This is a genomic window from Bordetella genomosp. 5 (genome assembly GCF_002261315.1).
Taxonomy (GTDB): domain Bacteria; phylum Pseudomonadota; class Gammaproteobacteria; order Burkholderiales; family Burkholderiaceae_B; genus Bordetella.
The window spans coordinates 563553-621223 of record NZ_NEVP01000011.1 but is presented as its reverse complement, the minus strand read 5'-3'; the positions used below and the strand labels follow the sequence as shown (position 1 = coordinate 621223).

Genomic DNA, 57671 nt, shown 5'->3' with positions numbered 1-57671 from the left:
GAGAACCTGCTCGCCGCCGCCGTCACCGAACAGTTCCGCAATTTCGTGCCGGCCGAGTCGGTCGAAGAACAGTGGGACCTGGCCGGTCTGCAACAGGCCCTCGCCGGCGATTGGCAGCTTCAACTGCCGCTGGTCGAGATGGCCGAGAACGAGCCCAATCTCACCGACGACGAGCTCCTCGAGCGCGTGCTCACCGCGGCGCGCGACGCCTACCACGCGAAGATCGCGCTGGTCGGCGCCGAGTCGTGGGCGCAGTTCGAGCGTTCGATCATGCTGCAGTCGATCGACACGCACTGGCGCGAACATCTGTCGGCGCTGGACTACCTGCGTCAGGGTATCCATCTGCGCGGCTACGCCCAGAAGAACCCCAAGCAGGAATACAAGCGCGAAGCCTTCGAGCTGTTCTCCGGCATGCTGGACCGCATCCGCGACGACGTCGTGCGCGTGCTGCTGACCGTGCGGGTGCAGTCGCCCGAGCAGGTCGAACAGGCCGAAGCCGAGGCCGCCCAGTCGCACGTCCAGAATGTGCAGTACCACCACTCGGACTACGACGAGGCATTGGCGCAGGACGAGTCCACGGCGGAAGGGCAACAGCCCGCGCGCAATGCGCTGCCCAAGGTCGGCCGCAACGATCCTTGCCCGTGCGGCAGCGGCAAGAAGTACAAGCAGTGCCACGGCAAGCTGAGCTGAACGGAGCATGACCATGCTGCACGCGGTGGGACGGACGGAATTCGATCATGCGGTCGTGATGGTGCGTGACCGGCTCGATGAGCTGGCGCCGCACTACGAGCGTCAGGGCTTCACCCTGACCGAGAAGGCGGTGCACAACCTCGGTTCGTGCAACCGGCTGATCGTGCTCGACAGCACCTATGTCGAATTGCTGGGCTGGCCCGCCGGTGCGCCGCCGGCGCGCAAGGAAATCGCCGACTCGCCCTTCGGACTCGAGGCGCTGGTGTTCCGCACCAACGACGCGCAGGCCACCTACGAACGCCTGCTCGCGGCCGGGTTCGCCGTCAATCCGGTCCAGGATCTGAGCCGTCCGGCACGGGTCCAGGGCCGCGAAATGGAAGCCCGTTTCCATACCGTGCGCTTCGCCGAGCAGCCCATTCCGGGCATCCGCATGTATTTCTGCCGTCACCTGACGCCGGAATGCGTGTGGGCGCCCGAAGTGATGGATCACGCCAACGGCGCCCGTCGCATCGTGCAGATCTCGGCACGCGCGGCCGACGCCCGCGCGGTGGCCGAGCGTCTGGCGCTGGTGACCGACGTGCCGGCCGAACAGGCTGCCGGAGGCTGGGATCTGGCGCTGGGCAACCTGCGTCTGCATGTGGCGCAGGACGATGCCGCCACCTCGCCGCGGCTCGACACGCTCACGCTCGAGAATCGCGACGGTGCGCGTTACGTGCTCGACACCGGTCTCTGATCCGTTTACTGCTCCAGCCAACAAAAACGCGGCCTCGGCCGCGTTTTTGTTGGGTGTCATCACCGCTCAGTTCTGGGCCTGATAGGGGCCCAGGTAATCCAGCTTGCCCAGCGGCACGCCCTGGTTGCGCAGGATGCCGTAGGCCGTGGTGACGTGGAAATAGAAATTCGGCAGCGCGAACGAAAGCACGTACGAGGCGGCGCTGAAGCTGGGTTTGAAGTCCTTGAAACCCAGCGTCACGGTGCGCGAATCGGCGTCGCGCAGCGCCTCGGTCGGCACGCTCTCCAGCCACGCGATGGTGTTGGCGATTCGCGCCTGCAGGGCGTCGAGCGTCGTCTCGTTGTCTTCGAATCGCGGCGCCTCGATGCCGCTCAGGCGTTGCGCGCCGAGCTTGGCGGTATCGCTGGCGCGCTGGATCTGGCCGGCGAGCGAGTACATGTCGGGCGCCAGGCGGGCCTGCACCAGGTCGTTGGGATCCTGGTGCCGGGCCCGGGCGTGGGCCGCCGCCTTGTCGAGCAGCGTGGAAAGCACGCTGAGGCCGCGCACGAATACGGGGATGGAAGCTTGTTCGATGGAAATCGGCATGGCGGGCTCCGAAGCGAGGCGGGCCGGCGCGCCCTATGCGGCGGGCCCGTACGCCATGGTAGGGGCGCTCGGCCCACGAATCGCTGACAACCCTCTCGCGGACGCGGTCGATCAGGCTACGTATCGAGCTAATCTGTTACGATTCGTATAAACCCGGGTTGTCCCGTAAATGCATGCACTTTAGTATGCATTCCCCCGCACCCCGCTCTGTCCCTCTCGACGTCCTCGCTCCCGCTCTCATGGCCCTGATCCGACCCGCCGCCCGCACCGCCGACGGGATGAACGACCTCTACGACACCGTCAAGGCGATGGCGGTGCGTTTCGATTTCAAGCCGGGCGAGCGCCTGAATGAGCTGGATCTCGCGCGGCAGTTGGGCGTGAGCCGCACGCCGTTGCGAGAGGTGCTCAATCAGTTGATGGTCGAGGGCTTCCTGACCCGGGCCGTCAACCGCGGCTTTATCGCGCGCCCGCTCGATGCCCAGCAGGTGCATGCGCTGTACGAGTACCGTTCGGTGCTCGAAGCCGGCATCGCCCGGATCGCGTGCGACCGCGCCACGGACGATGAATTGCAGACGCTGCGGGAGTTTGTGGAACGGTCGCGCGATCAGCCCGACGATGCCGACGCGGCGCGCCTGCTGGCGCTGGACGAGGCCTTTCATCTGCGGCTGGCGCGTCTGACCCGCAACGAGGAGTTCGTGCGCAGCCTCGAGGGCGTGAACGCGCGCATCCATTTCGTGCGCTGGATCGACATGCAGCAGGGTCGCCGCGTGCATACGCAGGGCGAGCATCTGCGTATTGTCGACGCCATGCAGCGTCGTGACCAGAATGCTCTGGCAGAATTAACGAGTCTGCATATCGGGCGCAGGCTGGATCAGATCGTGGAAGTCATACGAACCGGCTTTTCTACCATTTATATGCGCGAGCAGTTAGCCTGTACGCATGAACCCGACTCTTTGAAGGAAACCGCATGAAATCCCGGATGTTCAAACACGTTCTTGGCAGTGTGCTGACCGTGACCGCCCTTGCGGGCGGCATGATCGCGCCGGTCCAGGCCGCGCAGGATCGCCCGCTGGTCCTCGTTGTGCCTTACCCGCCCGGCGGCAGCACCGACATCCTGGCGCGCATCATGCAGCCGAAGCTGTCCGCCGAGCTCGGCGGCCGTCCGGTGGTCGTGGAAAACCGCGCTGGCGCCGCCAGCCAGATCGCGTCGGCCCACGTGGCCCGCGCTGAACCCGATGGCAACACCCTGCTGGTGAGCTTCGATAATCACGCCATCAACCCGGCCGTGAAGCCCAAGCTGCCCTACGACACCTTCAAGGATTTCGTGTCGATCAGCCAGACCGTGCGCTTCCCGCTCGTGATCGGCGCGAATCCGAAGGTGCCCGGCAAGAATCTCGCCGAGTTCCTGGCGGTTGCCGCGAAAGAGCCCGCCAACAAGTTCAACTACGCGTCCACCGGTGTCGGTTCGCTCAACCATCTTGCGCCTGAAGAGCTCAAGCAACGCTCCAAGGTGGAGCTGCTGCACGTGCCCTACGGCGGCGGTGGTCCGGCCATTCAGGCCGTGGTGGGCGGGCAGGCCGACATGACCTGGCTCAGCTACGCCGCGCTGCGTGGCCAGATCCAGGCCGGCAAGATCAAGCCGCTGGCGGTCGCCGGCGAAAAGCGTCTGGCCGAGATGCCCGACGTGCCCACGGTGGCCGAATCCGGCTTCCCCGGTCTCGAGGCGTATTCCTGGAGCGGCATGTTCGCCCCCGCCGGTACGCCGCCCGAGGTCGTCAAGAAACTGACCGCGGCCTTCCAGGCCACGCTCAAGGACCCGGAAGTGGCCCGCAAGATCACCGAAGCCGGCTTCGAGATCGTCGCGTCCGACGGCCCCGCGCTCGATGCCTACGTGCAGAAGGAATTCAAGCGCTGGGACAGCTTCGTGAAGACCAACAACATTCCGCTGGAATGATGTGAGCTTGCGACGCCTGAGATGACGATGGGCCGCGATGATGTCGCGGCCCATTTTTGTTGCGTGACCCGGCGCTCAGTGGGCGGTGTGGGCCTCGCGCACGAGCAGATTGACGCCGGTCGCGATGTCGGCGCGCGCCACGCCGTAGATGTGCAGCGATATCGCGGGAGCATCGCCGGCATTGCCGAGGCGGTGGATCTGGCCCAGCCCCGGCGTGGCGGTGATGATGTCGCCCGCGCGGCGCAGCACGCGGCCATGCTCGTGCGCGTGCTCGTGGCTGGAGTCGTAGCGGTAGTGCGTTTCGGTGAGCTCGCCTTGCAGCACCCGATACGCGCACCAGGTCTTGTGGCCATGGATCGGGCTGTACTGGCCGGGACGCCACACCAGGTAAGCCACCGTGTAGCGGCCGTGGGGGTCGGCATAGGCGATGTGACGCGTGTAGGTGTCCGCATTGCCGCTGCGCGCGGCCTCGGGCAGGTCGGCCAGCGGATCGCCCGCGCGGGCCACGCCCTGCGCCAGCTCGCGCAGCAGGCCGTGCAAGGCGTCGTGCTGTGCGCGATCGACGGCATGACAGATGTCTTGAAGACCGGGGCTTTGGAGTTCGAGGTGCATGGGCATGGACGGGAAAGCAGAGTCTCCCTATCCTATGGAACCCATGCCGGAATGACTTTGCCAAATCGGGCGACGCCGGCACGTGTTTTGAAAATTTATTCCCGCTCCGGCATGCCGGGGGGCGATTCGGAGAGGTTCCGCATGGATCTGGGTATCGAGGGCAAGTCGGCGCTGGTGTTCGGCGGCAGCCGCGGCATGGGGCGCGCCTGCGCCCGTCAACTGGCGCTGGAAGGCGTCAAGGTCACGCTGGCCGCCCGCACGCCGGCCACGCTCGAACAGGCGGCCGACGAGATCGCGCGCGAAGCGGGCATCGGCGTGGGCTGGGTCGCCGCCGACCTGACGCGCGAGGAGGGCCGCGTGGCGGCACTGGCCGCCTGCCCCGCGCCCGATATCCTCATCAACAACGCCGACGGTCCGCTGCCTGGCGACTTCCACGACTGGAGCCGCCAGGACTGGATCGACGCACTCGACTCGATGATGCTGGGGCCGATCGACATGATCCGCCGCACGATCGACGGCATGATCGAGCGCCGCTTCGGCCGCATCGTCAACATCGTGTCGCGCAGCGTCAAGGCGCCGCATGCCGAGCTCGGTCTGTCCAACGGCGCGCGCGCCGGTCTGGTGGGTTTCGTGGCCGGCCTCGCGCGCCAGTCCGTCAAACACAACGTCACGATCAACAACCTGCTGCCGGGCGCGTTCGCGACCGACGCACAGATCCGTCATATCCAGGGCATGGTCGAGCAGAGCGGTAAATCGTTCGACACGCTCTGGGACGAGCGCGGCCGTGCCAGTCCGGCGGGCCGCTACGGCCAGCCCGAGGAGCTGGGTGCGCTGTGCGCCTATGTGTGTTCGGCGCATGCGGGCTACATGACCGGCCAGAGTCTGCTGCTGGATGGCGGCGGCTATCCCGGCACCTTCTGAGGCGCGGAGGCGGCATGAAAGTCGTGGTGTTGGGGGCGGGCGTGGCCGGGGTGACGGCGGCGTATTACCTGCATCGGGATGGGCACGAGGTCACCGTGATCGAGCGCGAGGCCGGCGCGGCCGCGGCCACCAGCTTCGGCAACGCGGGTGGCCTGTGCCCCAGCTTTGCCGGGCCCTGGGCGGCGCCCGGCATGATCGCCAAGGTGCTGAAGATGTCGTTGCAGCGCCAGGCGGCGATCCGCTTCTCGCTGGCGCCGTCGCCGCGCCGCCTGGCGTGGCTGGCGCGCTGGATCGGGCAATGCAATGCCGAGCGGTTTCGCGTCAACAAGTTGCGGATGCAACGGGTGGCGCACTACAGCCATGCCTGCCTGAAAGACATCATCGCCAGCGGCATACCGGTGTCGTTCGACTACCACCAGGACGGCACGCTGCAGCTCTTCCAGCACGAGACGGACCTCAAGGCCGTGCCCAACATCACGCGGGCGCTGGACGCGTTCGAGGTGCCGTGGCGCTTCCTCGAGGGCGACGCGATCGTGCGTCAGGAGCCTTCGCTGGCCGGCTCTCTTGCGCCCATGGCCGGCGCGCTCTTTCTGCCAGCCGATGCGTCGGGGGATTGCCATGCCTTCACGACCGGCCTGGCCGCGCATCTGGCGGGGCAGGGCGTGGTGTTCAGGTATGGCGCGCGCGTGCAGGCCCTGCGGACCGAGGCGGGCGCCGTGTCGGGCGTGCAGCTCGACGACGGCCTGATGCAGGCGGATGCGTATGTCGTGGCGCTGGGCAACCAGGCGCCCGCGCTGTTGCGGCCGCTGGGCATTGCGCTGCCCGTCTATCCGGTCAAGGGCTATTCGATCACCGCCACGATCACGGAGCCCGAGCGGGCGCCGCGCGCGGCGCTGATGGACGAATACAACAAGGTCATGATTTCGCGGCTCGGCGACCGCATTCGCGCGGCCGGCATGGCCGAGCTCAAAGGCTATGCGCTCGATGTCGATCCGGGCCGTGTGGCGTTCATCAAGCAGGTGGTGTCGCAGTGGCTGCCGCAAGGCGTGGACGTGGCGGGGGCGCGGGCCTGGGCCGGGCTGCGGCCCATGACGCCGGACGGTCCCGCCGTGCTGGGGCCGACGCGCTACGGCAACCTGTACCTGAACTGCGGGCACGGCTCGAATGGATGGACGCAGGCCTGCGGAACGGGCAAGATTGTGGCCGATGTCGTGGCGGGCCGCCGCCCCGACATCGATCTCGAAGGGTTGACCGCCGAGCGCTTCCAGGGCGCACGCAAATAAGAACAGGGCCAGGGGCCCAGAGCGCACAAGGGGCGATGCGTGGACCACACCGATCTGAAGATTCTCAGCCTGCTGCAACAGGACGCCACGCGTTCGGTGGCGGACATCGCCGAACAGGTCAACCTGTCGGTCACGCCCTGTTGGCGCCGCATCCAGAAGCTCAAGGACGACGGCGTGATCGCCCGCACGGCGGTGCTGCTCGATCCCAAGGCGCTGGGCCTGAACCTCACCGTGTTCGTCACCATCAAGACCAGCCAGCACAATGCCAAGTGGACGCAGGCGCTGATCGGCGCCGTGACGGCCCTGCCCAACGTGGTGGAGTTTCATCGCATGGCAGGCGACATCGATTACCTGCTGAAAGTCGTGGTCGAAGACATGGCCGCCTACGACCGCTTCTACCGCCGGCTGATCGAGGCGGTCGATCTGCTCGACGTGAGCGCGAGCTTCTCGATGGAAGTGATCAAGAGCACCACCGAGCTGCCGCTCGGCGGGGCCTGAAACCCCGCGCCACCGCCCCCGGCATCGCGCCGGAGAAAAAAATTTCCGCGGCGGCGCGCGCGCGAGTCGCGATTTGCCAACACTGCCCGGCGTCAGCCCTCAACGCGCAATGCTTTTGCTCGGGGGCAGGCGTAGCATGAACGCCATTCTACATTCCGCATTTGCGCGCGTTCGGACACCCCATGACGTTCAGTGTAGGCGGCCCTGCCCAGGCGCAGCGGCCGAAGTTGCGCCAGCCCAAATCGATCGATTGCCTGCTGCAAGGCTGGAACGGCACCGATGATCTCTGGGTCTTCGCGTACGGATCGCTGATCTGGCGGCCCGGCTTCACCTGGCAGGAACGCCGTCTCGCCACGGTGCGGGGATATCACCGTTCGCTCTGCCTGTGGTCGCGCGATCATCGGGGCTCGCCCGAGGCGCCGGGCCTGGTGTTCGGCCTGGACCGCGGCGGTTGCTGCCGCGGCGTGGCCTATCGCGTGGCCGGGCGGGATGTGCGCGACACCTTCCAGATGCTCTGGCAGCGTGAGATGACCTACGCGGCCTATACCCCGCGCTGGCTCTCCTGCCACACCGAGTCCGGCGGACAGAACTCTTGCGCCGACTCGGCGGCGCATGCCGCCCCGGATGCGAGCCGCGCAGGCGGGTCCGCACCGGTGCGCAGCCTGGTGTTTCTGCTCAATCGTGGTTGCGGCGACTACGCCGGCGCCCTGGCCGAAGAACGGCTGCTGGCCACCGTGCGCGGCGCGCGCGGCCAATCGGGGCTTTGCCTGGATTACGTGGTCGAGACCGAGCGCGCCCTGCGTACGCACGGGATTCACGACTGCCGGCTGGCCGAGCTGGTGAAGCGCCTGTCGGGCCCGGCGGAGACCTGCGCGGGCTGATGGCGCGCCTGGCCGGCCGCGCCTAGCCGGCCGCGCCTAGCCGGCCGCGTCTCGCCGACCGCGCGCGCCTGGCGCTCAGAACTGCCAGCGGCCGAACATGAACAGCACGTTGCCGGCGCCGCGTCCGCCCGGGATGTAGGTGGCGTAAAGCATGGCGTCCTTGTAGCCGGCGCCCACGAGCGGAAGTACGCCGGGAAACGGCACATAGCTCATGATGTCGTGGCGCGCGGTCAGGAACACCGTGTAGCCCGCGCCCAGCCGGAAGTCCGGGCTCACCCGCGCGATCTTCAGGAACCCATAGCCTGCGATCGGCTCGACCTTGCGGTGCGAGTCGAGAAACGCCATGGCGTAGAGGCCCTGCCAGTCGCCGTCTTCGTCGTACAGGCTGCGACCCAGACCGCCACCCCAGGCCAGCTCGTTGAAGCTGCGGATCTTGCTGGCGCTGTACATGGCGCGGTTGTGCCAGGCATAGCCCGACACGTACACGTCGTTGTTGCCCTCGCTCCAGATCTGGTCGAGCCGCTGGCAGGCGGACTGCGCCCAGGACGGCACGTTGTCACAGGCCTGAGCGGCCAGCGGCGCGGCCGCGAGCAGACAGGCGGCCGCGAGGCGGCGCATCAGGGGAGCAGGACGAGCGGAGGGATGACAGGGCGCGGACGAGAGAAGAGGGCGGAACACGGGCAGAGATCAGGACCGCACAAGCGCGGGATCGGCGAAGCGAGCCCGAAACGGTCCTGCAAAAAAGTGGATTGCTCTCCAGCATAACGGCGCAAGCTGTCAAAGACTTGTCAGTCGTCTGAAACGTGGCCGCAGGTGGGCCGTAGCGCGGCTGGTGCGCGATTGGGGCTGACGGCCCCGACCGCGCCACGGCCATCGTCAGAACTGCCAGCGGCCGAAGACGAATGCAACGTTGCCTTCGTCGCGCACGCGCGGCACGTAGGTCGCGTAGAGCATGGCGTTCTTGTAGCCCGCGCCGACCAGCGGCAGCACGCCCGGGAACGGCATGTAGTTGCGGAACTCGCTGCGGGCGGTGATGAAGGCGGTGTAACCCGCGCCCACGCGCACGTTGTCGCTGAGCTTGGCGATCTTGAGGAAGGCGTAGCCCGCGACGGGCTGGAACTTGCGGTAGGAGTCCTTCCAGCCCATGGCGTACAGCCCCTGCCAGTCGCCGTCCTCGTCGTAGATGCTCTTGCCGAGGCCGCCGCCCCAGGTGATCTCGTTGAACTTGTCGATGCGCTCGGCGCTGTACTTCGAGCGGTTGTGCCAGGCGTAGCCTGTGACATAGAGGTCGGTGCCGCCTTCGGTCCAGATCTGGCCGAGACGATTGCACGCGGATTGGGCAAGCGAGAACAGGCTATCGCAGGCCTGGGCGGAGAAGGTGGCGGACGTCAGCAGGGCGGCGATCAGGGTGCGACGGGCGTGGCAACGCCAGGCATGGCCGCGACGGCGGGCATGCGGAACAGCGGAAAGAATGGGCACGGGACAGAGAGGCGCGCCGCAGGCTCTAGAAGATGCGTGTTGGCTTGCGACGTGGGATGAACAGCCGGATGGTTGATTGAAGGAGGCCGCAGCTTACCGTGCGAGCGTGGCGGTTCCGTTGCAAACATCTGCAAAATTGTGGCTAACTTCTTTTAAAACCGCGAATATGGCCAAGTATTTTTAGTAACATTGCTGCGATTGCGGTTTGTTTCCGGATATTCGGCGCGGCGCGAATGTTGTGCGGGGGTAGTGTTGCCTGTCAGCCACGGTGCGCCCGGGCGGTCGCCCCGAGCCGGCGACCTGTAGCCGGGCGCCGGTCAGACCAGGAACAGCGTGGCCAGGCCGAGGAAGATGAAGAAGCCGAGCGAGTCGGTGGCGAAGGTGAGCAGCACCGACGATCCCATGGCGGGATCCTTGCCGAAGCGGGCGCGCAGCATGGGCACCATCACACCGAAGGACGCGCCCACGAGCATGTTGCACACCATGGCGGCCATCATGACCAGCGCGATCGAGATCGAGTCGGAGATGCCCCAGGCGAACAAGGCCGCCACCACGCTGCCGCACAGGCCGACCATCAGCGTCACCAGCATCTCGCGTTTGACCAGCTGCCAGATGTTGCGGCCCGTGATGCGGCCGACGGCGAGCGCGCGGATGATCATGGTCATGGTCTGGTTGCCGGAGTTGCCGCCGATACCGGCCACGATCGACATCAGGAACGCCAGGATCACGATGTGGCTCACCGTGTCTTCGAAGCGCGAGGCGACGAACGACGCGGTGGCCGCCGTACAGAGATTGAACAGCAGCCAGGGCGCGCGATTGCGCAAGGCGGAGGCCACCGGCGCGAAGATGTCTTCTTCCTGGAGACCGGCGCGCGACAGCGCCTGCTCTTGTGAGTCTTCGCGGATCACGTCCACCACATCGGCGATGGTGACGCGGCCGATCAGCCGGCCCTGATCGTCGGTGACCGGCGCCGACACCAGGTCGTAGCGTTCGAAGGCGCTCGCCGCGTCGGCATCGGAGTCGAGCGGATTGAGCGCGAGGTAATCGGTGTTCATCACCGGCCGCACTTCGGATTCAGGCTCGCTCACCAGCAAGGTCGAGATGGGCAGCACGCCCTGGAGCTTGTCCTGCCGATCGACGACGAAGATCTGATCGGTGTGGTCGGGCAGCTCGTGCAGGCGGCGCAGGTAGCGCAGCACGACTTCGAGCGTGACGTCTTCGCGCACCCGGACCATTTCGAAGTCCATGATGGCGCCGACGCTGTCTTCGGGGTAGCCCATCGCCTCGAGCAACTGCGCGCGCTCTTCGTCGGTCAGGCCCTTCTGCACTTCGGCCACCACGTCGGGCGGCAGGTCGGGCGCGAGATCCGCGATCTCGTCGGCATCCATGTTGCCGGTGGCCGCGACCAGATCCTGGCGGTCCATCGCCTCGATCAGCGATTCGCGCACCCAGTCTTCGACCTCGAGCAGCACATCGGCGTCGTGGGTCGGGTCGACCAGGCGCCACACGGTCTGGCGCTGGGCCTTCGGCAGCGACTCGAGAATGAACGCGATGTCGGCCGGATGCAGGTTGTTGACCAGCGTGGTGAGCTCGGCCTCGTGCTGACGATGCACGAGGTCTTCGACCAGCCGGCCTTTGGTGTCGCTCTGCTCCTGGCGATGCACCAGGTCTTCGACCAGCTGCTGGCGGCGCAGACACTCCTGCACCTCTTCGAGGGCGCGCTGGGCGTCTTCGGGATCGAGGCGGCGGGGCGTGGGCAGGACTTTTTCGGGTGCGTCGGACTGCGTCATGCCAGCACTCAGAGCGTGGGAAGCGGGCGGCTGCGACGGGCCTCGTCGGTGGCGACGTAGGTGAGCGTGGCCTCGGTCACCTTGACCACCTCGGCATCGAGGCGCTGGCGCTCGGCATAGACCTCGACATCGACCGTGACCGACGTGGAGCCGGTTTTGGTGATGCGGGCGTACAGGCTCAGCAGGTCGCCGACGAAGACCGGCTGTTTGAACTGGAAGGCATTGACGGCCACGGTGGCCACGCGGCCGGCGGCCCGGCGCGCCGCGGGGATCGATCCGGCGATATCCACCTGCGACATGATCCAGCCGCCAAACACATCGCCATGGATGTTGGCGTCGGCCGGCATGGGCATCACACGCAGTACGGGTTCGCGGCCAGCGGGCAGTTGAGTGAAGGTATTCTTGGGCGCTGTCATGGCCGGCTCCTGGTATCGAACCGACCGATTATGCAGGAAAAATGCGACACCGGCGCGCGACCGCGCCGGCACTCACGCAAGGGTTCAGGCCACCGCCATGACCAGGCCGTAGCCGCCCAGCAGCAGCCACACATACAGCACCAGACCCAGCGCCAGCACGCGCGGTCCGGCCTTGCGGATCTGGGCGAAGCGGGTTTCGATGCCGAGGGCCGTCATGGCCATCGTGAGCGCGAACACATCGAGGCGGCGGATGGCGTTCACGAGATCGGCCGGCAGCACCTGCAGAGAGTTGATGATGGCGAAGACCAGGAAGCCCACGGCGAACCACGGCACGGGCAGACGGTTCGCGCCCTGATCGGTTTCGCCCGAGCGGCGCGCCGCGCTGCGCAGCCACAGGCCCAACACCAGCAGGACCGGCACCAGCAGGGCCACGCGCGTCATCTTCACGATGGTGGCGACCTCGGTGGTGGCGGGGTCGATGTTGCTGGCCGCGCCCACGACCTGCGCCACCTCGTGGATGGTGCCGCCGATGTAGATGCCGAGCGCCTGCGTGTCGAAGGGCAGCCAGCCCGCGTGATACAGAACCGGGTAGAGGAACATCGACACGGTGCCGAACAGCACGACCGTGGCCACCGCGACCGCGCTCTTGTGAGGCGCCGCGCGCAGGGTGGGCTCGAACGCGAGCACCGCGGCCGCGCCGCAGATCGCGCTGCCGGCCGAGGTGAGCAAGGCGGTGTCGCGATCCAGCCCGAGCAGACGCTGGCCGACGACCGCGCCGATCACCAGGGTGCCGACCACCACGGCGACGGACACGGCCAGGCCGGGCAGCCCGACGGCCACGATCTGCTGGATGCTGATATTCAAGCCATAAAAAGCGACGGCGATGCGCAGCAAGCGGCGCGCGGTGAAGTTCACGCCGGCACCCCAGTCGGCCGGCATGGTGCCGCGCAGGAAGTTGCCGTAGAGCATGCCGCACACGATGCCGACCACCAGCGGGGAGAGGCCCATGGCACGGATGGCGGGCAGATCGGCGAGCTGCACGACCGCGCCCGCCATGAGCGCCACGAAGAGTACGCCGTTGAGTTTGTCGCGCCAGGGAGTGGGGGCGGGAAGGGCGGCGGCGGGTACGGAGCTCATGCTTAAAAGGGATATTTAAATAACTGGGAGAAATATTAAAACCAGCTCCGTTATATGAAAAATCTTTATTTACAATAATGACCATCAGGATTTCCGATATCGACGGCCCATGACGCCCGATCAACTGCTCAGCTTCGCCACCGTGGCCGACACGGGCAACATCAGCCGCGCCGCTGCGCTGCTGCACCTGTCGCAGCCGGCGCTGTCCGGCCAACTGCGTGCCCTGCAGACCTGGTTCGGCGAGCCGCTCTACCGGCGCAGCGGTCATGGCATCGTGCTCACCGACGCCGGGGAGCGCCTGGCGATGCAGGCGCGCGCGCTGCGGCAGGTGTATGCGCAGGCCCGCGCGGTGCGCGACGCCGCCCGCGGCCTGGAAACGGGCTCGTTGCGGCTGGGGGCGAGCACCACGCCCGCCAGCTACTTGCTGCCCGCGCTCGTGGCCGACTTTCGCAAGCGTCATCCGGCGATCGCGCTGCATCTTTCCGACGGCAATACCCGCGAGATCGTCGACCGCCTGTCGGGCCTGGATCTGGCGTTCATCGAGGGCGAAGTGCCCGGTGGCCTGCCCACGGACACGGCGGTGCACGATTGGCGCCACGATGAAGTGGTGGCCATCGTGCGCGCCGACCATGCGCTCGCGGGCCGGCGTTCGGCCGCGCTGCCCGAGTTGTCGCAGTGGCCGCTGGTCATGCGCGAGCCCGGCTCTGGCGTGCGCCGTCTGGTCGAACGGGCCTACGACCAGGCGGGCCTGACGCCCGCGATCGGGCTGGAGCTGGCCGGCGTGGAGGGCGTGAAGCAGGCGGTGCGCGCGGGATTGGGCGTGGGATTCGTCTCGATCATGTCGATGCAGCACGAAGACGGCACGCTGGCGGTCTTGCGCCTGCTGCCCGAACCGCTCACCCGCACGCTCAGCATTCTGGTCCCGCATGCGCAGGCCAGCACGCGCGCGGCGCAGCGCTTTCTCGAGGCCTGCCTGGCCTTGCCCGAGCCGGACTGAGGCGCGACGCTCAACGCCATTGGCGGGGCGCGCTGCCCAGCTGCCGATGAAACATCGCCGAGAACGCGCTGGGGCTCTGATAGCCCAGGTCGAGCGCCACGGTGGTGACCGGCACGCCTTCGGCGAGCCGCCGCACCGCTTCGAGCAGGCGCGCCTGCTGCGCCCAGCGGGTGTAGCTAAGACCGGTCTCGTCCAGAAAGCGGCGGTAGAGTGTGCGCGCGCTCACGCCCAGCCGGCCCGCGGCCTGCCGGGGCGCATCGGCCAGGCTCAGATCCTGCAGCAGCGATTCGCAGAGCGCGCGCAGATCGGCGCTCCGCGGCAGCGGCAGGTCGAAGGCGCGCGCCTCCAGACGGCCGAGCTCGGCCACTAGCAGCGCGCTCAGCAGCTCGTGGTCGGCGTTGGCCAGGTGCGGCGGGTCTCCGTGCGCCAGCGTGGTCGTGATGCGCACGACGAGTTCGCGCATCAACGGGGTGACCTCGAGCACCGCGCAGTCGGCCGGCATGGCCTGTACCAGCGCCGCATCGATGTAGAGCGAGCGCATATCGACCGCGCTGGTCATGCGGATCTCGTGCACCACCTGCGCCGGGATCCAGAGCGCTCGCGTGGGCGGCACGATCCACAGCCGCCGCGGCGTCGTCACGCGCATGACGCCGTGCGAGCAACACAGCAGCTGCGCGCGTTCATGCCAATGCGGTTCGACGTGAAAGTCGGCTGCCAGCTGGCGCCGGCGCGTGACCACGCCCGGGGCGTCCGGGTAGGTGACGCTCACGATCGGGGCGGTGGGCTGCGTGTCCATATCTCGATAGTTTTGTACAAAAGCTCGAAGGACAGAATAACCGGTCGACGGCAAACTGCGCCTTCCCGCATCGCATCCGGCCACGGCGTGGCAAACGGATCGGTGAGTTTTTCCTTTACGTGCGCACCATGACTTCTTCTTCCGACCCTGCTTCCGTTCAGCCGTTTGCCCGCCCGGTCACGCTGCTGCTCAACATCGCCCATGCCATCGACCACATGTTCCTGCTGATCTTCGCAGCGGCAGTGGGCACGATCGCGGCCGATTTCGGTTTCGCGCACTGGGAAGATCTGATGCCGTATGGCGTGGCGGCGTTCTTTCTATTCGGCATCGGCTCGTGGCCGGCGGGACGCCTGGGCGATCTGTGGGGGCGGCGCCGCATGATGCTGCTGTTCTTCTTCGGCATCGGTGCGGCGGCCATGCTGTGCGCGCTGGCTCAAAACGCCTGGCAACTGGCCGGCGCGCTGGCACTGGTGGGGCTGTTCGCCGCGATCTATCACCCCGTGGGGATTCCGATGATCGTGCAGCACGCGCCCAATCCGGGCGCGGTGATCGGCATCAACGGCCTGGCCGGCAACCTCGGCGTGGCGGTGGCCGCGCTCGTGACGGGCCTGCTGGTGCAGGCGCTGGGCTGGCGCGCCGCCTTCGCGGTGCCCGGGGCCTTCGCGCTGCTGTGCGGTGTCGTGTTCATGCGCATCTGCCCGCACGAAGCCGAGCCGCCGTCGCGGCGCAAGAGCCGCGCCGCGGTGACGCTGGCACCGCGCGCGCTGGCGCGGGCCTTCGCCGTGATGACGGCGGCCGCCGTGACCGGCAGCCTGCTTTTCAACTTCACCACCAATGGCAACGCCCAGCTGCTCGACGAACGGCTGAGCGGTGTCGTGCAGGATCCGGTGCTGCTGGGCGCGCTGCTGGCAGGTATCTATGTGGTGTCGTCGCTCACGCAGGTGATCGTGGGCCGGCTGCTCGACCGCGTCGCGCTCAAGCCCTTGTACCTGAGCATCGCGGTGGCGCAGATTCCCCTGTTGCTTTGGGCGGCCTGGGCTCAGGGCTGGGCCCTCTATGTCGCGCTGCTGGGGGCGATGATCTTCATCTTCGGCGCCATTCCGTTCACCGACGCCATGATCGTGCGGTATGTGGACGACCGCAGCCGCTCGCGCGTGGCCGGCATGCGCCTGACCGTGTCGTTCGGGGTGAGCTCGCTGGCGGTGTGGCTGCTGGGGCCGATGGTCAAGCAGGCCGGGTTCACGACGCTGCTGCTGGTGATGACCGTGATCGCCGCGTGCACCGCGGCCATGGTGACCCTGCTGCCCAGCGAACACGCCGCCGACGCCGCGCCGGCGCTGGAGCCGGACGCGTCCTGACGCGTTCGATGAGTCAAACGCTCGATGTGTGAATCGTGCGCGGAATGAAAGCGGGCCCGTTTTTACGGGCCCGTGTGCTTGATGGGATTACGGCCGCGCCAGCCACTTGAGCGCGAGCTGGACCCAGTAGGTGGCGCCCAGCGGCAGCAGATCGTCGTTGAAGTCGTAGCTGCCGTTGTGCAGCGTGCAGGGACCCGCGCCGTGACCGATGTCGCGGTGGTCGCCGGTGCCATTGCCGATCCAGACGTAGGCGCCGGGCTTCTCTTGAAGCATGAACGCGAAGTCTTCGGCGCCCATCGTGGGCTGCACGTGGTCGTTGACGTTGTCGGGTCCGACGATGTCACGCATCACGTCGGCGCAGAAGGCGGCTTCGGCGGCGTGGTTGATCGTGGGCGGATAGTTGCGCTGGAACGCGACCTCGACCTTGCAGTCGAGCGCTTCGCACGTGTGCCGCGCGATGTCGTTCATGCGGCGCTCGATCAAATCGAGGGTCTCGAGCGTGAAGGTGCGCACGGTGCCACGCATGATGGCTTCGTTGGGTACGACGTTGTCGGCGCTGCCGGTGTGGATCTGCGTGATGCTCAGCACGGCGGCGTCGAGCGGGTTGCGGTTGCGCGTGATGATGGTCTGCAGGCTCTGCGCGAGCTGCACGGCGGTCATGACGGGGTCGACGCCCAGATGCGGCATGCCGGCGTGCGTGCCCTTGCCGCGGATCGTGATCGCGAATTCGTTGGACGAGGCCATGATCGGCCCGGCCGTCAGGCCGAACTGGCCGACTTTCATGCCAGGCCAGTTGTGCATGCCGAACACCGCATCCATCGGGAAGCGCGTGAACAGACCATCGTCGATCATGCGCTTGGCGCCGCCACCGCCTTCTTCGGCGGGCTGGAAGATCACGTAGACAGTGCCGGCGAAGTCCCGATGCTGCGAGAGATAGCGCGCCGCGCCGAGCAGCATGGCGGTGTGGCCATCGTGGCCGCACGCGTGCATCTTGCCCTCGTGCTTGCTGGCATGCGGGAAGGTGTTGACCTCCTGCATCGGCAGCGCGTCGAGGTCGGCGCGCAGGCCCAGCGTGCGGGCGCTCTCGCGCGAACCGCGGATGATGCCCACGACGCCGGTGCCGCCCAGGCCGCGGTCGATCTCGATGCCCCAATCCTGCAGCTGCTTCGCGACGAGGTCCGCAGTGCGGAACTCTTCGAAGGCGAGTTCGGGATGGGCATGGATGTCGCGGCGCAATGCGGCGATTTCTTCGCGCCAGGTCACGATAGGTTCGAGCAGATTCATACGAGGTTTGAAGTGCTTTGGAAACAATAGATCAAGGGTATCATCAAACAAAATACGAAATAAGGGAGACAAACACCATGCTTCGTCCCTGGCTCGCGAGCTATCCCCAAGGTGTACCGGCCGAGATCTCCACCGCCGATTACACCTCGCTCATCGATCTGCTCGACCGTGCGGTCAAGCGCCATGCCGATCGTATCGCCTGCACCTCGCTGGGCTCCGACATCACCTACGCCACGCTCGATGCGCACGCCCGCGCCTTTGCCGCCTATCTGCAAAGCACCGGCCTGCCCAAGGGCGCGCGCGTGGCGCTGATGATGCCCAACGTGCCGGCCTATCTGGTGGCGCTGCTGGGCACCTTCCGCGCGGGCATGGTGGTGGTCAACGTCAATCCCCTTTACAAGAGCGAAGAGCTCGAGCGCCAGCTGCTCGACAGCGGCGCCCAGGTGATCGTGATCCTGGAAAATTTCGCCAAGACCCTGCAAGACGTGCGCGACAAGGGCGATCTGCGTCATGTGGTCGTGGTAGCGCCCGGCGATCTGCTCGGCGGGCTCAAAGCGCCGATCGTCAATTTCGTGGCGCGTCACATCAAGAAGCTCGTGCCCGACTGGCAGATCGACGAGGCCCGCCTGCTTCCCGAGGTGCTCAAGGCGGGCGCGAGCGCGCCGTTCACGCCCCCCGCGCTCGCGATGAACGACCTCGCGGTGTTGCAGTACACAGGCGGCACGACCGGCACGCCCAAGGGCGCCATGCTGTCGCACGGCAATCTCGTGGCCAACGTGCTCCAGACCGAAGCCGTGGCGCAGCCCGCGGTCGAGGGGCATCAGGGTCAGCTCACCATCATCAGCGCGCTCCCGCTCTATCACGTGTTCGCGCTCACGACCTGCGGCCTGTTCGGCATGCATGCCGGCATGCGCAACCTGATGATCATCAATCCGCGCGATCAGCCCGCGCTGATCGCCGCCTGGAAAAAAACACCGGTCAATCTGTTCCCCGGCGTCAACACCCTGTTCAACGCGCTGGCCAACAACGCCGAATTCGCGAAGCTCGATTTCTCGGCGCTGCGTCTCACGCTCGGCGGTGGCATGGCCGTGCAGCAGGTGGTGGCCGAGCGCTGGCTCAAGCTCACGGGCAAGCCGCTGATCGAAGGCTACGGGCTGTCCGAGACCTCGCCGGTCGCCACGGTCAACCCCACCAACGCCACCGAATACTCGGGCGCGATCGGCCTGCCGCTGCCGTCCACCGACGTGGCCATCCTCGATGATGCCGGCCACGAAGTCCCGTACGGCGAGCGCGGCGAAGTCTCGATCCGCGGTCCGCAGGTGATGCTGGGCTACTGGAACAAGCCCGACGAAACGCGCCAGGTAATGACCGCCGACGGCTTCTTCCGGTCGGGTGACATCGGCATCATGGACGAGCGCGGTTATGTGCGCATCGTCGATCGCAAGAAAGACATGATCGCGGTGTCGGGGTTCAAGGTCTATCCGAACGAGGTCGAGGGCATCATCGCCGCGCATCCCAAGATTCTGGAGTGTGCCGTGGTGGGCGTGACCGACCCGCACTCGGGCGAGGCGGTGCGCGCCTACGTCGTGCCCAAGGACCCCAGCCTCACGGTGGCCGAGGTCGAGGCCTGGTGCCGCGAGAAGCTCACCGGCTACAAGCGGCCGCGCCAGATCGAGCTGCGCCAGGAATTGCCCAAGAGCAACGTCGGCAAGATCCTGCGCCGCGAACTGCGCGACGAGGCGCAGGCCGAGGCTGACAGCGAAGGAGCCGGGGCGGCGCAACGCCCCACCGGCACCTGACAATCATCGGCGCGCCCCCCGACGGCGCACCGGGGCATGCTCAAAAAAAGCGGGCGCGGCCATGAGGCCGCGCCCGCTTTCTTGTTGGCGTGTTCAGCCGCGTGCCTTCAGATGCGGCGCGATCATGCGGGCCAGCGCTTCGGCCACTTGCGGGTTGCCGGACACCACGCGGCCGCCCACCGGCCAGGGCTCGTCGCCGTGCATGTCGTGACACACGCCGCCGGCTTCGCGCAGGATCAGGGTGCCCGCGGCCACGTCCCAGGGTGCCAGGCCCATTTCCCAATAGCCGTCGTAGCGGCCGGCGGCCGTCCACGCCAGATCGAGCGCGGCCGCGCCCATGCGGCGCACACCGCGCGCGGTGCAGATCGCGTCGCGCAGCATCGGCATGTATTGGTCGGCGAACGAGAAGTCGCGGAACGGGAAGCCGGTGGCCAGCACCGACTCTTCGAGGGTGGCGGTGCGCGAGCAGGTGATGCGGCGGCCGTTGAGCCAGGCGCCCACGCCGTGCACGCCGGTGAAGAGTTCTTCGCGGTTGGGGTCGTACACGACACCGATCACCGGCGTGTCGATGTCGAGCGGCGCGCCCGGGCCCACTTGCGTGCCGGCCTTGGCGACCAGCGCGATCGACACGCAGTAGTGCGGGATGCCGTGCAGGAAGTTGGTCGTGCCATCCAGCGGATCGATGTACCAGGTGGCGGCGCCTTGCGCCTCGCCACCGGTTTCTTCGGCCACGATGCCGTACTGCGGCGTGCGTTCGCGCAGCACCTCGAGCACGGCGGCCTCGGCTTCGCGGTCGGCCTGCGAGACCAGGTCGTTGTGCGCCTTGTGGTCGATCACGAGATCGTCGCGACGGTGCGCATAGGATTGCAGGATCGCGGCGCCCGCGTGAGCGGCCGACACGGCGGTGTCGATGGCGGCGCCGAGATCCAGCGCGGCCTTGGGGGAGGAGGAGGGCGTTTGCATGACTCCAGTGTAAGCCTGTGTGTGCGACGTTTTGACGAAACCCCGGCCACGCGTGCCTGCCGGGCCGATTTGGCGTGGCGCAAGGCCAACGAAGACGGGGCGTCGCTCGCGGGCGGTGCGCACCAGCGCGCGCTGGTCTTGTCATCGCGCAGGGGCGCCGCGCGGTCTTGGCGTTAGACTCGCGGCGCAATGTCTTTAGGCACAATAACCCCATGTCCTCGTCCTATCTCCCTCTCACGCCGGCCGCGGTAGCGCTCGATGCCCAGGGCCGGCTCGTGAGCCCGCTGTATGGCGACGTCTATAACTCGCCGGCGGATGCCTACGGACAGACGCAAACGGTCTTCCTGCAGGGCAATGGCCTGCCGGGGCGCTGGCAGGGCAGGGCCCGCTTCACGGTGTGCGAAACGGGCTTCGGCCTCGGCACCAACTTTCTGGCGTTGTGGCAGGCGTGGCGCGCCGATCCGGCGCGTTGCGCGCGCTTGCACATGGTGTCGATCGAGGGTCATCCGTTCGATCGCGAGACCCTGCAGGCGCTGCGCGATACGCACGTGCCCGAGCCTTTGCGCGAACTGGCCGATGCGCTCATCGCGCAATGGCCGCCGCTGTTGCCGGGATTGCATCGGCTCGAGTTCGACGACGGGGCCGTGACGCTCACGCTCGCACTCGGACCCGCCGATCGCATGGCGGCGCAGCTGCGTGCACGCGTCGACGCCTATTTTCTGGATGGCTTCTCGCCCCGGCTCAATCCGCAGATGTGGGATGAAGGGGTGCTGCGGCGCCTGGGCCGGCTCGCGGCGCCGGATGCCACGCTGGCCACCTGGAGTGCCGCGGCCTCTGTGCGTGACGCGCTGCGGCGGGCGGGCTTCGACGTCGCCCGTCAGCCCGGCGAGGCCGGTAAATGGCATATCACCGTGGGTCGACGCACGGCGTGGGCCGCGGCGCAGACGCCAGTGGTGCCCGAGGCCGTGGCGTTGCGGCAGGCCGTGCTGGTCGTGGGGGCCGGGCTGGCCGGTGCCGGCGTGGCGCACGCGCTTGCGCGCCGCGGGTGCGATGTCGTGGTGCTCGCCCCGGAGTCTGCTGCGCATGGCGATCACCTCGCCGCCGCGCTGACGCCGGTGATCGCCCGCGACGACAACGCGCGGGCTCGCCTGTCGCGCGCTGGAAGCCGCATGGCGCAACTGCGCTGGGCGCACCTCTCCGCCGATATCGTGCGGCGTACCGGCACCTTGCAACTCGAGCGCGACGACGCGCGGCCCCTCCTGCAAGACGCCCTCGCCGCGCTCGCTTTCCCCGACTCGTGGGCGCGCCCCGTCACGCGCGAGGAGGCCAGTGCGCTGGCCGGCATGGCGCTCGCGCGCGGTGGCGTGTTCCTGGCCGATGGCATGCAGGTGCGGCCGCAAGCCCTCATCGACGCCTTGCTCGATCACCCGCGGATCACGCGCCGGGTGGGGCGGGTGGAGCGGCTGACATCCGAGGGCGAGGCCTGGGCCGCCGTCGCCGCCAACGGGGGCGTGCTCGCCCGCGCGGACGTCGTGGTGCTCGCCAATGCCGTGGGCGCGCGCGCGGTGCTGGCGCAAAGCGGCTTGCTCGAGGCGTTGCCGCGCCTGGCGCAGATGCACGCGCTGGCAGGCGAGGTCACGCAGATTCCGGCGTTCGCCCTGGGCGGCGGGCCGCGCTGCGTGGTCGCCGGCGAGGGCTATCTCCTGCCTGAAGTCGACGGCTGGTGCGTGGCGGGCGGCACCTATGTGCACGGCGCCGAGCATTCGGCGGTGTCCGAGGCCGGGCAGCTGACGAACCTCGGCAAGGCCGCGGGCCTGCTGGCGGCCGCGGAATCCTCACTGCCGGCCGCCGGCGCCCTGCCGGGCTGGGCCGGCTGGCGGGCGGTGCAGCCGGGGCGGCTGCCGGCCGTGGGCGCGCTGGCGCATGCGCCCGGCGTATGGCTGGCCACGGCCTACGCGTCGCGGGGCCTGTCCTGGTCGGCACTGATGGGCGAGGTGATCGCGGCCGCGCTGCATGCCGAGCCGGCGCCCCTGGAAGCGGACCTGCTCTCGGCCGTCGCGCCGCGCTGAGGCTGGGGCGCGCCTGGCCGGCCGCGCCTGGCCGGCCGCGCCTGGCCGGCCGCGCTGGGCGAGGCCGGGCCGCTCCACGTCGGGCGGCTGCTCGCCGCCGATGGGGCCGCGCGCCGGGGCCGCCTTGAACGGCAGGCTTACCCTAGGGCTGCGTTCTATACGTGCGATGTTGCCGATTTACTGCCAGAATGGGCGAAATTCGGACCTTTATTGCGGGGCTGGCGCCACTTTCTGCCGGGCCGGCCGGCGCATGCGCGGAGCCCCCGCCATGCCCCCTGGCGGCGGCGGTTGGCCCCTAAAACAGGGACCGAGTTTATTTCAAGGGCCAAATCCGTCAAAATAACGACTTTTATTGGTTTTTTTGGCTAAAGCCGGGGGATGCTCTGTGCCGCCGAAGTACGACTTTGATCATACTAATCAGCTCGATACCGTCGAGCTGCTGACCTCGCGTCCCAGTCGCAATGATTTCGACGCGGGTGATGGCCTGCGGCTGGTCATCGAGGCGCACGCGCCCGGCGTTTTTCGCCTGCGTTGTGCGCTGACACCGCATTTCAACGAAGACAAGCCCAGTGCCCGCGCGCGTGCACTGAGCGAGATGCTGCTCGCCCGCGAAGAAGCCGTGGGAGAGGCAACGCTTGCCCCGCGCGACGACGCGAGCGGCTGGCGCATCACCCAGGGCGATGTGTCGCTCGAGATCCTCACCAACCCGGTTCGTGTCGTGCTCTGGCGCGGCGAGACCCAGGTCCTGACCTCGGAAGTGTCGGCGCATACGCCGGCCTTCGGCCATAACGCGCTCGACGAAGACGCGCACGCTGCCTGGCATGTGGGCTTCGCCCTCACCACGGGCGAGCGCATCTACGGCCTGGGCGAAACCCCGGGCGATCTCAATCGCCGCGACGAGTCCGTCGTGTCCGACGATCCCGAGCACCGGGCCCTGCCGCTGGCCTGGAGCCCCAAGGGCTGGGGGGTCTATGCCAACACCTTGCGCCGCGTCGAGCACGCGGTGGGTGTGGCGCCGGCCGACACCGCCTATATCCTGGCCGTCGACGACCCCGTACTGGATCTGTTCCTGTTCGCGGGTGAGCCTGCCGAGATCCTCAATCAATACAGCGCCCTCACCGGCCGGGCCGGTCAGCCCGTGCTGTGGGCACTGGGCGCCTGGCTGACCCAGGCCGAAGGCGAGATGCCGACCCAGACCGTGGCCCTGGTGGAGCAGTTCCGCGCCAACCAGATCCCGCTCGACGTCGTCTCGCTGGCCACGCCGGCCGCCTGGCATTTCGCCGCGGACAAGTCGGTCTTCGAGTGGGACGCCCAGCGTTTCCCGGATGCGAAGCAGGTGCTGGCGCTGTTCCACAAGTTCAACGTTCATGTCTCGGGTACCGGCTTTCCTGGCGTGCTCAAGCAAAGCCCGCTCTTCGAAGAGCTCGAAGATCGCGGCTGGCTGCTCACGAAGGACGACGGCAGCGCGCAGGTGTTCGATGGCGTGCCCGCCACGCAGGGCCAGCCTTACGGTCTGCTCGACCTGACGTACCGCGACGCCTACGCCTTGTGGGTGGAGCGGCATCGCCAGCTCGTGGACGACGGTCTGGATGCGCCGGCCTGCGACGCGCAGATCGCGATTCCCGATGGCGTGTCCGCCCGCAATGGCGAATCGGGTCCGTCGCTGCGCACGCTCTATCCGCTGCTGGCGCGCCGCGCCCTGTTCGACGCCGTGGCCGGCCACAAAGTGCCGCCCGAAGGCGTGGTCCCGAGCACCGATCTGTTTCCGGCCGCGCAACGCCTACCCTGGCAGGCCGGCCCGAAGGTCAGCAACGACTGGGACGGCCTGCAGCACACGCTGCGCACCGCGCTGTCGATCGGCGCGAGCGGTCTGCCCGTCCAGGTGCATGCGCTCGGATCGGCGCAGTCCAGCCTTGCGGGCATGAGCCCCGAGCTGTACCTGCGCTGGCTGCAGGCGGCCGTGTTCTCGGCCAACTTCAGCTTCCAGGGCGTGGGCGGCCTGCTGCCGTGGGCGTTCGGCGACGACACGCTCAATCAGGCTCGCACCTGGCTGCAGTGGCGCTATCGCCTGATTCCGTACGTGCTGGGCGCCATCGAAGATGCCGCGCGCACCGGTTTGCCGGTGCAGCGTTCGATGGCCATGTCGTTCCCGAACGACCCCGATGCGCACGACCACGATCTGCAATACCTGCTGGGCCCGGCCCTGCTGGTGGCGCCCGTCGTGGCCCCGGGCAATTCGGTGCGTGTCTATCTGCCCAAGGGCGAAGCCTGGTGGGATCTGAACACCGGTCACCGTTACGAGGGCGGCACCACCTGGACGCTCGAGTGCGGCACGGATCAGTTCCCTGTGTTCGGCCGTGAAGGGCACATGCTCTGTCTCGGGCCGGTGGCACAGCACACGGGCGAGTTCAACTCGGCGCGCATCCTCGACGAAGTCTGGATGTTCGGCATGCCCGTGCATAACCCGGTGGTGATGCGCAATAAAATCCGGGTGATGCAGATGCAGGGCTCGAGCTACATCAAGGGGCTCGAAGGCTTGCGCATCCTGCCCTCCGAAGGCCTGGAAGTGAAGCGCCGCGGCGCCGAAGTCCGCATTTCGCGGGCGCGCTGACGCGGTACGGTCCGGTGCCTTGGCGCCGGACCGCTCCCGGACCGGCCCGTAGGTCTCCATCTCGCCCATTCCATTGACCCGTTCGTGCATGCCGTGCGCATGCGTGGCCGGGTCATAGCCGTTTTATATTACTCCTAGTTATTAAAAGAGGATAAATCAGTCGTTCTCTTTAGAAAGCTGGCAATAGAAAATTACATGCCATGATTCATATTCAAAACCTATCCAAGACGTACGCCACGCCGCGCGGCCGTTTCGAGGCCTTGCGGGGGATCAATCTGCGCATCGAGCAGGGCGAGATCTTCGGCATCATCGGTCCCAGCGGGGCCGGTAAAAGTACGCTGGTTCAGTGCATCAACCTGCTCGAACGGCCCGATCAGGGCACGATCACCATCGGCGATCAGGTGCTCACCGGGTTGTCCGAGGCGCAATTGCGCGCCCAGCGCCGCCGCATCGGCATGGTGTTCCAGGGTTTCAATCTGCTCGCCCGCCGCACGGTGTACGGCAACGTCGCGCTCCCGCTCGAGATCGCGGGCGTGCCCAAGGCCGAGATCCCGGCTCGCGTCGAACGTCTGCTCGCCCTCGTGGGGCTGGAGCACCTGCGCGACCGTTATCCCAGCCAGATCAGCGGCGGCCAGAAGCAACGCGTGGGGATCGCGCGCGCCCTGGCCAACGACCCCGACGTGCTGCTGAGCGACGAGGCGACCTCGGCGCTCGATCCCGAAACCACCCACAACATCCTGGCCCTGCTGCGCGACATCAATCGCAAGACCGGCGTCACCGTGGTCATGATCACGCACCAGATGGAAGTGGTGCGCGAAGTGTGCGATCGCGTGGCGGTGCTGTCGCAGGGCGAAGTCATCGAAGTGGGCCGCACGCAGGACGTCTTTGCCCAGCCGCGCCACGACGTGACGCGCGGCATGGTGTCGGCCGCCACCGCGTCCGACCTGACCGACGGCACGCTGACGGCGGTGCAGGCACGCATCGCCGATCTCGCCGCCGCGCGTCCGGACCAGGCCGTGCGTTTGTGGCGCCTGAAACTGTCGGGCAGCGATGCCACCGGCGCGGTGCTTTCCGACCTGTCGCGTCAGTACGCGCTCGACGTCAGCCTAGTGCAGGCCCGCATCGAAGACATCAAAGGCGTTGCCGTAGGCACGCTGTTCGTATTGGCGCAAGGCGCGCCGCAGGCGGTCAAGGACGCGCATGCCGCGCTGACCGCCCGAGATATCACCGTGGAAGAAATTGCTCATGAGCCCGCAACTGATCGACCTGCTTATCACGTCGCTGCTTGAAACCCTGCTGATGGTCGGCGTGGCCGGCGGGGTCGCGGTGCTGGTGGGTATTCCGCTGGGCGTGATCCTGATCGTGACCGCGCGCGGCGCGATGCTCGAGAACCTGGCCGTCAATAGCGTGCTCGGCGTGATCGTCAACGCCACCCGCTCGGTGCCGTTCGTGATCCTGATGGTCGCCATCATTCCGTTCACGCGCTGGATCGCGCAGACCTCGATCGGCACTACGGCAGCGATCGTGCCGCTGGCGGTGGCCGCGATTCCGTTCATGGCGCGCATCGCCGAGAACGCGATGCGCGAGATCGACCCCGGCCTCATCACCGCCGCCCGCGCCATGGGCGCCTCGCCGATGCAGATCATCGCCAAGGTGCTGTTGCCCGAAGCGCTGCCCGGTCTGGTGGCCGCCACCATCGTCACCATCGTGAGCCTGATCGGCTATTCGGCCATGGCTGGCGCGATCGGCGGCGGCGGTCTGGGCGACCTGGGCATCCGCTACGGCTATCAGCGCTTCCTGCCCGAAGTGATGCTGGCCGTGGTGGTCGTGCTGATCGCGCTGGTCCAGGCCGTGCAGAGTTTTGGCGACTGGCTCGTGCGCCGCATGTCGCATCGTTGATACCCGAATTTTTTACCGCAACACCCCTTCCTCCTTTGTCGGAACACACCGCATCATGAGCACCAAGTTTCTGAAGTCGCTGGCCGCGTTCGCCCTGGGCGCCGCCGTTTTCGCCCAGCCGGCCCTGGCGCAGGACAAGCCGCTGAAGATCGGCGTGACGGCCGGCCCGCACGCCCAAATCTTCGAAGTGGTCAAGCAGGAAGCAGCCAAGCAGGGCCTTAACCTGCAGGTCATCGAGTTCTCCGACTACGTTCAGCCCAACGTGGCGCTGGCCGCCGGCGACCTCGACCTGAACAGCTACCAGCACCAGCCCTACCTCGACAATGCCAACGCCGACCGCGGCTACAAGCTGGTCAGCGTGGGCAAGACCGTGATCTTCCCGATCGGCATCTACAGCAAGAAGGTCAAGAGCCTGGACGACCTGAAGAGCGGTGCGCGCATCGGTATCCCCAATGACCCGACCAACGGCGGCCGCGCGCTGCTGCTGCTGCAAAGCAAGGGCCTGATCAAGCTGCGTCCGGAAGCCGGCCTGAAGGCGACGCCGATCGACGTGGTCGAGAACCCCAAGAAGCTGCGCTTCATCGAGCTGGACGCAGCCCAACTGCCGCGTTCGCTGGACGACACCGACGCATCGGCCGTGAACACCAACTTCGCGCTCGAAGCGGGCCTGGATCCCAAGAAAGACGCCATCACCCAGGAAGCGCCGGATTCGCCGTACGCGAACGTGCTGGTCGTGCGCGCCAAGGACAAGGATCGCGCCGACATCCAGAAGCTCGTGTCGGTCTATCACAGCGCGCCGGTGAAGGAATTCATCGCCACGAAGTACAAGGGCGCCGTGCTCGCCGCCTGGTAATCCAGCGCGACTGCGTTCTGCCTGACGCTGAGGCCGTCCTTCGGGACGGCCTTTTTCTTGGCCGGGACGACGTCGCGAACCGGATGCATGCCCGCCGCCTTGACCCGACCGGCATATTGAGCCATAATGTTTGGCTTAGGTTGGGTTGTTAGCTCAGTCGGTAGAGCAGCGGACTTTTAATCCGTTGGTCGCGAGTTCGAGTCTCGCACAACCCACCAGAATTCCCTCGCAGCATCAAAGACTTAGCGCCACCCTTTCGGGTGGCGTTTGTCATTGCGGATCGGGTTTTGACCAAAACCTGACCGTTCCCGCATGGGCTGCGATGTGGCTGGGCGAGAGGTGAGCATAGCGCTGGACCTATCAATGGTCTCCCACCCGCCGAGTTCCTTCAAGACCAGGAGCGGAGTTCCCCGCTGGACATGCCAACTGGCCCAAGTGTGGCGAAGATCGTGCCAGTGGAAATCTTCAATCCCGACTTTTCGGCACGCGCGCTCCAGGTCTCGTCGGTCATTCTGTTGGATGCGCGTATTGAGATGTTCCCCGCGCGTGAAGATGAACGAACTCGTGGCACGGTACCCAGGCCGCTTTTGAACGGCAAGGATCCTTCGCGCAATGACCTCGAAAGCATCGTCATTCAGAGGAACAGCCCTGGCGTAGCCGGACTTAGCTCCCTCGTGGGTCACCCATGCGTTCCGCTGGGGCAAATCAACCTGCGAAGGCAGTAGAGAGAACAATTCGCTCTCACGCATTCCTGTTGCCGCCGCGACGATAGCTGCGTCGCGCATCCACTCCAAGCGCATCGCCTTTATCAACCCCATAATTACTTCCGGGGGCTCCCATCGCACGCGGACATCCGGCTCGTCGAAGCTATGCAGTTTTGGGACTTTGTCGATCCAATCCCACTCAACGCACAGATTCAAGATCCGCTTGATGGTGGCGATGTACCGATTTTTGGTGCTGCCGGTCAGCGGAGTGGGCTGCTTGAGCTTGTGCACACTGTGCGTGGGCAAGCCGCCAATGATTTCGTCAGCTGTTAAAGAGCGCATAGACCGGCCCTCAACCAGGGTGCGCCAGTACTGCACATGACGCAGTTTCGTGGCGTAGTCGCTCTGACCTTCGGACAGCCTCAAAAATCGTACGGCAGCTTCTTCGAATGTTCGGTCCGCTTGCTCACCGAGTTTCGCTTGCCGCCACAACTGTGCTTTCAGCGTGTCGTAGAGCTCTTGTGCAGACTTCCTGTCCGTGGTGCCAGAAGAGCGTCTAATTCGCGGGACGCCTGGGACGCGGATATCAATTTGATAGATCCCGGAGGTCTCATCTTTGCGGATGGGCATTGTGCATCTCCCACAACCCGCAGTGATAGCTGGTTGGCATTGTTGTTCTTTTCGGAAAGAGCGGCAAGTCGGGATGGCCACACTCGCCATGCGCCCCGCGCCCTGAGTTGAAAGCCGATCTCTTTTCGGTACTGGAAGATCGTGCTGTACGACACATTCAATCGCGCCGCGGCTTCTTGGAGTGTCAGAGCACGCTCAGACTCTGGGTGCGGTCGCGATAGTAGGGTAGTCATGCAACCTCGGCTGGTTATGGTTAGGTTTGGCCAGCTGCTGGGCAGTTGGGTGGAGAGACCTGTGCATTAGCTACCGAATCCATGGAGGGCCCTCCTCAGGGAAATGGCGGAATAGAATCACCCGCGTCTGCATCCCATTGCCACCATCCTCCTTCACCGTAGGTCTCGTCGTAATGAGCGATCTTCGTGGCCTTACGTGCCAGGTATTCGGGGTCCGAAAGGCCCCAGACCTCCATCGGGACGAGGTCGCTGCGATCGTGCAGCCAAAAATCAGGAAACACCTGCTCCGATCCAGCGTCAAAGCGAAGCGGCTTTTCAAATCGACGCCCACTCGCGACAAACTTGGCCACAACTGCAGACTCGTAGCCGGAGTCCACGGGAATCCATTCCGGCGTCACCAGCACCAGGCCGAGGTCGACAACATCTGCCTTCATGGCGCCCGCTGCCGGCACCGGAACGTCCGTCTGCGCGATCACCACGACCTGGCTGCCTGACATCCACCCGTTCACTTCTCGTGCAAACTTGTGATGTAGAACCTCCCACTGGCCGGGAGACATCATGAGATGCGGGATGCCGTGATAGCCCGAAATAGGAAGGCCCGGGACGCCCTCCATGCCTACTTGATACCCAAATAGGGGCGCGACGACCACGAGTCGTCGGCGTCGATTCATCGCCTCGACCGCTTTGGCTTTGTTTAGCTCCGCCTGGCCGCCTGACGCTGTGGCTGTCGACACAAGCAGGCTACTGGCCAAGCGCAGGCGTCCGGCGTAAGTCGCCTTGGCTATGCGCAGCAGGTGGTAATGGAGGACGCCCAGGGTACGTTTGCCCTCCATCGAAGGGGGCCAACTATTAAAGCCGGCTTCAGTCCAGAGATAGTGCAGGAGGCCCAGCAAGCTCATGCTTGACTGCCCAGAGCGCGAGCTAGGCGCTTGCTTCTTCTGTTCCACGAGCGAATCTCCGGCATCTTGCGGTGCCTTAGTGGCTTTCTGCTGTAGACCAACTTTCAGTTTGACCTTGACGCTGCCATCGTCCAGCTCTTGTACAACCCCTTTTCGGTAGTTGCCCAGACCGGACATCGCTGGGTCCGTCGAGTAATAGCTGCAGTCTTCGCTGTGCTCTGGGCCGGAGGCAGGAAAGCGGGCGAGGTGAAACCGATCTGAACTCGCCCTGCTATGGATAGATAAGCGTTTCGTACCTGGCCCGAGGCAACAACAGCGCACATCGGCCTTTCCGTGGCACATCAGCAGTACCCGTTTCCAAGCGTCGCTGTGTGGGGCTTGAGTTTGAAACTCCGCGGTGTAGACGCGGCTCTGAGCTCCGATGATGACCTCCACCGGATAAAGTGTTTTTTCATATCGCCAACCTACGAAACTAAGTGCGTTGTCGCGGCGAACCGTTAAAGACTGTCAAACCCGGGTCCAGATGGCATGCGCGCAGCAACTTTCTTATCAACGCCATGGCGAAGTCTCTTCACGTGTTGGGGACCGCGCTCGGCCGTATGTCTTGCCCGCGCTTAACTTTCAACTGAGGAATCGAGGCGGCTACTGGGCAGCCGGGCGGGCTGAGAGATGAAAAACGTGGAAGTGTTTGACATCCGAATCGGAGCGCTCGAATTTTTTAGCAGCTAAAAAATCATCAAACGCCGATTCGGATGCCGCCCGCGAGATACCTCGACGCGGGCGGCGTCGTTGCCGACTTGCACGGCACGTACCGGTTGGCCCGGCGCGGCATTCGTCCACCCGTTACTCGCCACGGGGGCTTATGTGTCTGGGGCGCTCGTGAACGGTACTGCAGCAAACCGGCGAAGGAGCGCGGCACCGTTCAACTGGCGCGGTGTCTCTTCGAGACACTCGCTGCCATATTCGAGATTGTGAGGGCGGGCCAGACTCAGCATCCGGCGGGCTTTTTTCACTCCGACTTTCGTCCGAGCGGGCTTCACGGGCCACCCGTTCCCCCTTCAATTCTTGCCGCTGCTTTTCATGTGTCCGGGGCATGCGGCTGTCTCCCCTGCCGCGACGCTTCACAGCGGGCGCGGGACAAACTGTGTTTCGCAGGTTAAAGAGCGCAACCCAGATTTGGGTGTTAGCGATCGTGATAACCCGTAAAAAAACATTTTCAACCCAAATACGGGTTGTTGACGAAATTGCGAACTGGCGTTGCCTAGTGGCAACAAATAGACATTATTGTTATGATTTGAAATACACCGGGCAAAATTTTTTTCCGGTCGGATCTTGCAGTCGGAAAGTGGAGCACCGTAGCAGCAGTGGCAGCTTTAACGGGTAGGGCGGCTCTACGCCCTCCGCTTTGCGGGTGCCCCCTTTTTATGCCGAGTTTGTTGCTCCGCCTCGAGATACCGCTCTACATCATTCAGAACGAGCTGCTGGAAAGCGGGACTTAAATCGCGGAAGCGACTCAGCAGCGCACTTTCGTTTTCAGAGCTAGCGGACTCTCCACCAGAGCGTTGACCCACCAACTTCGGTGGACTCTGCGGATCCAGGTTTTCAACACACAGCTGCCATAACTCAAGCCCGAAAGTGCGGGCAATTTCCGAGACGCTTTCGATACCTGGGCTGCCTTCAGCTCGGCGCACGCGGTCTACGGTAGAACGGGTAAGGCGGCCACCAGCTTTTTTCTCCAGCGCAGCATTCGACAAGCCGGCTTGTGAAACAAGCCGGTTGACGTTTTCCGCGACCAGATCGATAGCTTTTTTTGCCATACCGAACTATGCCGCGCCGGCGCGCACATTAGTGGGTTGTGACAACCCATATTTGGGTTATCATCGGCCCATGAATGAAATTTCCTTCTTCGAACGCGTCTTGGTCCGCCTCAAGGCGGTGCCTTATGCCGAACTGCAAGCTGTCGCGGACGCGACAAACGTGTCGATCAGCCATCTCCGAAAGATCCGCTATGGAGAGACACGCAACCCGGGTGTCCAGACCGTGCAAGCGTTGCACGATTACTTCGAGATCTTGGACAACTTGCCCGGCCCCGCCAAGAACCAGTCTGTTTAGCTGCTAAACACTACTCAAAAGGATGTCGTATGAAGACCGTCGTCATCGCCCAGAACAAAGGAGGGGTCGGCAAAACCGCTGCCGCCACTCACATTGCATTCCACGCCGCCGAGAATGGAGTGAAAACTGCTGTGCTGGATCTCGACACCGGCAACCTGTCGAAGACCATGCAGCGGCACCGCCTCGATGTCGCCGCCAGTTCGCTATTCCTTGATCAGAGCCTCGAAGTGCATGCGACCAACCAGTCCCTCGGCCTGGTCCATGCAGACCGACTGTTGGCAAACGTGATCTACATGGACGTGAATCGCGCAGTCGAAAATTTCCGGGTAAATCTGTCCTCCCTTGCCGCGCAGGGATTCGAGTTGTGCGTGATCGACACGCCTGCAAGCATTGGAATCGCGACGATAGCTGCGCTGCGTGCGGCCGATGCCGTAATCAGCCCTGTAGAAATGGAGGCCTACAGTATCGAGGGCATCAGACATGATGCGGGTCATCTTGGGAGCACGCGAAGCAAATCCGAAACTCAAGTTCCTCGGTATCGTGCCTAGCCGCGTTGACAAGCGAAACCCGCGTCAAGTTCGTCACTTGGCGCAAGTGCAGGGTGCTCACGGCAGTCTTTTGGCACCAGTCACTATCGGTCTCCGGACCAGCGTGGCTGAGGCGCTCGGCAACGGTGAGCCCGTCTGGCTCAGTCGAAAGACTACAGCGCGCGCTGCAGGTGTGGAAATGCGTGCGCTGGGCCAGCACGTTCTCTCCAGCATGGGGGTGCGCTAATGCGTTCAGCAGCTAAACACTCCGGCACCGATGGTTTTGACCTGGCAGGGCTCGGCGATCTCGCTTCGATGTTGGATGGCCCCGTGCAGTCGAACGGAGCGGTGGCGTTCTATGACGTCGCGCGGATTCACGAGGACGAGAACAACGCGCGGCGGGCTGATAACCCCGGCTTCTCCGCCGAGAGCATCCAAGAGTTTGCCAAGCTCATCGAGTTCAAAGGAATCAAGGTCCCGCTCTCACTGCGCCCACATCCCACCATCCCTGGCGATTTCATCATCAACCATGGACACCGGCGTTTCCGGGCGGCAATGATCGCAGGACTGCAGAAGGTGCCGGCGTTCGTGGATCCCGACTTCGACGATGACGATGGCGTCGCAGAGAACCTGCAGAGAGAGAACCTGACTTTCAGAGAAATCGCTGACTACATTGGTGCCAAGATATCCAAAGGATGCACACAGGCTGAAATCGCACGCGCTCTTGGGAAATCGAAAGCGTGGGTCAGTCAGCACGCGGCGGTGCTCAGTCTTCCTGAGCCAATCGCCGCGGCGATGGCGAGCGGGACGGTCACCGACGTGACGCTCGCGAGCGAGCTCGCATCGGCGCATCGAGAGGCCCCTGCAGCAGTCGAGCACCTACTCAGCACCGGCGAGCGCAGGCCTACCCGTGCAGCTGTGAAAGAAATTCGTCAGAAGGCTAAGACCAAAGATGCGTCCAGCACCCCGGACAACGCGCAGCGCAAGGCACGACGGCCCGAGCTGCCGCATACCCAAGCCAATGATCCTGTGGCACAGCACTCGAGCGCGCCGCTCTCGCCAGTGCAGCTCCGGGTCGACGTCGCGGCGCTCTTGCGATTGGTGGCCATCGCGAAATCGGACACGGGGCAGAGCAAGCGAGTCGCCGACTTTCTCCTCGGCTGGTGGAACGCAGCAAGCTGCGGCGGATTCGACCTCACCGATCTCTGGGCTATGGACGCCGAGATTGCGGACGACTTGGTCACTGTGATCCACCTGATCCGTCGTGTGCGTGCCTACCCTGACACCCTGTCCTCAGAAATACACGCTGAATTTAAGGCGCTCGTGAAGCTCTGGCGCCCTCACCTTCAGGAGGAGTGAACTCATTGGCAGGCCAGGTCGCCCCTTTGCGGGCCCTAGCGCCTGGCAAGGCGACCTAAGAAAGCCATCGTCTACTGGTGTGGTCTCTATCGGCCGAGGATTCCACTAGAATTCCGCGTAATGAATACCTTTGTACGACGGAGATTCGTATGGCCGAGGACATCAAGGACAGTAGTGCGAAAGACTGCGGAGGGCTTTCAACTATCGGGCCCGGAATTGGCGACTTAATCTCGGGTGTGCCAGCACCAATTCGAAAAAATGCAGCCAAAGCGTTTGGCCGGTTGTGTAGCGCCGCGGTGGAGTACCCCTTGGCGTTGATCGAGAACGCGATCGCTGAGAGACGCGCTGAGTCACGTGCTCGGGTGGCGCTAATCGATGCTTCTGCTAACCAGATCGCGGAGCAAATGAGAATCGACCCAGAGTACGCTCGTGTCGCTGCCGCCAAATATGCAGAAAAAATTGTGCGTGAGCGAATAAATGTCGATCAAGTGGCTGAAATGGCCGCTGCGGATTTGAGATCTGATCCGCAGGTCAGCGCAAGCGACCTTGCTGCAGAAGAACCTTCAATCAGCGACGACTGGTTGAATGCTTTCGAGAGCGAGGCGGCCCATATGAGTTCTGAACAGATGCAGCGCCTATTTGGAAAGATTTTGGCCGGAGAGATCCGACGGCCAGCATCCTTCTCGATAAAAACAGTCAAATTGATGGCGCAACTCGATAACCAAGCCGCTAACTTATTCAGACTGCTCTGCTCTCTATCAATATCCGCCCGCGTTCCAAACACGAACGAAATACTAGATGCGCGCGTCGTTTCTATGGGCAGTGCGGCAGCAAACTCCTTGGCGGCGTATGGTCTGAGTTTTGACGCGCTCAACATTCTGCACGAGTACGGGCTGATCATCTCCGACTACAACTCATATTCTGACTACCGTGGTTCAGTAGCACACAACAATAGGGTCACGTTGCCGTGGACCTATCAAAACGTGAAATGGGCATTTGTCCAAAAAGTTGGCGCACCAGAGCCGACAGCGCTTAAGGTGCATGGTGTGGCCTTCTCTCGGTCTGGCAGGGAACTGCTACCAATCGTAGATGTTGTGCCAGATGAGGCCTATACCGCTGCGTTGAGGGACTTCTTCGACAAGCAAGGCATGACTCCAACGAAAGTTGCGATTTAGCTATCTTAAGCAATGCCGCAAGTCTCTCGCGGCGTGCTCGTGTCGTGGGCAGTACCTCTGAGAGGCCAGTAGAGTCGTTGCAAGTCGCATCCCATCATGGACGTTCCTTTCCCCTACATTCTTCCCGTAGATCATTGTGCGAGCTAGGCAAATTCAATTTCTCTTGTTGGAACCCTCAGGCCTACCCGTTCGTTGTTGCGGCTGCCTGGCGGCGCGGCTGGGCTAAGTCGCTGGGTCTCATGCCACACATTGCAGACTTCGTAAGTAATCCTGTCGCGATCAGTATCTGTTCCGGACTGTTCGCACTAGTATCGCTTGGCTTTTCCTACTTTTCCTGGCGCCAAGCTCACCGGCCACTAGTCTCAGCTCGCGTCACCACTTTTGCTGCCGGCAACTCAGGCATTGCGCTCAACCTCTTGGTTGAGAACACGGGCACTCAACCCGCGCGGGACATACAGCTCATCGCCAGAGTAAAGGACGTGCGAACTGCTTCAAGCGGGTCTAAAATTCCTAAAGACGCGCAGCGCTGCTTCTTCAGTGGCATCTGCATTCCTATACTTGCCAACGGCCGAGACATCAAAACTGCTTTCGGGCACTTGGGAACGGGAGATTCCTGGCGAGCTGGTGCGGACATTCCCGTAACGCTCCGATACCGTGATCTGTCTGGGCGCCGCTTCTCCAGCAAGGTCCGCTTGCTTCTCGGTGATGATGTAGGGTTTGCGCAAACTCTGTGGGGAAGTGGCGGTCGCAATGGGAGCTAACCCTCGTGGCGCATGCAGTACTTGAGTGCCTGACATAGGCTCTCGGGCTGGGCCCATGAGGTAAAATGTGGTCATCAATCGGGAGATCTCCATGTCGACAAGTTGGACCCAGCTCGAAGCTGCGCGCGCGATACGCAATGCTGTCGCTCAACAGCGTTTCGAGGGTGTCGACCCTGATCAGCGGACCATCGCCGAGTTGCACCGCGTGGCGAAGGGCGAGATCCAGTTTGCGGATCTGATTCACGATCTGCGACAGAGAATCGTCTCTGGCGACTTCGAAAAGCCGGCTCATTAAGCCGGCTTTTTTCTTTCATCACGTAGCCTCAGCCGTCGATGGTCAAATACCCCGTCCACGCCACCGATGCGTATCTGGATCCCGCCACAGGCGTCCTGAGGAACAAGCTTGGCATAGTCGATGCGGAGGTGCTTGATCGGGCCGAGGCGACGTTTGCCGCGTTGAGGTCGTACGAGATGGCGTCTGAGCCAGTGCAGGGCTGTTTCGACCTGGCGCACCTTCAGACCATCCACAAGCGGCTGTTCGGCGACGTCTACGATTGGGCAGGCGAAATCCGCGCTGTCGATATCTCCAAAGGTGATACGCGCTTCGCCAGCTTTTTCGCAGATCGAGGCGTATGCCCCCACGATCACACGTCCCTTGCCGCGAGAGAGCCTCCTCAAAGGACTGGACAGTACTGCCTTTAGCACCCGCGCCGGTGAAATACTTGGTGAGCTGAACGTCCTGCATACCTTCCGAGAAGGGAACGGGCGATCGGTTCGCGAATACATCGGTCAGCTCGCGCGTGGCGCCGGTTACGGAATCGACTGGCAGGCGGTCACTCGCGAGGAAATGATCGAGGCATCGATCCGCGCGTACCACGGCGACTCGGGTGACCTGGCTCGTCTCATCCGCACCAATATTCAGGACCTGGACCAAGAGCATGCCGTCGGCCTAGCCAGAGCCGCCGCCGGCGAAAAGGCGCAGATCTCCCCCGCGATACCGGGACAGACCTACCTCGGCCAAATTATTGGGACCACTCAATGATATGTAGTTCAGGCTTGTGGCCCGAACGTCGTTGTGCATTCTCGACGATCGATGGTGAATTCCCAGGACTTGGTCGCGCGGGATTCAGTGGCAATCAGGTACTCATACGGAAGCGCCGGCATCGTTGAACCGTCGACGGCTCGCGAGCTCGGCGACGGAGCAAGTTTCGGACTAACGCAAAGGCCCGGCCCCGAGCTGGACCGATAGTTGATTCTTGAGAGATTAGGCCACCCACACGGTCGGACCGAGTTGAGTGATGTCGGCAAGGCAGCCGCACCATCGCCGTTGTCACGTGCGTCAACGCGCATTACGATTGCCTCCTACTCCAACTGCTCTCAAGGGGAAAGGCGTGAGCGACGATAGTAAGCAGGGCCAATCCAGCAAACCCAAAGCGTCGGAACCTCTGCCAGATTACTGGCGTTTGGAAGATCGTTATCCCGATGTGAGCGGTTTGCTCGGGCCAGCTAAAGTGCCCCTAGGCAGTAAGGATGCAATCTTTGTCTTAGACACAAACGTCCTTCTTGTGCCGTTTGGTGTGGGGGGAGCGGAATTCTCGGCAATTGTTGAGGTATATAAGGCTCTTATCGACGAGGGACGCCTATTTGTCCCGGCACGCGTGATGCGAGAATATATATCAAATCGGGACAACAAGCTTGGGGAGCTTATACAGAAGATTAATGACCAGAGTAGTGGGCTTAAGGCCGAGGGAGCAGCCATACCTGCCTTCTTGAGCGGCCTACCTGCGGCTGGGGAACTCGAAACCATCAAGAAAGATTTGAGGGCAGCGGCGAAGAGCTACAGAGAACAAGTTCGCACGCTCGTCGAGCAAATTAGCGCTTGGCGCGGTGACGACCCCGTAACCCAACAGTACTTCGAGCTATTCCGCGGTGATGTCATCGTTGATCTTGAGAGCGAGCGCCCCATACTTGAAGCGGAATGGCGCTTGAGGCACGAAAAGCAGATCCCTCCTGGCTATAAAGATGGGAAAAAGCCGGACGCTGGGATCGGAGATTTTTTAATCTGGCGTGCCATTCTTCAATTGGGCCAGAAGCGGAGAGATCTAGTCTTCGTCAGCGCAGACGAGAAGGGCGACTGGCACGTTCGGTGTGAGGGGAGCGGCGTGTATCCGCGGCCGGAGCTGGTCGACGAATATAGGCGCTCATCCGGTGGCAGGAAGTTCGAAATTGCGAGGCTGACAGATGTTCTGCGCGAGAGAAACGTCCCAGCGAACGTCGTTCAGGACGTGAAAGCGGCCGAGGAAGAGCAGATTCTCACGCCGCTAACCTCCGTCAAATGGCTAAAGAAGCCTCACTCAACCGATAAAATTAATGCCATCCTCTCGTACGCTCTTAATCAATACATTGACAAGAGTTCGAAGTTTGAGCATGACGTCTATCACGCGCCGATTCTTTCCTCTGGCAGCGGATTTATCGGTGGAATTGAGCTGTCCGATGGCAACGTATTGAATCTTGGTTTCAGCGAGCACGTGGACGGAAGCGGCGTTGTCGCAGTTATCGGCGCAGGGGTCAAAAGATTCATTAAAAATGGTCCAATCCCTAACGGAGAGCCATGGTCGTTCCCCCCGAACGAGCACGATCCGCTATCCGAAGGCGACGTTTTCGTTATTTATCAGGATGACTTGGGGGCCTACATGGGAAGAGTTCTAGGAATAGCCTACTCCTCTGCGAGGGACGTGGTGTCTAGTATCCGATTGAGGCTTAAGCCCGTCGCTGCCGAGAGCGAGCCCATAGTCATCGTGTGAGCTGGATTTAGTCAAAAAGCCGTCCTATGGGTATGTGGATGATCGCTGCGCGACCGCTGGACTCGCTGCTCTCGACCCGTGGACAACCGCTGATGGACAAACAGTGGACAGGCTTCGCCTGACCACGCGCTTGCCCACAGGGTATGCCCACAGGCAACCCAGCTTCACCCACATACCCACAGGCCCCAAGCCAGCGATCAATTAGATACCTGACTTCCAAACACTCGCGCCTTTGGCGATGCAAGGTTCGCGGTTGCCATGGTCAGCCGGCGGTCAATCTGACGGCCGGGCGGGGGCCGTCTTTCTGGGCTTGGCCGGACACGGAAGCAGTTCCTGGATCCACGCCTTTTGCTCGAGGACACAAGGCTCATACGGCAGCTCTGCGATCAGCAGGTCGAAACATGCCGACAGCACGCTGTTGGGGCGTTTGAGGTCGGGCGACGCTCCGCATCGTGTGGCCATGGAACTGGTGCCACCGGACCACGTCGGCTGATGCCGCCGGTATCGTCGCTACGCTGTACGCTCTGCGAGCTCTGCAGTCAACAACGTAGCGACGACCGGGCCGAGAAGTGTCACGCACTGCGCGACTTCGCCGGCGAGCAAGCCGAGGCGAGCGCCATCTTCGCCGCGATCGATTGACGCCATCCCGGCCCGCTTCGGCGGGCCTTTCTTCTACTGCTCGCCATCAAGCCAGCGTGGCTCAGCCCCCGCTAACTAGCGCCGCTGGGCGGGGCGTTTCGCTCCGAGGGTAGGCCATTGAAAGCCATACGGGGTGGCTCAATTGAAACTCCTACTTCGTGAAAAGACGTGAGCGAAGACGACATACGAGGCCGACCAGGCAAATCTTAAGCTCCAGAGGCTCCCCGCTAGTGCTGGCGTCTCGAAGATTGTTAGCCCAATGTGAGCGGTGGGCTTAAGGGCGGTAAAGTGCCATTCCGAAGCGCTGCTAGTGGGCGCCCACCCTCACCAACTTGCCGTCTTCAAAATTGAAAGAAATTTGATCAAACCAGATTACATCCTCCTCTTTCTTTAGGAGGATTTTTTCAGCTGGCAGTTTCTCAGAAGCTACCTGCAGTTTCTGCAAAACTTCCTTTTCCGGCAGCCCCTGCCACGCTACCCCTAAAAGGATCTTGAGCTGTCGTCTTACGGCGGCATCCTGATCGTAGCTCGCCGAGACATATGTCAATGTTATTGATCGGTCGATCCAAAGGTATGCGAACAAGGCACACGCGCACAGACATAACGCCAACGCGATAGCGAGAACTTTAGTTTTCATGTAGGTCATCGTCCCGCGTTAAATGCGTCTCTCGCAAACGTCCGGCAGTGATTGGCGCTCCACGGCTTCCAGCTGTAACCGGGCCGGTTTTGGTCGTTCGCAAATCTTTCGGCATGCTCATACACTGCATTTTCATCGGCATCTGGATCGCATGTGAGTTGAGCTTCCGTGCCTTTTCCGGCTCTTGCGGATAATTCCTCTCGAAGCGCTTCCATGGAGCGTGCGGTGGGTTGGCCATCCCTGCCAATAACCAAGTTTGGTATCAGCACTCGTCGCACGTTCCCCACACCTTCAGCCAACCGGGCGCCAATAATGCGTTCGTCGGCGGGCTTGTACCGCCCATACTCGTAATATCTGGTCACGCCTGACGAGTCGTAACCTAACACTCCTCCGTGCCCGCCAAGATTAGTCGAGCTAAACCCGAACCCCGTATCGATCGGATAGTCCGGAAAAAGTACGGTGCATGCCGCCAGTCCTTCAGGATCGATGAAGCTTAGCGGATTGCTCAGGGCGTATGCATAGGTGTTAACGCCACCCACCAGTCCAATTGGGTCTGATTGGATGTAACGGCCCAGCGTCGGGTCGTAGTCGCGCGCCCAATTCTGAGCAAGCTCAGCTTCGCTATCGTAGTATTGGCCTGGGAAGCGAAGCTGGCTTAGTGCGACATTTGCTCCGGATTGAAGCGCGACGCCAAACGGATCCGACGCATAATCCCAAACGACGGCTCCGAGGGCATCCGTCATCGTGCGCGGGGTATTGATCTGGTCTGCATGGATGTAATAGACGGCTTCATTGCTTCCTGCCACATCCACCAAGGCGACCGGGAGGTCATCGAGCCACATGTACTCGCGTCGTGCACCTCCAGATGCGCTGGCTTCGACAAGGAGCCGGCCGCGCTGATCGTAGATAAAGTGGGTGGTGTTGCTTCCGCTAATTGCCTGGACTCGCTGGCCGATAGCGTTGTACAGATAACTTCCAACTGGCGTTCCGTTTAGTGAGACACCTGCGCGGCGGCCGTCTGCATTCAGGCTAATTGCGTAGGTGTTGCCGTCACTGCGATTGTCTTGTACGAGCTGGCCGCTACTCTGGTAAGAAAAGCTACGCGCGTTTTCGGCTGCGATCGTCACTGATTCAAGCCGATTCGATGTCTGCGAGTACCCATACGTCTCAGTGCTGCCAGCAACAGTGCGAGTTCGACGGTTCCCTGAGGCATCATAGGTGTACGTATGGGCTCCGTAGGCGCCCGTGGCCGACGCGACGCGATTGAGATTGTCGTACGTTATCGTCTGGCTCCGTGACGGCACCACGTTGTCAGTAATGGCCGTAATGTTGCCGGTGGGGTCGAACAGATTCACCTGGTTTTGGATCGATGCAGCGCCATTCTCAACTCTCAGGTGCGTGGGTTGATAGTCCAAGTCATGGGCAAGCGTCGTAACCAACCCATTGCCGCTTGTGTAGCCGGTTGGGGGACCCCAGGGCTGGTATGCGACCCCAGACGCGAGGTTTACTACTGCGCTGCCTGCAGCACTCACAGTAGTCACTCCGGAAACTCTTCCCAGAGCGTCTCGAGAGAATTGCACAATGCGGCCCGAAGGATACGTGACCGAAAGTACTTTCCCCGCCGCATCATAGGTGTAGGCCACAATGTAGGCTTGGCCGCTCACGACTGTTGTGGACTGCGTCACTCGCCCCAGGCCGTCATAGACATAGGCTGTTGAGCCACTCTGATCGGTCGTTGACGTCAAACGCCCTATGCCCAAGTTGGCACCCGCTGTTGCGTCATAGCTAAAGGTTAGATTTTGGTCTGGGCTTGCTGGGAAGGTCTTGGTAAGCGTCCGACTCGCTGCATCGTACGTAAAGCGGCTCTCGATGCCGCGAGCATCGACACGCTTCACAATATTTGATCGGCTATCGTGCCAATAAACATCGGTGCCTGTGTCCGGACTGGTTCGCTGGATCACGTCGCCAAAACCATTGCGTACATATGTGGTCTGCAAGTTGCGGGGATCCTTCACTCCGATCAATTCGTCCTTTCCGTTGTAGGTGAAGGTGGTAGTGGCTCCATCAGGGTCAATTTCTTGAGATATCCGATTCAACGCGTCGAAGGTTTTGCCATATACCTTGCCTCGCGGATCTGTCGTTGAGGTCGCGTTGCTGTTGCCATCGTAAGCGTAAGCGGTTTTCTGTGATGCAGCGCCGATCGACTCAATTATCCGCCCCAGTTCGTCAAAGTGCGCGGACTGGGTTTTAGTAATGACAGAGGACGCCGTGCGTACAACTGTTGCCGTTCTTCCGCCGAGCGCGTCCAAGGTATAGGTGATGCTCTCACCCAAATTGTTGGTTATTGCGGCGAGCCGATGCGCATCGTCGTAAGTGAAGGTCAAGCTCGACCCGTCAGGGAAGGTGGTCGAGATCAGCATGCCCGCCAGGTCATAGCTGAATCCAATCGTGGATGGTTGGTTGGCTGAGTCCCTCTTTACCCAGATGACGCGGCCTCTCTCGTCATACCCGTATTCCGTTGCGATGCCGTTGGGATCAGAAGAAAGCAGTGGCTGGCAGCGACCATTATTTCCACCGATGGTCGTAGTCTGACCCAGTTGATTAGTGAAGGAAACCACGCAACCTCGCGCATCATAGGTATACGTGACGAGGTCAGTAGGACCTGCTGGGCCTTGAATGGTGTGCAGGAGACCTGAGGGGTAATAGCTGTAGGTCCACGTTCGAGTGTTGCCCTGAGTGCTGTAAGGGGTTGTGGACGTGGTCGTGTCCAACAACGTCTTCTGAACGAGCTGCCCTGACGCGTACGTATAATCTGTTGTCAGCCCAGGCTGCACCAATCGCAGGGGTAGGTTGTAGTCTGCGTGCCACGTCGTGGTGTAGGTCCGCGCAAGAGGGGTTCCAAAGCCGTTCGTTTGGCTTGTAATGTTCCCGCGGCTGTCGTTCACGTACCTCGTGATATTGCCGTTTTTATCAGTGTGGCTGCTCAAGTAGCCGCGCGCATCGTACGCAAATGATTCGGACGAGGCTGCTGCGTGTGCACTGGCAGCTTCAGCGATTTGCGTAATTTTTCTTACGCCTGCCACATTGCTCAACGTGTAGACCACTTGGCGACCTAGTGCATTCGTTGTTGTGACCGATCCAGCACTAGAGGTTAGGCCGTACGTAACCGTCATAAGATCGGCTCCGGAGCCGTGCTGGCTGCTGACAGCCTTCAGTGTGGTGTCGTAGGTCCAGGAAGCGTACCGAACGCCATTGCCATCCACGATCCCTGTAAGTGCATAGGGATACGTAGTGTTCTCGTACTTGTATGCCACGCCCGGAGACGCCGTACCAGGGTACGTTACGCTCAGCAAGAGATCGCTACCGAACAGAATGGTCCCGTAGTTATACGTGTATACGTTGCCGTCGACATCGGTAAGGGTACGTATTGAGCCGTGCTCGAAGGTGAACGATAGGCTACGTCCGAAAGAGTCGGCGACCGAGGATAGTTTGCCGTCCGCGCTGTACACCAAATTTTGCTGATAACCAGAGCGCTCTTTTATAGATGTTAGCTGGCCCGTATACGTGTAAGTCTCGACAGTGTCGTTTCCATCGGTTAGCGTCCATCCCGAAGTGCCTTGGGAAACGAGTTTAGCGCTGACGTCGGTGTCAGTGGGCTGCCATAGGCCGGTGGAAGTTTTGGAAAAAGAGTAGCTCGCTCCGTCTGGACGCATAAACGTGAGGCGGCTCGACGTTGCCACCGTCAAGTTGTTGTGTTGCAATCCCCTATCGAAGTTAGACCGCCATCCCCAGCCCATCGAAGAGAGCGTTGCTTGGTGGCTATTGTAGTAACGCACAAATGCGAGCCGTGCTTGACCTTGCGTTTCAAAGTCAACGACTGACTCGAACTTGTTTCCGGTGTTTAGTGTTATGGGGTTTGCGACAGTACACACACCAACGCATCCATCGCCCATTTGCCGGCCGGGGGTCGCCGCCGCATTTGAGCAACCTCCCGGTACGGCCGCGTTCGCTACAGCGGGGGCAGTGCAGTAAATCCTTGCTGGCACGCATATTGGATGCCCGCCGCCCAGGGTTTGGATATAGCACGCTTCCATAGCCGTCACCCGACCCGTTATGGAATCGATGATCGGCGGGCCGACCCTGAGGCAGCCGCCTCCATAGAATTCGCCCCAAAAGTCGCAGACCTCTTGGGCGGAAGCACAGTTTGTGCGGCAACCGGAATCCAAGGTGGAACCCCATCCAGCCTCCGTGGTCTCAGGGAGAAAAACGGCCGATACAGCTAAAATCAGCATTGCGAGCACTTTTCTCGATAGCGTAATCAAACTGATCTCCGGCAGCGGCCGCGTAAATGCTGGGCCAGGCTGAAAGGTGGGGTTCGCTTTCTAAGGAAATTACTTGGGATGATCGACTTTCACGGTCCGGGCTGAAGAATAAATTTGGACTTTTCGCAGAAGCCTTCCTGGATGTTGCAGCAGTAAACGCTGTGCCATTTGTAATGGCGATGGGTTAGGGTTGTCTAGCTTTTATTGCACTCCGTCCCCGCCCCTGGGACGTTACGTTGGCTGGGGGTTTGCCGACCGGCCCGGCTTGGGATGGTCGATACGAGCCGATTAACGTTCATTTCCCTCCAATCATCACTGGGCCAATTTTTATCTTATGGTTGTCGAACTTGCTTTCGTTGCATCTGCTGTGTTCGTGTTGGGCGTCGGAATAGGCCGCCTGTCCGTGTTTCATTCCATCAGAAGGCGCTGGACGTTAAAAAGGGGCGATCGAAAGTTGGCCGCTACGGCTACTGATGAGATGCTTGCCCTTTACGGTGCTGCGGTTGCGCGGCGGCTCGAGGGAGAGCGGGAATATGCAAAGATGCTGGCCACACTATCGCTGGCTTTCATTGCGGGCGTCGCTGCTCTTGCCCAGGTAGGTGTAGTCGGGAAGGCTATGGGCACGGTGCTGGTCTCTTTTTTCTCGCTGCCTTTGATAACCAGCATTTATACCTTCTGGTACGACTATTTCCGTTGCCGGCGAGTTGAACTAGAGCACTTGAGTGCGATTCGCCGGGGTCGACCGCGGATCGAGAGTTTGGAGCCCGCTCGGGAGGTAGCCTTTAGGCTGCGCTCAATGCGATTAGGACACTGGGCTTTCTGCCTCACTCTCGTCGCTGCAGTCTTCCATCTAACGTTGCGGCAACTGCCCTGTGACGCATCGGAGCGGGCATGGATGCCTCAGTGGATTGACAAAAATGTGTGCGGGAGCTGGATCTCGGCTTTTCGAAACTGAAAGAAGGGCGGCGACCAAGTTCGGTGCACTGGAGCAGTCGTCCACGACAATTGGCTTTGAAAAATCTAGGTTGTCGCGATATGTGGTCCGGGGTTTAACCGCTAGACAAGTTGAATTCCTGACCATCGCCCTATGGGTATGTGGATGACCGCTGCGCTCCACCCGTGGACAACCACTGATGAACAGTTGGTGGACAGCTTCGCCTAACCACATGCGCGTCCATAGGCAACCCAGCGGAAGGCCAGGCGGCTACATGCGCAGAAGCCGCGTTCAACTTTTGTTAGCTGGGAAATGCGCTTCTAGCAGTTGCAGATCGAAGTTCCAGGTGCGCGCAAAACGGGCCAAGCTTGGATTGGCAAGCATCACGGCTCTCGTCTCCGGAAACAGGCTCACGTACTCGTCTATGAAACGAGCCATGGTGAAGGTACAGATTTGCAGAACCGTGTCGCTCAATTTCCTCTGATCACTAAGGTCGCGCGCATCATTCAACTGCAGAATGCTGAGGTAGCTCGAGTGCGCGTAACTGCAGAGATATCCATAGACTCGCGCGTAGTAGCCGTTAGAGAATCCTGCGCCATTAGCCATCTTCTTCCAGCCATCCGGCTCCCGCCATTCGCCCTTTGCCACTTTCGCCCGACTCTTTGAGTCCAGCGCAAGATACTCAGGCATCTGCTGCAGCTGAGCTTGGAGCATCGCGATGACTTTTGCTTCAGCTGCTTGCTGTTCTTGAAGCACTGGGTCAAGAGGCCGGTGTCTTTGGCGTTCGCAGTAACCGCCTAGTCGCCAAGCGGTGTGTCGGTATAGGCGCATTTCGGCGGTCGGCGCGCGAAAGATGTATGCAAACACCCAGAAAGTCTCAACGGCAGCCCGTGCAATTACCTTCATCGACGAGTGATCTATATGGGCGTACCGGCCTAATCCGCCGGTCCTTGCGTTGATCGCTTGCAACGAGAGCAGGTGCTTCGTAAATTTCACCCCTAGTATTTGGGCATCACTTTTCCATCCCTCATCGGTTCGAATCTTGCTCCCCCTCTTTACATTGAGCAATCTCTCGCAGAGATCGAGCATCGCTGCAAATGGGACCTCAACTGCGACGAGTGGATCTCTGCTGGCATGCTTGGCTAGAAGCCCTATGCGGAGGGAGTGCTCTGAAGGGCCGGGCATTGTAAAAGTTTCCATTGGGGATGCTGGCTGAAGCGTAGCAGATACAGATCGATCGCAATTTGGCAGGAGGCCGTGGCTGACTCGTTAAATAAATGGATACCCCAAGCCGGGCATGTGGATAAGTGGATGATCGCTGCGCGACCGCCGGGCTCGCTTCGCTGGACCCGTGGACAACCACTGATGGACAAACGGTGGACAGGCTTCGCCTGAACACGCGCTTGCCCACAGGGCATGCCCACAGGCAGCCCAGCTTCACCCACATACCCACAGGCCCCAAGCCATCGACCAGTTAGACACAGAACTTCCAAACAATCGCGCCTCCGGCGATGCGAGGGCAGCGCTTGCCGTGGTCAGTTAGCGGTCAGTCTGAAGGCCGGGTAGGAGCAGTCTTTCTTGGTTTGGCCGGGTACAGAAGCAGTTCTTGGATCCATGCTTTTTGCTCGAGGACGCACGGCTCGTACGGCAGCTCCGCGACCAGCAGGTCGAAGCAGGCCGACAGTACGCTGTTAGGGCGTTTGAGGTCAGAAGCCAGCTGGTTAAGGCGCAACACGAGCGAGCGAAGCCGCTTCACCTCCCAAAGGATGGTGAGGACGTCCTCTTCTCGAGGGTGCCTGGCCTGGATGGCGCGCAGCTGCACGAGGGAAAGCGGATCTCGGAATTCGTCTCGAGCTTTGCGTTGACCATAAAGAAGCGCCTTCCGTGGGGCCTGTAGCCCCACGGAAGGCGTGCCAGGTCCACCGCGTGGTGGACCTGGCTGTGGATGGCGAGCGGACGCGTGCCTGGCGGGATGTTGTAGCGAGACCCTGCACTGTCTGCAAAAGCCCTACCCAGACCGCTGAAGATACGTTCGACGTAATCGAGCGGAGAAGTTTTTTGTACGATGCGTCCACACATGCGGGTTCCTCAAGATGCCCGCGCTGCGCGCGCACGTGCCACTGCATCAGCAAACTGAATTGAATCCTCGAGCTTCTGCAGCAAGGGAGCTGCATTCCATGCCCCGCCGCCGTAGCCACTGACGACGTATATCAACCCCGTCCGTTGCAGGCCCGCGAGTAGCGACCAGACTTCTTCCTCATCATAAATTTCCCTCAATGCGGGTATCACTTCCATCTCAATATCGCGCGATGCTGCGCCGGCCGGGCTGTTCCTCACTCGGATAAAGGTTGCCAACACCACCATCTCATCATGCCGGAGGGATTCAAGCGTTTGAGCGAGATAGAGGAAGTCGTCCGCGACAATTGCGCGCGAGCCATCCCCAAAGACAACCAGCCGTGCGAGTAATCGGAGGTTGTCATGTGCAGCACCTACGGTGGCCGATCTGATGTAGCGGATCGTCCGTGCAGCCAAGCCCTCAGGGTCTTTCATCAATCGGTCCCACGCATCAGCATCGTGGATCTGGTCCATCAAGAGGTCTTCGGCCTCCTGGACCTTGGCTTGCACGAATTGGCCCAACCCTTCCTTCATGAAGGCCGCGACGACACCTGCGATTGGGTTCGCGGCCCCTACAACTGCCACAGCGACTGCTGCAGCTCGCTCCACAGAATCTGCTGTCCCTTTCTTCATGTCGACCCTTTGCTAACGTTGCAACTGCGCTTCATTCTATGCCGCGCATGTTCGATGCGCGATGCTGACTACGTTGCTGCTGCCTCTTGACGGACTAGCCGGTTGACAGGCCTTGGGCGCATCTTGGCCCTGCGCGCACCAGGCGCAAGGGGCTTTCGCGGCATATCCTCGCGTGCTGCGCTCGCTGCGGTATTCCACGTCCCCTTGCCCCCGGCGCTTGTTCCGCAGGGCGCCAGTGCTCCCGTCCTGCCACCCGGCCGGATCCACTCAAAGGAGCACCACATGACGCACGCCACCACTACCGCCACGCTCGTTCCCGAGCAGCAACGCATGAGCTTCCTGCCAAAGCACTTCGGAGAGCGGCTCATGCTCCGCGGTGAACTCACCGTCTATGGTTGGCTAGACCGCTTGTCGAAGGAATACAGCGGCGGTTACTGGCACTACTTCGAGATCCCCAACGGCTTTTACATGGCTCCGGCCGGGTACGAGACGCTCCGCATCGTGTGGCCCTTGAACTGGTGCGACCGGACCATGTCGGCCGACGCAGCCGGTATCGTCGCCACGCTGTACGCGCTCTGCGAACTCTGCAGTCAACAACGTAGCGACGACCTGGCCGAGAAGTATCACGCCCTGCGCGACTTCGCCGGCGAGCACGCCGAGGCGAGCGCCATCTTCGCCGCGATCGATTGACGCCATCCCGGCCCGCTTCGGCGGGCCTCTCTTCTTCTGCTCGCCCACAAGCCAACGTGGCTCAGCCACTGCTAACCGGCACCGCTGGGCGGGGCTCATCGCTCCGAAGGTAGGCCATTGCAAGCCATACGGGGCGGCGGGTCTGCTTTCCCGGTCATGGTGCCACGGCGTTCTCGCGTTCAAGTGCGGCGCGACCCGGGCGGGGCCCGAGCCGCTGGCGGCCGCTGGCCGTCTTCGACACTTGAGCGCTGCGCTGCGCCGTGCCTCTGAAGTTCCGGGCATTCCCGCCCTGGCAACCGGAGAGATCACATGGCCAAGACATCAAATGCACAACAACGCCGTTTTCTGAACAACGCGGATGATCATCAGAAGGATATCGTGAGCCTCATCCGGCGGGTCGCGCATACGCGAGGGATCGACCGCGTATGGAGCGATTGGATGGAGATCTGCGCGATTGCACTGGCTCGTGCCGATCTCGCGCAGCGCGAGGCGCGCGAGCAGCGCTACCTGCAGGTAATCGCTCGGTATGAGCGGGCCAAGCTGGACCTGCTGGTGCAAGCGTTCTCGCACCTGGTCATGGCCTACGAGGTCCGGATGCAGGCAGCGGACTTCGGTGATGTGCTGGGAAGCACGTTCATGATGTTGGACATGGGTAACGCCGGTGCCGGCCAGTTCTTCACGCCATACGAGGTGTCGCGTCTGATGGGCGACATGATCATGGGCAGCGGGCAGGACCTGATCGACAAGGCTGATGCTCATGGATTCGTCCGCATCCTGGAGCCGGCCTGCGGTGCCGGCGGCATGCTGATCGCGGCGGCGCAATCGATGCACGAGGCCCAGCTGAACTATCAGCAGTGCATGCACGCAACTGCGATCGACATCGATCAGCGCTGCGTGCATATGACGTTCATCCAGCTCGCGCTGTTGCACGTGCCGGCGGTTGTCGTCCATGGCAATGGTCTCACCGGCGAATGCCGGGAGCAGTGGTTCACCCCCGCGCATATCCTGGGCGGATGGCGCACGCGACTTCGTCGTCGGGAAGCAGAGGAGGGCGCCCGTGCGCTGCTCGATTCGCCGGCGGCCGCCGCGCTCGAGAATGTTGACCAGGCTGTCGAGAGCGGCCTCGACTCTGCAGATGAGCAGCCGCCACGGATCATGTCGAAATCGGTTCGACGCGCAGCTGCAGCTGGCCAGATCTCGCTCTTTTAGGGGCGCTGCGGTATGCCCCATTCGGGGCCAGGCGCGTCGCAGACGCGCCATCTTCGGCCCGCACAGACCATCAAGCACTGCACGGACCACACAGTCGCAGGCCCTTCGGATCCGGACAGGCCCGTCGCAGCGCGCGGCTTTGTAGCCGCGTCGGGCCTTTCAAGGGCTTTCGCGGCATATCCTCGCGCGCTTCGCGCACTGCGGTATTCCACGTTCCCTTGACCGCCTCCTCCATGCCTGCGCCCGCCTGCCCCGTGCAGTGCAATGCAGATCGGCTGCCATTGCTGCACGCATGGAGCCACCTATGAGCCGTGTCGTCCTGGGCGATTGCCTTTCCATTCTTCCGACGTTGCCTGACCGCTGCGTCGACCTGGTGCTGACCGATCCACCCTACTTGGTCAACTACGTTGACCGTGCCGGACGAAGCATCGCAAATGATCGCCGCGATGACTGGCTGGCGCCGGCGTTCGCACAGTTGTTCCGCGTGCTCCGCGACGATGCGTTCTGCATATCCTTTTATGGCTGGAATCGTGTGGACAGCTTCTTTTCCGCCTGGCGCGCGGCCGGCTTTCGCCCGGTGGGCCACATTGTGTTTGCCAAGCCTTATCAGTCCAAGGCCCGTTTTCTTGGCTACCAGCACGAGTCCGCATACCTGCTGGCAAAGGGTCAACCGGCTACTCCGGCTGCGCCTTTGCCAGACGTGCTGCCCTGGAAATACTCAGGCAATCGCCATCATCCGACGCAGAAGCCGGTTGACTGCCTGGCACCGATCATCGAGACGTTCAGCAAGCCACGGGATATCGTGCTCGACCCATTTGCGGGCTCCGGATCGACATGTGTAGCTGCCCGTCAGGTAGGCCGACGTTTTTATGGCATCGAGATGGACCCGAAGTATCACGCCGCCGCGACGCAGCGGCTCCGCCTCGACGCTCAGGAACGGGTAGCAGCATGAGCGGGCACCGAGACTCGCGCGCGGCGCTCAGCGCGTTCAACTCAGTGCCCACTTATAGGAGCTGGAGGTGCCGAGATTCATGCGCCTGCAGCTAGTCCGGCACGGTTAAAACACACTACTATCTGCCCTCCCTCGCACACAGGAGTATTCAATGCCCCGTACCGTAATAGCCCTTCTCGTCGCCGCCGGTGTCGTGTTGGGCTGCGGCCAATCTGAAGCAGAGCGCCGCGCCGAAGCCGATAAAGAAGCTACTAAAGGCGAGTTCGTCAAAAGTAAACCGGGTACGTGGCCCCCGCCAATCCCCGGCGCGTCTGGAGAGCAGGCTGCCGCAACTGGCCGCCGCGAGTGATCAGTGCGATATCGATCTCTGCTGCCGCTGACCCCTGCCTTTGGTTTGTTGGCGGCATTTCTCGCAGCGATCACTTAGTCCTCGGGGCGCCATCTCCCGCCCCTCCCTGTTGTCTAAACGTCACTCACATCCGAAGCGCGCGGCGCCAGGTGCCTGGCCTGCTCGGAAGAACGAACGGGCCTCTGTAGTGCCCGCTGCTCTGGGTTTCCATGATCTCTCGTTGCGGGAGATCCGCGAGACGCTTGAGGCAGCGAATCTCGCCGGATTCGTCGATCACTTGCGAAACCTTTGAGGTGGTCGACGGTGTTCAGCTGCTAAACGCCGCCGAGCCGTACTTTTACAGCGTTGGCCGGTGCTCGATTCCTTGAGCGGTCGGAGTTCCGATATTGCGGGCCGGTCGTTGGAAAGCGACGACAGTGGTTTGTGCGTGCCCTGCCGGCGTTGCCGTCAGGACCGGGCTCTCGCGCTGTGCGTTGAGCCAGGCTGCGCCTGTCTCAACCCTTCGGGCTTCCATCCCTCACGCCTACGCGCCCGTTGGCGCTGCGCACGTCGCTACGCGCCGTTTGCGGGGGCCTGCGGCCAGTTTGAGCCCTGCGGGCTTGGGGCGCTCGCCGCGCGGCACGCCTGCGCCTCTCTGACACGTACTCGCATGCCTGGCCTGTAAGTCGCAGAGCCCTAGAACCGCCGACAGTATCACTACGTTCCTCTTTCCAAGGGGGCCGCTACGCCGGGTGCTCACCCGTTCGGTGCTCGGCCTTCGGCCTGCGCTCCGCATGCGGCTTCCGCTCCCGCCCCTTTCCAGTCGTCACTCCGTGATCCCGATCGGCACGGGCTCAGCGACTCACAGGACTGGCGGCAACCCGCGAAGACGAAGTCCAGCGATTCCAGCCGTTCACGATCGGGCTAACGATCTTCAGGCCCGGTCAGCACAAACAGAACCTCCCTGACGGACAGAAGCGACATGCAAATCAGCCTATACACCCTGCCCAATTGCGAAGCATCCAAGCTGACGCGAGAGGCTTTCTTGCGCGCTGGAATCCAGTTCTCCGAGCGGAGTGCGGCGGATCAATCGCCGTTGGAGGCCCCCGTGGTATCCACCATCGTTGACCGCCGCATCGTTGCTTGGCGCGGCCATCGTGCAGACATGATCGAACTGCTGCACGCACTTGTATCCGAAGGCCCTGTGCCCGCGCACGGTCTTTCCGATCTGGAGGAAGCCCGACACGCAGTGCTGACGCGCCATCAAGCGCTGGTGCAAGTCGAAGAGCATGGCGCGTGGCCGCAAAGCTTTCTTGACGAGTGTGGAGACCACGCGCTCTATCGCGGCTCGGTCGTGCTTGACTGGCTCGGGTACTGAAATGGCGGCACTCGATCAAGCGTTGAACAACGATGTTGCGGCTATCGACCTCAACGAAGTGGCCGACCGTCTCGACGTGCTCGAATCCGCGCTGGCGCCGACGTGTGTGGAACTGCGGGAAATGTCGGAACTTCAGTCGGTGATTCGTCAAACCGCGGCCATCGATGCCTGCGATTACTTCACGCCTGTTATGTATCGCCATGATCGACTGCCCGAGGCAGTGTCCTCACTTGTCGACGTGTGCGAAGTCACCTTCTTCGACACCACTTACTACGCACTGTCCACCGTGGCTGCGTAGCGCAGCCACTTAAAAGAAATGCCCCTGCTCGGCTGGAACCGACAGGGGCATGCATCAGCAAATCACGTTCAAAGGAGCTTTGCGATGAATCACGACTTTATCAGACTGGCAAACGAAATGCGACGCGCGCATGCGCAGGGCGAAGCGTTCCGCCTCCCCGCGATGACGATGCGCGACCTGGGCACGCTGATCGCGCTCCTCGCCATCGACTCGCCCGTATCGGCGCTCACCCATTGACTGCCCAGGCATCTGAAAAGGACACCACGCTATGAAGAACGATACTCAGGAACTCGCCGCCGTCCACGCCGCCGCCGCGCGCCTCGACATTCCGTATACGCAACTGCGTCTGAGCGAAGCATATTAAGCGCGTAGCTCGCACGACCGGCAACAGGACGCCGAGATTTTGGGGCTCAAATCCACCATCCAGGCGATGGGCGGCCTCCTGCAAAACCTTGTCGTCGTGGCCGCACCTGACGGGGCCTATGAGGTATGCGCAGGGGGTCGGCGTTGGACTGCCCTCGGCCTCCTGATTGATGGCGGAGTATTTGCGACAGACCACCCGGTGCCGTGCCTCGTGATTCCTGCCGAGTACGCCCACCACGCGAGCATGATTGAGAACATTGGCCGCAAGGCGATGCATCCGGCCGATGTTTTCGCGTCCTATGCGCGGCTGCGCGCCGAGGGTTGGGCGGTCGACGCTATCGCCGCTGCCCACGGCGCAAGCGAGAAGGCGGTCAAGAAGCTTTTGGCGCTGGGCGAAGTCTCGCCGGTCCTCATGGACTTGTTCCGCCAGGACAAGATTGCCTTGGAGGAAATGCAGGCGTTGGCGGCGGTGTCTGACCACGGTCGCCAGGAAGCAGCCTGGAAGGCGGCCAAGCAAGGCTACTACCATCGTCCTAGCCGCATCCGGGAACTGCTGGCCGAGACCGAGCTGCGCGGCGATAGCCTCGTCGCGCGCTATGTCACGGTCGCGGCCTACGAAAAGGCCGGCGGCAATGTGCGCCGCGACCTGTTCGAGGACAACACGTATCTTGACGACCCGGAACAGGTGCGTGCGATGGCAGTGCAGAAGATGCAGCGCTCCAAACTCGCTAAGACGGTGGCCGGGGAGGGCTGGGGCTGGATGGAACACCGCGTGGAGCTGGACTACAGCGACCGCAAGAAGCTGTACGGAGAGATTCAGCAATCCAACCAGGAGCCGACGAAGGCTCAGGCGAAGCTGCTGAACTCGCTCACGAAGAAGATCGACGACGCCGAGGCCAAGATGTGCGAGTCGGCGCAGGCCGAGATGGCGACAGCGCCCTGATGGAAAAGCTGTCGGCCAACGTGGCCAGTTGGCGCGGTCAGATTTCCGAAGTGCGCGCCGAACTCTATGACTATCCCGCAGATTTGAAACCGCTCGCCGGGGCCGTGTTGCACCTGAACTACTCGGGCGAGCTAACAGTGACGCGTGGACTAATCCGCCAGGAGGATCGGGAGGCGGTGGCCGAGAAGGTGCGCGGCGCAGCCAGACAGGACGGCGGCGCACATCCTGCGGTGGACCTGCCGCCGGTCAAGACCCGCCCGATTCATTCGGAAGCACCGATGAACCGCCTACAAGCGCAGCGTGCTATCGCCTTGCAGGCCGAAGTGATTCAGCGTCCGAATCTGGCGCTCTGCCTGCTAATCGAGCAGATGGTGCACGAGCTGGACGATGCAGGGCGGCGGCACAACCCCGTGCGCTGCCTAAGTTTCTCGGCCAGCAATGCGCAGCATGACCTGGCACGCACCGATCCTGCAATGAAGGACTGCGCAGCATGGGAGCTTGTGCAGCGCGAATGGGAGGCGTGCACGCGCGACGTTCCCGGTGACCGCAGCGCCGTACTGCCCTGGCTTCTGGAACGTGCACAGGCGGACAACATCGCATTGTTGGGTGCTTTGGTCAGCCTGACGTGCGGGGTGGCAACCAGCTCGGCCTAGAGCCCTTCTTCACTCAGTAATCTCCCTCGTTGAGGATCTAAGGTCTGCGATTGAGGATCAGATCGAGAGAGATGCCGCGCTAGTTGGCGGAATCGTGAGAACTAGTCAGCAAATGCAGTTCGACCCGGTGGCAGACGGTCGATACGCCTCGTTTGGGAATCGTTTACGGTCTCTCCAGAATGGGATGCATGACCTGATCGTTATCTGGGGGGCTGGGACGGAGAACGAAGAGCGCGTTGGTATCGAGGTAAAAGTGGTGAAGGACACGCACTCGATCTTTAGAGGCCTAGAGTACCTGACTTGGTCCCCTTTCCCTTCTATCTTGGTGGTGTTCTCGGAAAAGAAAATAAGCCCGCGGGAGCGGGAAACCTTAGGCCAACTAAGAAAGTTCGCGCCAAACCTATACGTCGCTTTGAAAAGCGACGACATTTGATATTAATGATGGTCGATGCGGCGGCTGGCCGATGCTTGACGGCCGTACCTCCGTATTTGCACGCCGCCCGTGATCCCAATGACCAAAAAAAATTGCTTGGCGCTCCTATTTTGGGTTCATGTCCATGGCGGCGGAAGCCTTGTGCGGTCGCCAGGGACGGGTGATTTCTAATCCGATATCGAGCGCTGCCGTTTTTTCCTCGAGCGGATCTACAACGCCCGCCAACTCACTGGCGTCGTTCGTGTAGATCTCCGTCTGGTGACGCGCGCGGGAAATTGCCACGTAGTGGACGTCGCGCTGCGTGGTCCGGCTGAAGCTCTCCGCATTGATGAGTGCACGATCGCAGGTCAGCCCTTGGGCGCTATGGCTGGTCGTGGCATACGCACGATCCAGGTGTAGCGGGCCGGCGGCAGCGTCCAACGTGAGCCGACGGCCGCCGCCACCGATGATGACGGACGTGGGGGTTACCGCCAGCACCTCGAATCTGCCACCGTTGACCAGGTCGAGCTTGGCATTGTTCCGGGTCACTCGCACCCAGTCGCCGGCTGAGAGCTCCGCTGGGACTGGCTCGTATACGGAAAGCTTGGCAGCACGTGCAGAATTGAACTGTGTGCGTTCCCCGGTGACGACGTGCTCCACGACCAGATCATTTGGCTTATCGGGCGCTGTGCCGATGACGCGGTACATCTCGGTCTGGCGTAGGTTGCCGGTCTTGTAAATCGCGCTCGGGTTGGAGGATGTCGCCGGCGATGTAGTACTTCGCGACCCGCCGTTCCGCCTGTGTCGTGTCGCGACGGGTAAGCAGACTGAAGTCGAATCCACGGCCGGACAGGCCCAGCGCCTGGTGCGTTGCTTCGTTCAGTGCCTTGCGCGAATCGTTCGTGCCTGTGACGATCAGCGTTTCGCGCCTCTCATCCGCTTCGAGGTTGGCGTACTTGGAAGCGATGGCGTCGTAGCGGGCGCCGTTGTCGTCGATGGAGTGGACGGCCTTGAGCTTTCCATCCAGCAAGGCGAGAAATGCGGATGCGTGGCCCGCCGCGGCAAGTTCTACGGCAGCCTTCAGTTCTGGCGACTTCTGACGGATGATGTCTCCCATAAGCGAGGTCTCCATGCCGGCTGCCTGCAACTGGTGAAAGGTTCGGCCCGCTTCAATCGCCTTGGTCTGGCCCCTGTCGCCGAGCACCACACGGGCACCGTCCACCTCGGCCATTTTCATCAGGCGTTCCATGATCCGGGCAGAGGCCACGCCGGCCTCGTCGATGACGAGAACCGTCTTCTCGTCCAACTTGAAGCGGTCCTTCTGGCGCGCTTCGAGCGCGGACGCCACTGTACGAGCCTCCATGTTCAGCTCTCGTAGCGCCTCGATCTGCTTGCCATACGACGCCACCGCCTGAACGCGATAACCGGCCGCTCTGCCGCTTCCTTGACCTGCGCCAGCATGTAAGGTTTCCCGGTTCCGGCCAATCCTTGGGCGCCGACAAAGCGATGCGCGCGTCACGATTTTTTCACGGCTCGGCCCCTATCATCGCTGCTCGATGGAGCAGGGCGGGATGCTGGATTGGCTTGAACCGACATGCTCCGGATTCATGCTTGTCGGCCAGGGAGTCTATGTCGCAGTCCATCACTGGCGGGTTCGTGGCCCGCAATCCGGCTATTTACCTATCCGGCGGCATCGGGGATGGCGTGCTCAATATGGTGTTTGCCCGGGCGCTGGCCGAGCAGGCCGGGGCGCCCGTCACGCTGCTCATGACGCAGGGCGAGTCGGCCCTGGATCTGTTTCGTTCGCAGCCTTACGTGAAGCGCGTGATTTCGCTGCAGGAACTCGAACGCACGCGCGGCTGGCAGCGCATCAGGCGTCTGCGCGATGCGCTGCGCGCCGAGGCTTTCGACGCGCTGTTTCTTTTTACCTTCCGACCTTATGTGGCGCTGGCCGCAAGCCTGGCGGGCATTCCGCGCCGGGCGGGTTTCGTGCGTCAGCATCAGCCGCACTTCGCGCCGCTCTTCACACATCGAGCGTGGGTGCGGCGCAAGGGCACGCCGCATCCGGACACGCACGCGTGGCTTCCGCGGGTGCTCGACGAGGCGGGTTGCCGGTTCGAGGCGCGCTACCCGTCCATGGAGATATCCGCCCCGGCCCGCGCGGCCGCGGCCGACCTGAGCGCCGGGTTGCCGCGCATGGTCGGGTTCGGTCTGAACGCGTCGGCGCCCCGGCGCCGCTACAGCGCCCAGGCCTACGCGGAGGTGGCGCGGCAATTGCATGCGCGCGATCCAGGGCTGGGCTTTCTCCTTTGCGGCGGGGCCGATGTGCGGCACATCGGGCAGGAGATCCGCG

General features: G+C 62.8%; 50 protein-coding genes, 1 tRNA gene and 2 pseudogenes (2 of these 53 cut by a window edge). 33 read left to right on the top strand and 20 right to left on the bottom strand.

Features of this window, described 5'->3' with window-relative positions; genetic code table 11:
* Both secA and CAL25_RS19940 read left to right on the top strand, forming a co-directional pair.
* On the top strand, positions 1-690 hold the final stretch of the coding sequence (gene secA, locus CAL25_RS19945) for a preprotein translocase subunit SecA (protein ID WP_094803185.1). The gene continues 2049 nt to the left of window position 1, outside the view; the window shows 690 of its 2739 coding nt (coding positions 2050-2739); its start codon lies beyond the left edge, outside the window; it ends in the stop codon at positions 688-690.
* Between the two features lie 13 nt (positions 691-703).
* Entirely contained in the window at positions 704-1423 is a 720-nt protein-coding gene (locus tag CAL25_RS19940) for a VOC family protein (protein WP_094803334.1), read from the top strand.
* Positions 1424-1489: 66 nt separating this feature from the next.
* On the opposite strand, the gene CAL25_RS19935 is transcribed toward CAL25_RS19940, so the two are convergent.
* Complete coding sequence (locus tag CAL25_RS19935) at positions 1490-2008, bottom strand: DUF1993 domain-containing protein (RefSeq protein WP_094803183.1); 519 nt, start codon at positions 2006-2008, stop codon at positions 1490-1492.
* 239 nt (positions 2009-2247) lie between these two features.
* Here CAL25_RS19935 and CAL25_RS19930 point away from each other — a divergent pair, with 239 nt between their 5' ends.
* Positions 2248-2979 (top strand): GntR family transcriptional regulator, encoded by a 732-nt coding sequence (locus tag CAL25_RS19930; RefSeq protein WP_094803181.1) that lies wholly within the window; start codon positions 2248-2250, stop codon positions 2977-2979.
* A gap of 62 nt (positions 2980-3041) precedes the next feature.
* Positions 3042-3962 carry a tripartite tricarboxylate transporter substrate binding protein gene (locus CAL25_RS19925; RefSeq protein ID WP_170948553.1) on the top strand — a complete coding sequence of 307 codons (921 nt, stop codon included), beginning with the start codon at positions 3042-3044 and terminating at the stop codon, positions 3960-3962.
* Positions 3963-4037: 75 nt separating this feature from the next.
* On the opposite strand, the gene CAL25_RS19920 is transcribed toward CAL25_RS19925, so the two are convergent.
* A complete protein-coding gene (locus CAL25_RS19920; protein ID WP_249279168.1) occupies positions 4038-4574 on the bottom strand; it encodes a cysteine dioxygenase family protein in 537 nt (178 codons plus the stop codon).
* Between the two features lie 141 nt (positions 4575-4715).
* Between CAL25_RS19920 and CAL25_RS19915 the strand changes: the two genes are divergently transcribed.
* From CAL25_RS19915 to CAL25_RS19900, 4 genes are all read left to right on the top strand, one after another.
* Positions 4716-5495, top strand: coding sequence for an SDR family oxidoreductase (locus tag CAL25_RS19915; protein WP_094803177.1), 780 nt, complete (start codon positions 4716-4718; stop codon positions 5493-5495).
* 14 nt (positions 5496-5509) lie between these two features.
* A complete protein-coding gene (locus CAL25_RS19910; protein ID WP_094803175.1) occupies positions 5510-6778 on the top strand; it encodes a D-amino acid dehydrogenase in 1269 nt (422 codons plus the stop codon).
* Between the two features lie 39 nt (positions 6779-6817).
* The gene (locus CAL25_RS19905) at positions 6818-7276 is read left to right on the top strand and encodes an Lrp/AsnC family transcriptional regulator (protein WP_094803173.1); all 459 of its coding nucleotides are present in this window, start codon (positions 6818-6820) and stop codon (positions 7274-7276) included.
* A gap of 182 nt (positions 7277-7458) precedes the next feature.
* Positions 7459-8157: a gamma-glutamylcyclotransferase gene (locus CAL25_RS19900; protein ID WP_094803171.1), complete on the top strand. Its 699-nt coding sequence runs from the start codon at positions 7459-7461 to the stop codon at positions 8155-8157.
* 75 nt (positions 8158-8232) lie between these two features.
* On the opposite strand, the gene pagP (CAL25_RS19895) is transcribed toward CAL25_RS19900, so the two are convergent.
* The 5 genes from pagP (CAL25_RS19895) to CAL25_RS19875 form a co-directional block, all read right to left on the bottom strand.
* Positions 8233-8775 (bottom strand): lipid IV(A) palmitoyltransferase PagP, encoded by a 543-nt coding sequence (pagP, locus tag CAL25_RS19895; protein ID WP_094803169.1) that lies wholly within the window; start codon positions 8773-8775, stop codon positions 8233-8235.
* A gap of 258 nt (positions 8776-9033) precedes the next feature.
* Positions 9034-9564, bottom strand: coding sequence for a lipid IV(A) palmitoyltransferase PagP (gene pagP / locus CAL25_RS19890; protein ID WP_094803330.1), 531 nt, complete (start codon positions 9562-9564; stop codon positions 9034-9036).
* 389 nt (positions 9565-9953) lie between these two features.
* Positions 9954-11426 carry a magnesium transporter gene (gene mgtE / locus CAL25_RS19885; RefSeq protein ID WP_094803167.1) on the bottom strand — a complete coding sequence of 491 codons (1473 nt, stop codon included), beginning with the start codon at positions 11424-11426 and terminating at the stop codon, positions 9954-9956.
* An 8-nt stretch (positions 11427-11434) separates the two neighbouring features.
* A complete protein-coding gene (locus tag CAL25_RS19880) occupies positions 11435-11842 on the bottom strand; it encodes an acyl-CoA thioesterase (RefSeq protein WP_094803165.1) in 408 nt (135 codons plus the stop codon).
* A gap of 84 nt (positions 11843-11926) precedes the next feature.
* On the bottom strand, positions 11927-12979 hold the full coding sequence (locus CAL25_RS19875) for a YeiH family protein (protein ID WP_094803163.1): 1053 nt from the start codon (positions 12977-12979) through the stop codon (positions 11927-11929).
* 109 nt (positions 12980-13088) lie between these two features.
* On the opposite strand from CAL25_RS19875, the gene CAL25_RS19870 reads away from it, so the two are divergent.
* The gene (locus CAL25_RS19870) at positions 13089-13976 is read left to right on the top strand and encodes a LysR family transcriptional regulator (RefSeq protein ID WP_094803161.1); all 888 of its coding nucleotides are present in this window, start codon (positions 13089-13091) and stop codon (positions 13974-13976) included.
* Between the two features lie 10 nt (positions 13977-13986).
* On the opposite strand, the gene CAL25_RS19865 is transcribed toward CAL25_RS19870, so the two are convergent.
* Positions 13987-14772 carry an AraC family transcriptional regulator gene (locus CAL25_RS19865; RefSeq protein ID WP_094803159.1) on the bottom strand — a complete coding sequence of 262 codons (786 nt, stop codon included), beginning with the start codon at positions 14770-14772 and terminating at the stop codon, positions 13987-13989.
* A gap of 128 nt (positions 14773-14900) precedes the next feature.
* Between CAL25_RS19865 and CAL25_RS19860 the strand changes: the two genes are divergently transcribed.
* Complete coding sequence (locus CAL25_RS19860) at positions 14901-16130, top strand: MFS transporter (protein ID WP_094803157.1); 1230 nt, start codon at positions 14901-14903, stop codon at positions 16128-16130.
* Positions 16131-16217: 87 nt separating this feature from the next.
* Here CAL25_RS19860 and CAL25_RS19855 read toward each other — a convergent pair whose 3' ends face one another.
* Positions 16218-17414, bottom strand: coding sequence for a M20 aminoacylase family protein (locus tag CAL25_RS19855; protein WP_094803155.1), 1197 nt, complete (start codon positions 17412-17414; stop codon positions 16218-16220).
* Positions 17415-17491: 77 nt separating this feature from the next.
* Here CAL25_RS19855 and CAL25_RS19850 point away from each other — a divergent pair, with 77 nt between their 5' ends.
* Positions 17492-19213: an AMP-binding protein gene (locus tag CAL25_RS19850; RefSeq protein ID WP_094803153.1), complete on the top strand. Its 1722-nt coding sequence runs from the start codon at positions 17492-17494 to the stop codon at positions 19211-19213.
* A 93-nt stretch (positions 19214-19306) separates the two neighbouring features.
* Here the strand turns inward: CAL25_RS19850 and CAL25_RS19845 are convergent, their stop codons facing one another.
* Positions 19307-20176, bottom strand: coding sequence for an inositol monophosphatase family protein (locus CAL25_RS19845; protein WP_094803151.1), 870 nt, complete (start codon positions 20174-20176; stop codon positions 19307-19309).
* 212 nt (positions 20177-20388) lie between these two features.
* Here CAL25_RS19845 and mnmC point away from each other — a divergent pair, with 212 nt between their 5' ends.
* From mnmC to CAL25_RS19815, 6 genes are all read left to right on the top strand, one after another.
* Positions 20389-22245: an FAD-dependent 5-carboxymethylaminomethyl-2-thiouridine(34) oxidoreductase MnmC gene (gene mnmC, locus CAL25_RS19840; protein WP_094803149.1), complete on the top strand. Its 1857-nt coding sequence runs from the start codon at positions 20389-20391 to the stop codon at positions 22243-22245.
* Positions 22246-22630: 385 nt separating this feature from the next.
* Entirely contained in the window at positions 22631-24856 is a 2226-nt protein-coding gene (locus CAL25_RS19835) for a glycoside hydrolase family 31 protein (RefSeq protein WP_094803147.1), read from the top strand.
* A 200-nt stretch (positions 24857-25056) separates the two neighbouring features.
* A complete protein-coding gene (locus tag CAL25_RS19830) occupies positions 25057-26145 on the top strand; it encodes a methionine ABC transporter ATP-binding protein (RefSeq protein ID WP_094803145.1) in 1089 nt (362 codons plus the stop codon).
* Complete coding sequence (locus CAL25_RS19825) at positions 26102-26755, top strand: methionine ABC transporter permease (RefSeq protein WP_094803143.1); 654 nt, start codon at positions 26102-26104, stop codon at positions 26753-26755. Before CAL25_RS19830 ends, CAL25_RS19825 begins: the two co-directional genes overlap by 44 nt.
* A gap of 55 nt (positions 26756-26810) precedes the next feature.
* On the top strand, positions 26811-27608 hold the full coding sequence (locus CAL25_RS19820) for a MetQ/NlpA family ABC transporter substrate-binding protein (RefSeq protein WP_094803141.1): 798 nt from the start codon (positions 26811-26813) through the stop codon (positions 27606-27608).
* 142 nt (positions 27609-27750) lie between these two features.
* Positions 27751-27826 (top strand) — tRNA-Lys (locus tag CAL25_RS19815).
* A 52-nt stretch (positions 27827-27878) separates the two neighbouring features.
* Here the strand turns inward: CAL25_RS19815 and CAL25_RS19810 are convergent.
* The 3 genes and pseudogenes from CAL25_RS19810 to CAL25_RS19800 form a co-directional block, all read right to left on the bottom strand.
* A pseudogene (locus CAL25_RS19810) lies at positions 27879-28942 on the bottom strand (tyrosine-type recombinase/integrase).
* 328 nt (positions 28943-29270) lie between these two features.
* Positions 29271-30416, bottom strand: coding sequence for a DUF1173 family protein (locus CAL25_RS19805; protein ID WP_249279180.1), 1146 nt, complete (start codon positions 30414-30416; stop codon positions 29271-29273).
* Between the two features lie 1049 nt (positions 30417-31465).
* Positions 31466-31891 carry a helix-turn-helix domain-containing protein gene (locus tag CAL25_RS19800; RefSeq protein WP_094803137.1) on the bottom strand — a complete coding sequence of 142 codons (426 nt, stop codon included), beginning with the start codon at positions 31889-31891 and terminating at the stop codon, positions 31466-31468.
* Between the two features lie 70 nt (positions 31892-31961).
* Here CAL25_RS19800 and CAL25_RS19795 point away from each other — a divergent pair, with 70 nt between their 5' ends.
* The 5 genes from CAL25_RS19795 (at position 31962) to CAL25_RS19775 (ending at position 36303) form a co-directional block, all read left to right on the top strand.
* The gene (locus CAL25_RS19795; RefSeq protein WP_094803135.1) at positions 31962-32186 is read left to right on the top strand and encodes a helix-turn-helix domain-containing protein; all 225 of its coding nucleotides are present in this window, start codon (positions 31962-31964) and stop codon (positions 32184-32186) included.
* Between the two features lie 29 nt (positions 32187-32215).
* Entirely contained in the window at positions 32216-32734 is a 519-nt protein-coding gene (locus tag CAL25_RS19790) for a ParA family protein (RefSeq protein ID WP_249279165.1), read from the top strand.
* Between the two features lie 225 nt (positions 32735-32959).
* On the top strand, positions 32960-34072 hold the full coding sequence (locus CAL25_RS24555; RefSeq protein WP_094803133.1) for a DUF7673 family protein: 1113 nt from the start codon (positions 32960-32962) through the stop codon (positions 34070-34072).
* A gap of 149 nt (positions 34073-34221) precedes the next feature.
* Positions 34222-35247, top strand: a complete 1026-nt coding sequence (locus tag CAL25_RS19780; protein ID WP_094803131.1) for a DUF2806 domain-containing protein — start codon at positions 34222-34224, stop codon at positions 35245-35247.
* Positions 35248-36099: 852 nt separating this feature from the next.
* The gene (locus CAL25_RS19775; protein ID WP_141217960.1) at positions 36100-36303 is read left to right on the top strand and encodes a hypothetical protein; all 204 of its coding nucleotides are present in this window, start codon (positions 36100-36102) and stop codon (positions 36301-36303) included.
* Here CAL25_RS19775 and CAL25_RS24335 read toward each other — a convergent pair.
* Entirely contained in the window at positions 36300-36656 is a 357-nt protein-coding gene (locus CAL25_RS24335) for a hypothetical protein (protein ID WP_212590922.1), read from the bottom strand. The two genes, CAL25_RS19775 and CAL25_RS24335, sit on opposite strands and share 4 nt — an antisense overlap.
* 7 nt (positions 36657-36663) lie before the next feature.
* Between CAL25_RS24335 and CAL25_RS24330 the strand changes: the two genes are divergently transcribed.
* Entirely contained in the window at positions 36664-37050 is a 387-nt protein-coding gene (locus tag CAL25_RS24330; RefSeq protein WP_212590921.1) for a hypothetical protein, read from the top strand.
* 349 nt (positions 37051-37399) lie between these two features.
* The gene (locus CAL25_RS19765) at positions 37400-38812 is read left to right on the top strand and encodes a PIN-like domain-containing protein (protein WP_141217959.1); all 1413 of its coding nucleotides are present in this window, start codon (positions 37400-37402) and stop codon (positions 38810-38812) included.
* Between the two features lie 946 nt (positions 38813-39758).
* On the opposite strand, the gene CAL25_RS19755 is transcribed toward CAL25_RS19765, so the two are convergent.
* From CAL25_RS19755 to CAL25_RS19735, 4 genes are all read right to left on the bottom strand, one after another.
* The gene (locus CAL25_RS19755; RefSeq protein ID WP_170948543.1) at positions 39759-40088 is read right to left on the bottom strand and encodes an Imm58 family immunity protein; all 330 of its coding nucleotides are present in this window, start codon (positions 40086-40088) and stop codon (positions 39759-39761) included.
* 5 nt (positions 40089-40093) lie between these two features.
* Positions 40094-44041, bottom strand: a complete 3948-nt coding sequence (locus CAL25_RS19750) for an RHS repeat-associated core domain-containing protein (RefSeq protein WP_249279164.1) — start codon at positions 44039-44041, stop codon at positions 40094-40096.
* Between the two features lie 1594 nt (positions 44042-45635).
* A complete protein-coding gene (locus CAL25_RS24115; RefSeq protein ID WP_141217958.1) occupies positions 45636-46544 on the bottom strand; it encodes a DUF5677 domain-containing protein in 909 nt (302 codons plus the stop codon).
* A gap of 888 nt (positions 46545-47432) precedes the next feature.
* Positions 47433-48092: a hypothetical protein gene (locus CAL25_RS19735; protein WP_141217957.1), complete on the bottom strand. Its 660-nt coding sequence runs from the start codon at positions 48090-48092 to the stop codon at positions 47433-47435.
* Between the two features lie 282 nt (positions 48093-48374).
* Here CAL25_RS19735 and CAL25_RS19730 point away from each other — a divergent pair, with 282 nt between their 5' ends.
* From CAL25_RS19730 to CAL25_RS19700, 8 genes and pseudogenes are all read left to right on the top strand, one after another.
* Positions 48375-48782, top strand: a complete 408-nt coding sequence (locus CAL25_RS19730) for an antirestriction protein (RefSeq protein ID WP_094803113.1) — start codon at positions 48375-48377, stop codon at positions 48780-48782.
* Positions 48783-49091: 309 nt separating this feature from the next.
* Complete coding sequence (locus tag CAL25_RS19725) at positions 49092-49991, top strand: N-6 DNA methylase (protein WP_094803111.1); 900 nt, start codon at positions 49092-49094, stop codon at positions 49989-49991.
* 304 nt (positions 49992-50295) lie between these two features.
* Positions 50296-50943, top strand: a complete 648-nt coding sequence (locus CAL25_RS19720) for a DNA methyltransferase (protein WP_094803109.1) — start codon at positions 50296-50298, stop codon at positions 50941-50943.
* A gap of 1310 nt (positions 50944-52253) precedes the next feature.
* The gene (locus CAL25_RS19715; protein ID WP_094803107.1) at positions 52254-52649 is read left to right on the top strand and encodes a hypothetical protein; all 396 of its coding nucleotides are present in this window, start codon (positions 52254-52256) and stop codon (positions 52647-52649) included.
* A gap of 1 nt (position 52650) precedes the next feature.
* Positions 52651-52947: a hypothetical protein gene (locus CAL25_RS19710; RefSeq protein ID WP_094803105.1), complete on the top strand. Its 297-nt coding sequence runs from the start codon at positions 52651-52653 to the stop codon at positions 52945-52947.
* 84 nt (positions 52948-53031) lie between these two features.
* Entirely contained in the window at positions 53032-53184 is a 153-nt protein-coding gene (locus CAL25_RS24270; protein WP_170948541.1) for a hypothetical protein, read from the top strand.
* A gap of 160 nt (positions 53185-53344) precedes the next feature.
* Positions 53345-54253 (top strand): annotated as a pseudogene (locus CAL25_RS19705) (ParB/RepB/Spo0J family partition protein); the annotation flags it as partial.
* Positions 54253-54906, top strand: a complete 654-nt coding sequence (locus tag CAL25_RS19700; RefSeq protein WP_094803101.1) for a hypothetical protein — start codon at positions 54253-54255, stop codon at positions 54904-54906. The pseudogene CAL25_RS19705 and the gene CAL25_RS19700, both read left to right, overlap by 1 nt.
* A gap of 538 nt (positions 54907-55444) precedes the next feature.
* Here the strand turns inward: CAL25_RS19700 and CAL25_RS19690 are convergent.
* The gene (locus CAL25_RS19690) at positions 55445-56026 is read right to left on the bottom strand and encodes an ATP-binding domain-containing protein (RefSeq protein WP_094803098.1); all 582 of its coding nucleotides are present in this window, start codon (positions 56024-56026) and stop codon (positions 55445-55447) included.
* Positions 55995-56837: an AAA family ATPase gene (locus CAL25_RS19685; protein WP_170948539.1), complete on the bottom strand. Its 843-nt coding sequence runs from the start codon at positions 56835-56837 to the stop codon at positions 55995-55997. Before CAL25_RS19685 ends, CAL25_RS19690 begins: the two co-directional genes overlap by 32 nt.
* Positions 56838-56947: 110 nt before the next feature.
* On the opposite strand from CAL25_RS19685, the gene CAL25_RS19680 reads away from it, so the two are divergent.
* Positions 56948-57671, top strand: partial view of a glycosyltransferase family 9 protein gene (locus tag CAL25_RS19680; RefSeq protein ID WP_249279162.1) — the 5' portion only. 287 nt of this gene lie beyond the right edge of the window; the window shows 724 of its 1011 coding nt (coding positions 1-724); it begins with the start codon at positions 56948-56950; its stop codon lies off the right edge, out of view.

Bases quoted from the DNA above. Each gene is read 5' to 3' on its own strand.
- CAL25_RS19940 (WP_094803334.1), top strand. From the start codon at position 704: ATGCTGCACGCGGTGGGACGGACGGAATTCGATCATGCGGTCGTGATG.
- CAL25_RS19935 (WP_094803183.1), bottom strand. From the start codon at position 2,008: ATGCCGATTTCCATCGAACAAGCTTCCATCCCCGTATTCGTGCGCGGC.
- CAL25_RS19930 (WP_094803181.1), top strand. From the start codon at position 2,248: ATGGCCCTGATCCGACCCGCCGCCCGCACCGCCGACGGGATGAACGAC.
- CAL25_RS19925 (WP_170948553.1), top strand. From the start codon at position 3,042: ATGATCGCGCCGGTCCAGGCCGCGCAGGATCGCCCGCTGGTCCTCGTT.
- CAL25_RS19920 (WP_249279168.1), bottom strand. From the start codon at position 4,574: ATGCACCTCGAACTCCAAAGCCCCGGTCTTCAAGACATCTGTCATGCC.
- CAL25_RS19915 (WP_094803177.1), top strand. From the start codon at position 4,716: ATGGATCTGGGTATCGAGGGCAAGTCGGCGCTGGTGTTCGGCGGCAGC.
- CAL25_RS19910 (WP_094803175.1), top strand. From the start codon at position 5,510: ATGAAAGTCGTGGTGTTGGGGGCGGGCGTGGCCGGGGTGACGGCGGCG.
- CAL25_RS19900 (WP_094803171.1), top strand. From the start codon at position 7,459: ATGACGTTCAGTGTAGGCGGCCCTGCCCAGGCGCAGCGGCCGAAGTTG.
- pagP (WP_094803169.1), bottom strand. From the start codon at position 8,775: ATGCGCCGCCTCGCGGCCGCCTGTCTGCTCGCGGCCGCGCCGCTGGCC.
- mgtE (WP_094803167.1), bottom strand. From the start codon at position 11,426: ATGACGCAGTCCGACGCACCCGAAAAAGTCCTGCCCACGCCCCGCCGC.
- CAL25_RS19880 (WP_094803165.1), bottom strand. From the start codon at position 11,842: ATGACAGCGCCCAAGAATACCTTCACTCAACTGCCCGCTGGCCGCGAA.
- CAL25_RS19875 (WP_094803163.1), bottom strand. From the start codon at position 12,979: ATGAGCTCCGTACCCGCCGCCGCCCTTCCCGCCCCCACTCCCTGGCGC.
- CAL25_RS19870 (WP_094803161.1), top strand. From the start codon at position 13,089: ATGACGCCCGATCAACTGCTCAGCTTCGCCACCGTGGCCGACACGGGC.
- CAL25_RS19865 (WP_094803159.1), bottom strand. From the start codon at position 14,772: ATGGACACGCAGCCCACCGCCCCGATCGTGAGCGTCACCTACCCGGAC.
- CAL25_RS19860 (WP_094803157.1), top strand. From the start codon at position 14,901: ATGACTTCTTCTTCCGACCCTGCTTCCGTTCAGCCGTTTGCCCGCCCG.
- CAL25_RS19855 (WP_094803155.1), bottom strand. From the start codon at position 17,414: ATGAATCTGCTCGAACCTATCGTGACCTGGCGCGAAGAAATCGCCGCA.
- CAL25_RS19850 (WP_094803153.1), top strand. From the start codon at position 17,492: ATGCTTCGTCCCTGGCTCGCGAGCTATCCCCAAGGTGTACCGGCCGAG.
- CAL25_RS19845 (WP_094803151.1), bottom strand. From the start codon at position 20,176: ATGCAAACGCCCTCCTCCTCCCCCAAGGCCGCGCTGGATCTCGGCGCC.
- mnmC (WP_094803149.1), top strand. From the start codon at position 20,389: ATGTCCTCGTCCTATCTCCCTCTCACGCCGGCCGCGGTAGCGCTCGAT.
- CAL25_RS19830 (WP_094803145.1), top strand. From the start codon at position 25,057: ATGATTCATATTCAAAACCTATCCAAGACGTACGCCACGCCGCGCGGC.
- CAL25_RS19825 (WP_094803143.1), top strand. From the start codon at position 26,102: ATGAGCCCGCAACTGATCGACCTGCTTATCACGTCGCTGCTTGAAACC.
- CAL25_RS19820 (WP_094803141.1), top strand. From the start codon at position 26,811: ATGAGCACCAAGTTTCTGAAGTCGCTGGCCGCGTTCGCCCTGGGCGCC.
- CAL25_RS19805 (WP_249279180.1), bottom strand. From the start codon at position 30,416: ATGTGCCACGGAAAGGCCGATGTGCGCTGTTGTTGCCTCGGGCCAGGT.
- CAL25_RS19800 (WP_094803137.1), bottom strand. From the start codon at position 31,891: ATGGCAAAAAAAGCTATCGATCTGGTCGCGGAAAACGTCAACCGGCTT.
- CAL25_RS19795 (WP_094803135.1), top strand. From the start codon at position 31,962: ATGAATGAAATTTCCTTCTTCGAACGCGTCTTGGTCCGCCTCAAGGCG.
- CAL25_RS19790 (WP_249279165.1), top strand. From the start codon at position 32,216: ATGAAGACCGTCGTCATCGCCCAGAACAAAGGAGGGGTCGGCAAAACC.
- CAL25_RS24555 (WP_094803133.1), top strand. From the start codon at position 32,960: ATGCGTTCAGCAGCTAAACACTCCGGCACCGATGGTTTTGACCTGGCA.
- CAL25_RS19780 (WP_094803131.1), top strand. From the start codon at position 34,222: ATGGCCGAGGACATCAAGGACAGTAGTGCGAAAGACTGCGGAGGGCTT.
- CAL25_RS19775 (WP_141217960.1), top strand. From the start codon at position 36,100: ATGTCGACAAGTTGGACCCAGCTCGAAGCTGCGCGCGCGATACGCAAT.
- CAL25_RS19755 (WP_170948543.1), bottom strand. From the start codon at position 40,088: ATGAAAACTAAAGTTCTCGCTATCGCGTTGGCGTTATGTCTGTGCGCG.
- CAL25_RS19750 (WP_249279164.1), bottom strand. From the start codon at position 44,041: ATGGGCGATGGATGCGTTGGTGTGTGTACTGTCGCAAACCCCATAACA.
- CAL25_RS24115 (WP_141217958.1), bottom strand. From the start codon at position 46,544: ATGGAAACTTTTACAATGCCCGGCCCTTCAGAGCACTCCCTCCGCATA.
- CAL25_RS19735 (WP_141217957.1), bottom strand. From the start codon at position 48,092: ATGAAGAAAGGGACAGCAGATTCTGTGGAGCGAGCTGCAGCAGTCGCT.
- CAL25_RS19730 (WP_094803113.1), top strand. From the start codon at position 48,375: ATGACGCACGCCACCACTACCGCCACGCTCGTTCCCGAGCAGCAACGC.
- CAL25_RS19725 (WP_094803111.1), top strand. From the start codon at position 49,092: ATGGCCAAGACATCAAATGCACAACAACGCCGTTTTCTGAACAACGCG.
- CAL25_RS19720 (WP_094803109.1), top strand. From the start codon at position 50,296: ATGAGCCGTGTCGTCCTGGGCGATTGCCTTTCCATTCTTCCGACGTTG.
- CAL25_RS19715 (WP_094803107.1), top strand. From the start codon at position 52,254: ATGCAAATCAGCCTATACACCCTGCCCAATTGCGAAGCATCCAAGCTG.
- CAL25_RS19710 (WP_094803105.1), top strand. From the start codon at position 52,651: ATGGCGGCACTCGATCAAGCGTTGAACAACGATGTTGCGGCTATCGAC.
- CAL25_RS24270 (WP_170948541.1), top strand. From the start codon at position 53,032: ATGAATCACGACTTTATCAGACTGGCAAACGAAATGCGACGCGCGCAT.
- CAL25_RS19700 (WP_094803101.1), top strand. From the start codon at position 54,253: ATGGAAAAGCTGTCGGCCAACGTGGCCAGTTGGCGCGGTCAGATTTCC.
- CAL25_RS19690 (WP_094803098.1), bottom strand. From the start codon at position 56,026: ATGTACCGCGTCATCGGCACAGCGCCCGATAAGCCAAATGATCTGGTC.